Genomic DNA, 56,510 nt, shown 5'->3' with positions numbered 1-56,510 from the left:
CTTACAACGATCGAAGGGCCGTCGAGTTGATGGCCATCGCCACCGAGACGATCACGAACAGCATCAACGTGGACAGATCGATCCGCACACCACCGGCCCCGATCGGCGGCAGGATCCGCCGCAACGGCTTCAGGAACGGGTCGGTGATCGAGTAGATCAGCTCGAACAGCAGCAGCAGCGGCCCCTTCGGGTGCCACTGCGGCGCGAACATCACGATCAGGCCGAGTACGAACCGCGCCACCAGCACCAGGAAGAAGGCGAGCAGCACCCAGTACAGAACGATGAGGACGAGCGCTAGAGCATTCATGTCGACAACGAGTGTAGAAGACGCCGAAAGCAGGATCGCGAACCAGAGCCTCAGCTCTGGTTGTAGAACCCGTCCGCGGCGATCTTCTCCTTCTCCTCGGCGGCCACCGTGACGTTCGGCGGGCAGACCAGGAACACCTTGGTGGTGATCCGCTCGATCGAGCCCCGGCAGCAGAAGATCAGCCCGGCCGCGAAGTCCACGAGCCGCTTCGCGTCGGAGTGATCCATCTCGGTCAGGTTCATGATGACGGGCGTGCCGTCACGGAAGTGCTCACCGATGACGCGCGCTTCGTTGTAGCTGCGCGGGTGCACGGTGGTGATGCGGGCCAACTCGGTAACCTCCGGGGACGGCGCGACCCCGCGCCGGTCTGGGAACTTGCTGACCGTGGCACCGCTCGGCTCCGGACGCTCCTCGCGGTGCTCCCGGGTCTCGCGGCTCTCCCGGCCGGCAGCCACCGGCACGGTTTCCTGGGAGTCCCCGTCGACTGCCTCGTCGAACTCGTCGTCGTCGTACTCGTCGTACGTGTCGTCATAACGGGCGTTGTAGCGCTCCCCGTCCTCGACCAAGCCGAGGTACACACCCATCTTGCGCAGCGCGCCGCTCATGGCCCCTCAGCACCTCGATCCGGTTCGACGACAACAGTGAGTCGGAAGCGAAATCCGCTCGATGTCGACACTAACCCAGTGGAGACCGCGTACCGAGTAATGCGCGCCCGAGCCGAACGTGTGTCGCACCGTGCTTGATCGCAGCCTCCAGATCGCCGGTCATCCCGGCCGAGATCCAGTCCGCACCGGGATGTTCGGACCGTAGCCGGGACGCTACGTCGTGCAGTCCCGCGAAGGCTTTCTCCGGTTCGGCACCGAGTGGCGCGACCGCCATCACACCGCCGAGCTCGAGCCCGTCGGCCGCCGCGATCGCCGCGGCCAGTTCCGGTACGTCGGCGGGCGCTACCCCACCGCGGCTCGCACCGGTCGCGGCGTCCGCGGACCCGAAGGCCGCGAGGCTCACCTGGATCAGGCATCGCACCGACTTCTGCTCGGCGCTCGCGGCCTTCGACAGCGCGCCGACCAGTGACAAGCGGTCGACCGAGTGCACGACCGACGCGTACCGGACCACCGAGCGGGACTTCTTCGACTGCAGCTGCCCGACGAAGTGCCAGTTGAGGTCCGGGCAGTCCGGCGCCTTCTCTTTCAGCTCCTGCTCGCGGTTCTCCCCGACGTCGGTGACCCCGAGATCCGCCAGCGCCCGTACGTCGCTGACTGGGAAGGTTTTGGTGATCGCCACGAGGGTGACCTCGTCCCGCGCCCTCCCGGCCGCCTGACAGGCCTTCTCGATCCGCTCCCGCACCTGCTCGAGGTTGGCCCGCAGCTCGTCCGCGCGGGTCATGCCGAAGCCAGCTTGACGAGGCCCGCCATCCGCCCGCTCTCCGGACCTTCGCGACGGTACGAGTACAGGTTCTCCGACTCGATCGTGCAGGCCGTGGCGTCGATCACCTCGACGTCGAGGTCGGCCAGCTGGGCGCGGACGCCGGCGGCCACGTCCAGCGCGGGCGTCCCCCAGCTCGTCTCGGAGTACGACGCCGGCACCTGCTCGACGACCTCGGCGCGCATCTCGTCGGGTACTTCGTAGCACTTGCCGCACGCGTACGGACCGAGGACCGCGGTGATCCGCCCCGCCCCGAGCGCACGCATCGCGTCGACGGTCGCCGGGACGATGCCGGCGTACATGCCCTTGCGGCCGGAGTGTGCGGCGCCGATCACGCCGTCGGCGGACAGCAGCACCGGAAGACAGTCGGCGGCGCGGACCGCGAGTACGACGTCGGACCGGGTGGTGACCAGACCGTCGGCCTTCGGTGCGGGCGTCACCGGCAGTTCGTCGCCCGGACGGACGACGTGGACGTCGCGGCCGTGCACCTGGTGGAGGACGACCACCTGCTCGGCGGGTACGCCGAACTCGGCGGCGACCAGCCGGAAGTTCGTCCGGACACCGTCGACGTCCGGGCCCGCCGCAGTACCGAGATTCAGCTCGCCGTACGGCGGTTCGCTGGCACCTCCGTACCGATCGGTGAACGCAACCCGGGCGCCGGAAACCGTCTCGTCATAGCCGAACACGCCTGAAGATTACCCAGCAGCGACCCCCGCACCCACCTCGGCGCCCAGCACCGTCCGTGCCTCGTCCGTCACACCGTTCCGCTCCGGGTCCGCCGGCATCCCGAGCACGTGCTCGGCCGCCCGGCGGTACGCCTCGTCGAACGCCTGCTCCGCCGGGACCGCGAGATCGGGAGCGACCCCGGTGCCTTCCCAGTTCGTCCCGGAGACCTGGTTGACGGACCGCGCCACCGGCACCGACGCCTCGAGCTGTTCGTGCAGCTTGAAGCCGCGACGCGGATGCGCACCTCCGGCCGTCCGCTCGCCCACGACGACCCCGCGCTCGAACTGCTGCAGGTTGTAGGCCAGCTCCTCGCCACCCGAGAACGTCGCCGAACTGGTCAGCACCCAGATCGGCTTGGCGCGGTCGTACCGCGGACCCGGCACGTACGCCGGCGTCCAGAACTGCCGCGTCGTCCCGTCCGCCGGGGTGACCAGGTCCTGCAGATGGACCGGCTCGTCGGAGTCGAACAGGAACCCGCACACGAGCGCGACCTGGTCAGGTGATCCGCCGACACAACGGCGCAGGTCGAGGATCAGCGCGTCGGTCGACGCCAGCAGCGAGAGCGCGGCCGTGACCATCGCGGCGGCGTGCTCAGGCGGATACAGCAACGGCCGGATCTCGAGCAGACCGATGTTGCCGTCGAGCCGTTCGACGCGGGCCATCCCGCCGGCGTCGAGCGCGGCCCGGCGCCGCCAGTGCGCCTCCTCGGCCACCGGGTCGGCCTCGTCCGGCAGTCCGTCCCGCCGGAACACGAGCCGTAGATGCTTGTCGCGGTTGCCCTGCTGGAGGTCGGCCGTGACCTGCTCGGCCAGCGCCTCGGGGGTCCGGACGTCGTCGTACGCACCGTCGGCGACCGCGGCGGCCAGCCGGTCCGCGACCTCGGTGCCGACCTCCGGGAAGACGTAGTGCTCGCCGACCAACGCCCCCAGCCGGCCGAGGACGGACCTGATCTCTTCGGTTTCCATGGCAGGAGTAGAGCATCCGCGTTGACAAAGCGTCAAGAATTCTCGACGCTTGATTCATGGCTGAGATCGTCGATCACCTGGAGGTGTCGAGTGCCGCGCAGTTCAAGGCGCTCGGGCACCCGTTGCGGCATCGGTTGCTGTTCGCGCTCGGGCAGGAGGCGGCGACGATCAGCCAGCTGGCGGCCGCACTCGGCACGGCGAAAGGCAACGTGGCCCATCATCTGGGCGTGCTGCGCGACGCCGGGATGGTGCACGTGGCGGAGACCCGGCAGGTGCGCGGCGGGACCGAGCAGTACTACCGGCGCTCCGTCCGGCGGTTCGGCTTCACCGGTGAAGGCGCACGGGCGAACAACACCGTCGCACTCCAGGCGGTCGCTGCCGAGCTGGAGACGGCTGACGACGACCCGCTGTTCACGGTGCGGAACCTGCGGCTGACAGCGGCTCAGGCCGACGAACTGGCCGCGACACTGAGCGACCTGGTCGACGGGTTGGTCGACGCCGGCCCGGACGAGGCGCGGTACGGCGTCGTGGTTTCGGTGTACCGCCCGCGCCGGCCTGGTGGGTGAACCGCGTTACTTGAGGAAGTCGGGGATGTCGAGGTCTTCCTCGGGCTCCTGCTTCTTCGGCTTCGGGGCCTGGGAGGTGGAACCGCCGGTCGCGCTGCTCGGGCCGTTGGTGGGCCAGGAGTGCTGGGTCGACGGCGAAGCGGGCGTGTGCGGGGAGTTCCCGGACTGGACCGTGCGTACTCCGTCGCCTGCTTGCGGGCGGGCGGAGTTCGTGGTGCCGGTGCGGGGCTCCGTCGGGGCCGGGACCGGGACGGTGTCGTCGGCCTGCGGGGTGGACGACGGCGCCGCCTGAGGCTGGCCGGACTGCTGACCCGGGACTCCTTGAGGAGCAGCTGAACCCGGGTGCGCCTGGGTGCCTTGAGCCTGGTTGGCCGGCTGGCCGGCCTGACCAGCACCGCCCTGACCCACGCCAGGCTGACCCGCGCCGGGCTGGCCTGCGGCCGGCTGGCCGCCTGCCTGACCGGCACCTGCCTGGCCGAAGCCGCCCTGACCCGCCTGTCCCCCGCCCTGCTGTCCCCCACCCGGCTGGCCGAAGCCGCCCTGCGGGTTGGCGGGCGGGGGTGGGGTCTGGGTGGGGTTGGAGACCGTCATCGGCTGGGAGTAGTTCTGGTTCGCCGGGCGGGAGGACTGCGGCCGGGCCTGGTTCATGGCCTGTTCGCGGCGCTTCGGCATCCCGCCGTCGAAGCCGGCCGCGATCACGGTGACCCGCACCTCGTCGCCGAGCGCGTCGTCGATCACCGCGCCGAAGATGATGTTCGCGTCCGAGTGCGCGGACTCCGACACCAGTTGCGCGGCCTCGTTGATCTCGAACAGGCCCAGGTCGGAGCCGCCCGCGATCGACAGCAGCACACCGTGCGCACCCTCGATGCTTGCCTCCAGCAACGGAGACGAGATGGCTGCCTCGGCGGCCGCGACCGCGCGGTCCTCGCCGCGGGACGAGCCGATGCCCATCAGCGCGGAGCCGGCGTTCGACATGACCGCCTTGACGTCCGCGAAGTCCACGTTGATCAGACCCGGGGTGGTGATCAGGTCGGTGATGCCGGAAACACCCTGCAGCAGCACCTGGTCGGCCTGCTTGAACGCGTCCAGCACGGACACCGCGCGGTCCGAGATGGTCAGCAGCCGGTCGTTCGGGATGACGATCAGCGTGTCCACCTCCTCGCGGAGGGTGGCGATGCCGTCCTCGGCCTGGGTGGCGCGGCGCTTGCCCTCGAACGAGAACGGCCGGGTCACCACACCGATGGTCAGCGCGCCCAGCGACCGGGCGATCCGCGCCACCACGGGCGCGCCGCCGGTGCCGGTGCCGCCGCCCTCACCGGCGGTGACGAAGACCATGTCGGCGCCCTTGAGCGCCTCCTCGATCTCCTCGGCGTGGTCCTCCGCGGCCTTCTGCCCGATCGCCGGGTTCGCCCCGGCGCCGAGGCCGCGGGTCTCCTCCCGGCCGATGTCGAGCTTGACGTCCGCGTCGCTCATCAGCAACGCCTGGGCGTCGGTGTTGATGGCGATGAACTCAACGCCCTTCAGACCGTGCTCGATCATCCGGTTGACGGCGTTCACGCCGCCTCCGCCGATGCCGACGACCTTGATGAGTGCCAGGTAGTTCTGCGGTGCCGCCACGTCCGCGCCTCTCGCCTCGTTCGTTTCCCGTTGTCCAGCGAAAAGACTGAACCTCAAGTGGATGCTTAGACTTATGTCAACTTTAGATTACGCGGAACGCTACGGGACGCTTCCCGCCAAAGTCCACGCGCCTCGCCGCGAGATGCCCGTCACCGTTTTTCCCCTTTGGTGACAGGGAGATCGGGCGCCGAGACGTCGTACACCTTCGCGTCCCGCTTCATCAGTACGCTGAGTACCTCGGCCTTGCGCGCACTGTCATCGGAACTACCCCAAACGACCTTGACCCCGGAGCCGAGGTTCAGCGTGATCGAGTCCGGCGACGTCGCCGTGATCGATCCCACCTGTGTCCGCAGCGATTCCGGGAGGGCCGCCGAGACCGTCACCACCGAGTGCACGGTGACGTCCCGCCGGACACCGGTGACCTTCGCCTCCGGCAGACCGGCCGGCCGGTCCGGCACCGTCCGGTACGACGTCCCCGTGGCGTCCACCAGTTCGTACCGCGAACCGTCGGTGACCACCACGACCGGGACCCGTTCGGTGACCACGATCACGATCTTCCGCGGCCACGCCCGGGTCACCTGGGCGTCCGCGACCGCCGGGATGGTCCGCACCCGGTCCGCGATCGCCCGCAGGTCCACCTTCGCCAGCGGGGTACCGATCGGGGCCGCCGCGGTCTGCTCGATCGTTGCCACCGGCACCGTGTCGGCACCGCTGATCCGGACCCCGGAGACCGCGAACGCGGAGGAGAAGTAGAACAGCCAGACGATCAGGCCGGCCAGCGCGACCAGCCCGCCGCCGATGGCCCAGGGCAACCAGCTGCGCCACCGCACGAGCCGTTGCCGGCGCGCGAACCGCTGCTGTGCCCGAGCCAGATCGACGCTCTGGCTCATCCGACGTACCTCACGCTTTTACTTCACCACAGGCGCGACGGCCTCCGGCGCAGGCTCGCGGGTGGCGGCGCGTTCGGCCAGCAGACCAACGACTTCCGGGCCGATCAGCGTCACGTCGCCGGCCCCGAGCGTGACCACCAGGTCGCCCGGCTCGGCGAGGTCCGCGACCAGCTGCGGCACGGCGGACCAGGACGGCTCGAACCGGACCTGGTCCGGCTTCAGCGGCACGTGGTTCGCGATCAGGGCCCCGGTGACGCCGGGCTCGGGGTCCTCGCGGGCCGCGAAGACGTCCATCACCACGACCTCGTCGGCCAGCGCCAGCGCCTCGGAGAACTCGGTCGCGAAGATCCGCGTCCGGCTGAACAGGTGCGGCTGGAAGCACGCGATCACGCGCCCCTGCCCCGCCACCTGGCGGGCCGCGGTCAGGTCGGCGGTCAGCTCGGTCGGGTGGTGCGCGTACGAGTCGAACACCCGGACGCCGTCCTCGAGCCCCTTGAACTCGAACCGTCGTCCGGTCCCGGTGAAGGCGGCCAACCCTTCCGCGAGGTCGGCCGCGGAGAACCCGAGCCCGAGACCCGCGCTGAGCGCGGCGGACGCGTTCAGCGCGTTGTGCCTGCCTGCCTGCTGCAGGTTCACCACCGGCAGCTTCCGCCCGTGGTACACCGGCACGAACGACTGCGTCGCCCCGGTCGCCGTGAGCTCGGTCACCCGCAGGTCCGCGTCCTCGGACTCGCCGTACGTCCGGACGTCGATCCCCAGGTCCCGCGCGTACGCCGCCAACTGCCGGGCGCCGGCGTCGTCCTGGCAGATCACCATGAACCCGCCGGGCAGCACCCGGGCGCAGAACTCCTCGAACGCCTTGCGATAGCTGGCCTCGTCGCCGTAGTTGTCCAGGTGGTCGGGCTCCACCGACGTGACGATCGACACCTCGGGCGAGTACGTCAGGAACGACTTGTCCGACTCGTCGGCCTCGGCGACGAACAGGTCGCCGTTGCCGTCGTGGGCGTTCGACCCGGACTCGTTCAGGTTCCCGCCGATCGCGTACGACGGGTCGGCGCCGCAGTGCTGCAGCGCGACCGTGATCATCGACGTGGTGGTGGTCTTGCCGTGCGTGCCGGCGACCGCGATCGTCCGGCGGCCGACCATCACCGAGGCCAGTGCGGCGGCCCGCGGCAGGATCGGGATCCCGGCCGCGCGGGCGGCGACCACCTCGGGGTTGGTCTCGCGGATCGCGGTGGAGACCACCACGGTGTCCACCGCGGCCACGTGCCCGGCCTCGTGCCCGACCCAGCAGGTCGCGCCGAGTGCCCGGAGCGCGGCCAGCACCTTGCCGTCCTTGGCGTCCGAGCCGGACACCTCGATCCCGCGGGACGCCATGATCCGGGCGATCCCGGACATGCCGGCGCCGCCGATGCCTACGAAGTGCACCCTGCCCAGCTTCTCGGCCGGTAACAGCGTGTCAGGAGCGGTGACGATCACGACGCAGACCTCACCACATCGAGGATGATCCGCGCCAATCGGTCGTCGGCGTCGGTCCGGATGACACCGGTCGCAGCTGTGGACATGGCTGTCAGACGCTCGCGGTCGAGCAGAAGTTGCGGCACGTTCGCGCGCACCCAGTCGACGGTCAGGTCGGCGTTGTCGATCAGTACGCCGCCCCCGACGTCGACGACCGGCTTCGCGTTCAGCCGCTGCTCACCGTTACCGATCGGCAGCGGGACGTAGATCGCCGGCAGGCCGACGCCGGACACCTCGGTCACCGTGTTCGCGCCGGAACGGCAGACCACCAGGTCGGCGGCGGCGTACGCCAGGTCCATCCGGTCGACGTAGTTCAGCACGACATACGGGTACCCACCGGTCTGCGGCACCTCGAGGGTGTTCTTCGGGCCGATGGCGTGCAGCACCTGGATACCGGCCGCGGCCAGATCGGCGGCGGCACCCGAGACCGACTCGTTGATCCGCTGCGCACCCTGCGAGCCGCCGGTCACGAACAGCGTCGGCGCGTCCGGGTGCAGCCCGAAGAACTGCCGGGCCTCGGCGCGCAGGGCGGCCCGGTCCAGGGTCGAGATCGCCCGCCGGATCGGCAGCCCGACGTACTCCGCGTGCGGCAGCTCGGTGCCCGGGAACGAGGTCTTCACGTTCTCGGTGCAGTACTTGGCGGCGAACTTGTTCGCGATGCCCGGCACCGCGTTGCCCTCGTGCACGACGATCGGGGTCTTCCGCCGCCAGGCGGCGACGTACGCCGGTGTGGACACGTAGCCGCCGAAGCCGACCAGGACGTCCGCCTTGGCCTCGTCGAGCGCCTTCCGGGCGGCGCTCACCGAGGCGAGCATCTTGCCCGGTACGGCGAACAGCGCGGGCGTGGGTTTCCGGGGCAGCGGCACCGGCGGGATCAGCTCCAGCCGGTACCCGGCCTCGGGCACCACCCGGGTCTCCAGGCCGCGCTCGGTTCCGAGGGCCAGGATCTCGATGGTCGGGTCGATCCGGCGCAGAGCGTCCGCCGTGGCGATCAGGGGTGAGGTGTGGCCGGCGCTACCGCCGCCGGCCAGAACGATGCTGGGCACAGCTTTCAACGCTCCCGCGGTTTCATTTGTACGTTCGCCGCGAAGGCAACCAGCCGAAACGAGGACGCCGGGTCTCTTTCAGGGCGGCCTGCGCGCCGGGCTCGGCCTTCGCGAAGGACAGCAGCATGCCGATCGCGATCAGCGTCGGCAGCAGTGCGGAACCACCGTACGACAAAAGCGGGAGCGGGATACCCACGATGGGTAGCAGCCCGATCACCGCGCCGAGGTTGACCACGGTCTGCGCCATGATCCAGACCGTGATCCCGGCGGCCGCGTAACGGACGAACGGCTGGGTGTTCCGGGTCGCGATCCGGACGCCGGCGTAGGCCAGCAGCAGGAACAGCGCGAGCACGGTCAGCGAACCGACCAGGCCGAGCTCCTCACCGATCACCGAGAAGATGAAGTCGGTGTGCGCCTCGGGCAGGTTGCCCCACTTCTGCCGGCTGTTGCCGATCCCGACGCCCCACCAGCCGCCGGTCGAGAGCGCGTAGAACGAGTGGTACGCCTGCCAGCCGACGCCGGACGGGTCGCCGAACGGGTCCAGGAACGACGTCACGCGCTGCATCCGGTACTTCTCCGCGTTGACGAAGTACGTCGCCACCAGCCCGACCACGCCGATCGTCGCGACGAACAGCCGGGTGGGTGCGCCGACCACCCAGATCATGCCGATCATCACGGCCATCAGGACCAGCGCCGTACCGAGGTCGTGCTGGCCGACCACCAGTGCGATCACCAGGCCGCAGACCGGGACCATCGGGACCAGCAGGTGCTTCCACTGGGTGAGCAGCTTCTCCTTGCGGGCGTACAGGTCCGCACACCACATCACCATCGCGAGCTTCGCGAACTCGCTCGGCTGGATCTGCAGCGGCCCGCCGAGGCGCAGCCAGTTCGTGTTGCCGTTCACGCCGACGCCGAGGCCCGGGATGAACGTCAGCACCAGCAGGAACGTCGAGCCGAGCAGCGCGACGTACGCGAGCATCCGGAAGTGCCGCGGCGTCATCCGGGAGGCGACGTACGCCATCGGGAGGCCGACGACGACCCAGATCAGCTGCCGGACGAAGATCGTGTAGCTGCTCCCGTACGCACGGAACGACAGCACGCTGGACGCCGACAGCACCATCATCAGCCCGAGCACCAGCAGCAACCCGGTCGCCCCGAGCACGATGTGGTACGACGTCAGCGGCCGGTCCAGCACGTCCCGGATCGCGGCGAGCCACGGCCGTTCGGTGCCGTCCTGCTTCTTCTGATCCGGCTGATCCGCGACCGACGTCACACGATCACCCCAGTCGGCGTACGGCTTCGGCGAAGGCGTCGCCGCGGGCTCCGTAGTTGGCGAACATGTCCCACGAAGCGCAGCCGGGGGCGAGCAGCACGGTGTCACCCACCTGTGCGAGCTTCGCCGCCTCCCCCACCACGATCTCCATGGCTCCAGTGTCCGTTGACTCGACGACGATCCTCGGGACATCCGGTGCGTGTCGCTCGAGAGCTTCGGCGATCACGGCCTTGTCCTGGCCCAGCAGGACGACAGCACGCAAACGTTCGCGTGCGGCGATCACCAGGTCGTCGAACGTGGCGCCCTTGGCCTGGCCGCCGGCGATCCAGACGACATGCTCGTACGCGAGCAGCGACGCCTGCGCGGCATGCGGGTTGGTCGCCTTCGAGTCGTCGACATAGTTGACTCCGGCAACGTCCGCGACGTGCGCGATCCGGTGCTTGTCCGGGTGGAACCCGCGCAGCGCGTCGCGCACCGCGGTCGCCGGTACACCGAAGGAACGGGCGAGTGCGGCCGCGGCCAGCGCGTTCGCGACGTTGTGCGGCGCCGGCGGGTTCACGTCGTTGATCGTGGCCAGCTCGAGCGCGGACGTCGACCGCTGCTCGATGAACGCCCGGTCGACGAGCAGGTCGTCGACGATCCCGAGCATCGACAGTCCCGGCGTACCGAGGGTGAAGCCGATCGCGCGGCAGCCCTCGATCACGTCGGCCTCTTCGACGAGGTGCTCGGTGGCCGGGTCCGCGACGTTGTACACGCACGCGACCTGGCAGTTCTCGAAGATCCGGCCCTTGTCCGCGGCGTACGCCTCGAGCGAGCCGTGCCAGTCCACGTGGTCCGGGGCGATGTTCAGCACGGCGGCCGAGTGCGCCGACATCGAGTGCGTGAAGTGCAGCTGGTACGACGACAGCTCGACCGCGATCACGTCGTACGGCTCGGGGTCCATGACGGCTTCCAGCAGCGGCAGGCCGACGTTGCCCGCGGCAACTGCCCGGTGGCCGGCCGCCTGCAGCATCGCGGTCAGCATCTGCACGGTCGTGGTCTTGCCGTTGGTCCCGGTGATGCACAGCCAGGGCGCGGCGTTCGCCGGGTCCCGGAGCCGCCAGGCGAGCTCGATCTCGCTCCAGATCGGTACGTCGCGCTCGGCCGCTTGCGCGAGCAGCGGGGCGTGCGGCGGTACGCCGGGAGACGTGACGACGACGTCGACGTCCTTCGGCAACTCCTGCGTACTGCCCGGGCCGAGCGTGATCGTGGCGCCGAGCGTCTCCAGGATCTGCGCCTTCTCGCGCAGCGCCTCGGTGTCCCGGTCGTCCAGTACGACGAGGTGCTCCGCGCCGGCCTGCAGCAGCGAGTCCGCGCAGGCGTAGCCCGCGGTACCGAAGCCGAGCACGACGAACCGCGTCGTCGCCCAGCCTTCGTCAGTACGCGTCTTCATCCGGTCACCCACTCCGCGTAGAAGATCCCCAGGCCGATCACCACGCACAGGCCCTGGATGATCCAGAAGCGGATCACCACGTTGACCTGTTCCCAGCCGAGCATCTCGAAGTGGTGATGCAGTGGTGCGATCAGGAACAGCCGTTTGCCGACACCGGTCGCCTGTTTGGTGATCTTGAAGTAGCCGACCTGCAGGATCACCGACGCGGTGATGACGACGAACAGGCCGCCGAGCACCAGCACCAGCAGCTCGGTGCGGGTCATCACGGCCATGCCCGCGAGCGCGCCGCCCAGCGACAACGAACCGGTGTCGCCCATGAAGATCTTCGCCGGCGACGCGTTCCACCACAAGAAGCCGAACAGTGCCCCGGTGAGACAGGCCGCCACGACCGCGAGGTCCCGTGGATCCCGGACCTCGTAACACTTGGCGCCGACGCCGCGCTCGGTCGCGCAGCTCTGGTTGAACTGCCAGATGCAGATCAGCGTGTAGGCACCGAACACCATCATCGACGCCCCGGTCGCCAGACCGTCCAGGCCGTCAGCCAGGTTCACGCCGTTGGACATACCCGCGATCAGCAGCAGGATCCAGATGATCACCAGGATGGCCGGCAACTCCAGCCAGCCGATGTCCCGGATGAACGAGATGAACGGCGACGCCGGCCGCTGCCCGCGGTCATCGGGGAACTGCAGCGCGAGCACCGCGAAGATCACCGCGACCAGGGTCTGTCCGGCCAGTTTCGCCTTGCTGCGCAGGCCGAGGCTGCGCTGCCGGAAGATCTTGATGAAGTCGTCCAGGAAGCCGACCGCGCCCATGCCCGCGAACAGGAACAGCACCAGCAACGCGGAGGCGGTCGGCCCGCTGCCGGCGCCGGTGGTGAGCATCACGAACAGCTTCGCGCTGAAGTACCCGACGATGGTGGCCGCGATGAACACCGTGCCGCCCATGGTCGGCGTACCGCGTTTGATCATGTGCGACTTCAGGCCGTCGTCGCGGATCTCCTGGCCGTAGCCGCGCTTGGCCAGCCACTTGATCGCCCAGCGGGTACCGACCAGGGTCAGCACCATCGAGACGGCGCCGCCGAACAGGATCGAGATCACTGCTGTGCCTCCACCAGGGCGTCCGCGAGGCTGCGGAGTTTGGCCGCCTTCGAGGACTTCACCAGTACGACGTCACCCGCGCGCAGCTCTTCGCGCAACAACTCCAGTGCCTCCGGAATGGTCTCGACGAACACGGACTCGTTGCCCCACGAGCCTTCCAGCGAGGCACCGAGGTGCATCGGTTTCGCGCCCGCGCCGACCACGACCAGCCGGTTCACGTCCAGCCGGACGGCCAGCCGGCCGATCGCGTCGTGCTCGGCGCCCGAGGTGTCCCCGAGCTCGAGCATCTCGCCGAGCACCGCCCAGGTCCGCGCGCCCCGGGACCGGCCGATCGCGACCAGCGACTTGAGCGCGGCGCGGGTCGAGTCCGGGTTCGCGTTGAACGCGTCGTTGATGATCGTCACGCCGTCGGCCCGCTCGGTCAGCTCCATCCGCGCGGCGGACACCCGCTGCGCGGATCCCAGCCCGTCGGCGATCTGCTCCGGGGTCAGCCCGACCGCCAGCGCGACCCCGGCCGCGGCGAGCGCGTTCGAGACGTTGTGCTCGCCGATCAGCTGCAGCTGCACGACACCGGCGAAGTCACCGATGTGCAGCGTGAACGCCGGGCGGCCCTCGCCGTCGACCTTCACGTCGGTGGCGCGGACGTCCGCCTCGGGCGCCTCGCCGAAGGTCAGCACCTTCTGCTGCGTCCGGCTCCGCATCGCGGCCACCCGGTGGTCGTCGGCGTTCAGGACTGCCGTGCCGCCCGGCTTCACCGCCTCGATCAGCTCGCCCTTGGCGATCGCGATGTTGTCCTGGGACCCGAACTCGCCGATGTGCGACGTACCGACGTTCAGCACCAGGCCGACCGCCGGCGGCGTGATGCCGGACAGATAGGTGATGTCGCCGGTGTGCCGGGCACCCATCTCCGCGACCAGGTACTTCGTGGCCGGCGTCGCCTGCAGCGCGGTCAACGGGTGGCCGAGCTCGTTGTTGAAGGAGCCCTCCGGGCACACCGTCTCGCCGTACGGCCGGATCAGCTGGCCGATCAGGTCCTTGGTGCTGGTCTTGCCGGTCGACCCGGTCAGCCCGATCACGGTCAGGTCCGGCAGCCGGCCGATCACCAGCCGGGCCAGGTCGCCGAGCGCGCGCTCCGCGTCGTCGACGACGATGCACGGGCTGCTCTCCACCGGCCGGGTGGTGAGGGACGCCGTGACGCCGGCCGCTGTCGCCGTACCGACGAAGTCGTGACCGTCGACGCGTTCGCCGGGCAACGCGACGAAAAGCCCGCCCGGACCGGCCTCCCGCGAGTCGATGACTACCGCACCGTCGACGACGGCTGCCGGGTCGGCCCCCAGCAGCTCACCGCGGACGACGTCGGCGATCTCGCCGCAACTGACAGGGATCACCGATCTGCCTCCAACAGCTCACGCACGGTTTCGCGGTCGTCGAACGGGTGGATCACGCCGCCGACGTCCTGGCCTGTCTCATGGCCCTTCCCGAGAACGATCACGGTGTCACCCGGGCCGGCCAGCCGGATCGCGGACGCGATCGCCTGCCGGCGGTCACCGATCTCGTGCAGGTCCACGTCCGGTACGGCGTCGCGGGCGCCCGCGATCGCGGCGGCCCGGATCGCGGCCGGGTCCTCGCTGCGCGGGTTGTCGTCGGTGACGATCACCACGTCCGCCGCTTTCGCCGCCTCGGCGCCCATCGCGGGCCGCTTCCACGGGTCCCGGTCGCCGCCGCAGCCGACCACCGCGAACAGCCGGCCCTTGGTCGCGCCACGAGCAGCTCTCAGCGCCAGCGCGACCGCGTCCGGCGTGTGCGCGTAGTCCACGATCACCGACAGCCCGTCCTCACGGGTGAACGTCTCCATCCGGCCCGGCACGGTCGCGGTCCGCAGCCCGGCCGCGATCGCCTCGGCGGGAACGTCGAGCTGCCGCAGCATCGCGGTCGCGAGCAGCGCGTTCGCCACGTTGAAGTCGCCCGGCAGCCCGATCTCGACCGTCAGCGTCTCCCCCGGCCCCTGGATGTCGAGCACGGTGGTCCCGTGCTCCGAGCGGTGCCGGTGCGTGACGGTCCAGTCCGCGTCGCCGTTCACCGACACGGTGACCAGCGGTACGACGGTCTGCGCGGCCAGTCGGCGCCCGTACTCGTCGTCGATCGTCACCACCGCGACATCACAGCGCTCCGGGGTGAACAACGAGGCCTTCGCCTGGAAGTAGTCCTCGAACGTCTTGTGGAAGTCCAGGTGGTCCTGCGTCAGGTTCAGGAACCCCGCGACCGCGAACCGGGCGCCGTCCACCCGGCCCAGCGCCAGCGCGTGGCTGGACACCTCCATCGCGCACCACTCGACGGCCCGCTCGCGCATCACCGCGAACAGCGCCTGCAGGTCGGTCGCCTCCGGAGTGGTCCGGACGCTCTTCACGACCTCGTCGCCGATCCGCGTCTGGATCGTCCCGATCAGCGCTGTCGGGCCGAGCTGCCGCAGTACCGAATCGAGCAGGAAGCTCGTGGTGGTCTTGCCGTTGGTGCCGGTCACCCCGATCAGCCGGAGCTCGCTCGTCGGCTCACCGTAGATGCGGGAGGCGACCGCACCGAGCACACTGCGCGGGCGGTCGGCGACCAGCACCGGAAGCCCGGTGGCCGCGGCGCGCTCGGCGCCGGACGGGTCGGTCAGTACGGCGACGGCGCCCGCCTGCTGGGCTCTCGCGACGAACTCCGCACCGTGCGTGACCGCACCGGGCAGCGCGGCGTACAGGTCGCCGGGAAGGATGGAACGCGAGTCGAGGGATACGCCGGTCACGCTCACCGGCGGCGTTGCCGGGAGCTGAGTGTGGGCGACGTTCGCGAGGTCGGCGAGGCTCACCGGCACGACGTGCCGGGGCCTGATCGCTGCGACCGCGCCGCCTGCGGCGGTAGGGGTGGACACGGGCCCTGAGGCTACCGCCACGGACCCTGTGACTCCTACCTGACCCTGCGTCACGACCAGCCGGTTCATCACCAGGTGAGCGGGATGCTCGGCTGCGCCGCCCCGGTCGGCGGAACGACGTACTTCTGCAGCGCGTAGCTCATCACGTCTCGGAACACCGGTCCTCCTTGGAGACCACCACCCCGGGCACCCTGGGGATCGTGCAGTACGACGTACGTCACGAACCGTGGGTTGTCGGCGGGAGCAAATCCGGCGAAAGAAGTCGCCCAGGCGCCGTACTTCGCGGTGCCGGGGACGACCTGCTGCGCCGTACCGGTCTTGCCGGCCACCAGGTACCCGTCGATCGCGGCCTGCGGCGCGGTGCCCTTCTTCGCGGTCACCGACTCCATCATGGTCGTGACCTCCTTGGCGGCCTTCTCGCTCACCACCCGGCGCGACGGCGCGGTCTGGTTCGGGGTCAGCGTGCCGTCGGCCTGGACGAAGTTCCGGATCAGCTTCGGCGGCTCGTACACGCCGCCGTTCGCGACCGCGTTCACCGCGGCGGCCTCCTGGACGGCGTTCACCGACAGGCCCTGGCCGAAGGCGACGTTCGACCGGGTGATCTCCGGCCACTCGTCGCCCGGGGCCAGCCGGCCGTTGGTCTCACCGGGGAAGTTCAGCCCGGTCGGCTCGCCGAAGCCGAAGTCGTGCAGGTACTTCACGAACTGCGGGATCGGCATCCGGTGCGAGAGCATGATCGTGCCGACGTTCGACGACTTGGCGATGATCCCGGAGACGGTCAGGTTCATCGTGTCGTGCGCCCAGTGGTCCTTGATGATCCGGCGCTGGACCTCGATCGTGCCGGGCACCGGGATCTTGGTGTCCAGGTTGATCAGGCCGGCGTCGGCGAGCGCGGCCATCGTGACCACCTTCTGCACGCTGCCCGGTTCGAAGCTGCGGTCGAGCGCGGTGTTGCCCAGGTTGGTCCAGGTCTTCTTGTTGTTCGGGTCGAACGACGGGTAGTTCGCCAGCGCGAGCAGCTCGCCGGTCTTGACGTCCATCACCACGACCGTGCCGGCGCTCGCCTTGTACTGCTGGACGGCCTGCTGGATCCGCTTCTCGGCGAAGAACTGCAGGTCGGTGTCCAGGGTCAGCTGGACACCGACGCCCGGCTTCGGCTCCTGGACGGTGTGGTTCGCGTTCGGGATCTGGTTGCCGCGGGCATCCACCTCGTAGACGGCCTTGCCGTCGACACCGGAGAGCTTGTCGTTCAGGCCGTACTCCAGCCCGGACAGGCCCTTGCCGTCGCCACCGGTGACGCCGACCAGGCTGGCGGCGATGGTGCCGTTCGGGTGGCTGCGGATCGGCTCTTCCTCGGTGTACAGACCGCCCAGCAGCTTGGCCTGCTGCTCCACCGGCTTGCCCTTGTTCTGCTTGGTGATCGGCACGTTCGCGGCCTTGATCTCGGCCTGGATCGCGCTCCACGTCGTCGGGCTCACCTGGTGCGCGAGGTACGCGAACCGGCCCGGGCCGGACATCGCCGCGATCAGCTTGGCGGTCGTCGTACCGGGCAGCTTCGGCGCCAGGATCGCGGCCAGCTGCTGCGCGACCGGCTTGGTCTGCTGCGGGTCGGCGGTGATCGCGACCGCGTCCTCGGTGACCGCGAGCTCGACGCCGTTCCGGTCCTCGATGGTGCCGCGGTCGGCGTGCAGGATGTACGCCCGCGCGTTCTCCTTGGTCGCCGCCGCCGCGTAGCTGTCCGGGTCGACCCCCTGCAGCAGCACGAGCCGGCCGGCGAACAACGACAGCACGAACGCCATCACCCCGAAGGTCAGCCGGAGCCGCAGCGCGGGACGTCCCAGCCGCAACATCCGCGGCGTCTTCCGCACCTTCCGCTTCTTGGGCCGAGGCTGAGGCCGATTCTGCGGCGGCCGCTTCTTCCCGGCCGTCTTCTTCACCGGCCGCTTGGCTGCGGTCTTCTTGGCCGGCGCCTGCTTGCGAGCGGTCGGCGTACTGCTCGACGGTCGCTTGGCAGCGGCCTTCTTCACCGGACGCTTCACCGGGCGCGGCGACGCGGTCCCGTTCGCGCGCTCCTGCTCCTCGCGCGCTTTGCGGAGGAGGCGGTCGCGGGTGGATTCGGGGCGTTGGGGGCCCTGGGACGCGGAGCGGGCACTGTCTGTAGCGGATGGCCGACGGGGTTGAGCCTTACGGGGTGGATTGCCCCGCCCTGGTTCGGTGCCACGCTTGCGTGGCGGCTCGTTTCCCCGTCGGTCCGTCATCCGATCATCCCCGTGTGGTCGTGGCGGGCTTCGTCGTGGCCGGCGGCTTGGTGCCGGCCGGCGGCTTGGTGGTGGTCGTGTGCGTGTTCGCGGTCCCGGTCGTCGGCTTGACCGGGGTCACCGGTTTGACCGGTGTCACCGGCTTCACCGGTTTGACCGGCGTGACCGGCTTGGTGGTCGTCTTCGCGACCGGCTTCTGCTGGCCGAACATCGCCGTACCGGCGCCTGCCTTGCCCTCCGCCGGTACGCCGAGGACGCGCCCGTCGGACAGCCGCAGGAACACGGGGTTCGGGTTCGGCACCATGCCCATCTTCAGCGCCCGGTCGGACAGGTTCTGCGGCGACTCCAGCGCCCGGACCTGCTTCTCCAGCTGCTGCTGCTGATCGCGCAGGTCGTTCGCCTGGCTGTTCAGCTTGGTGATGTCGAACGTCCCGCTCTGCAGCTGCGTGTTCAGCAGCAGCAGGCCGACCAGCCCGGCGGCCAGCAACGACACCACGAAGATCACGAACGGCATCCGCGGCGGCCGGAACGGCGCGCCGTACACGACCCGGAGCCGCGGCTGCTCCTTCTTCGCGCCTGTGCTGCCAGGGGCCGGTGTCACCCGCGCCTTCTGCGGGCTGAAGACGGTACTCATCAGGCCACCAGTCCCTTCTCCCGGATCCGCTCGGCGGCCCGCACCCGGGCGGAGGCGGCCCGCGGGTTCACCGCGACCTCCTGCTCGGTCGGCCGTTCGGCACCCCGGGTCAGTAGCTTCAGATACGGTTCGTGCCCGGCCGGGATCACTGGCAGGTCGTCCGGTACGTCGGCCTTCGTGCCCGGCGCGAACGCCTGCTTGGTGATCCGGTCCTCGAGCGAGTGGTAACTCATCACGACGATCCGGCCGTGCAGCGCCAGCGCGTCGAGGGCGGCCGGCAGCGCGCGACGCAGTACGTCGAGCTCGCCGTTCACCTCGATCCGCAGCGCCTGGAACGTGCGCTTCGCCGGGTGTCCCCCGGTCCGCTTTCCGGCCTGCGGGATCGCGTCCCGGACCAGCTCGGACAGCCGCGCGGTGTTCGTGAACGGCTCGACCGCCCGCTCCCGGACGATCCGGTCCGCGATCCGGCGGGCGAACTTCTCCTCGCCGTACTGGAACAGGATCCGGGCCAGGTCGGCCGCGCTGTACGTGTTCACGATCTCGGCCGCGGTGGTCCCGCGGGTCGGGTCCATCCGCATGTCCAGCGGCGCGTCCTGCGCGTACGCGAACCCGCGGCCGGCCTCGTCCAGCTGCATCGACGAGACGCCCAGGTCGAACAGGATGCCGTCGATCGCCGGTACGCCGAGATCCGCGAGTGCCCGCGGCAACTCGTCGTACACCGCGTGCACGAGAGTGATGCGTTCCCGGTACGGCGCCAAGCGCTCACCGGCGAGCCGGAGCGCGTCCGGGTCCCGGTCGAAGCCGATCAGCCGGACCTCGGGGAACTGCCGCAGGAACGCCTCGGAATGCCCGCCGAGACCGAGGGTCGCGTCGACGAAGACCGCGCCGGGACGCGCGAGCGCCGGTGCCAGCAGCGCGACCACGCGCTCCAGCATCACCGGCACATGCCGCTCCGCAGCGTCCATCTCGACCCTTCCCGTCACTTCCCGCCACTGTGGGAGCGACCCTGCCCCCGCAGGTCATGTGAGCGTGGGTAGACAACACCGTCCGGTCAGATCGCGGGTACGCCTTCCGGGGAAGTACCTGTTCGGTCTTGGCGCCGGGGAAGTGACGCCAACACTCCAGGTCGGAAGTCGGACCCGTGATCTCACCGGACGGTCGATGTGTCTCGGTCCCACACTGTTGAGCTTTAGAAGATGCCTGGCAGTACTTCCTCGGACAGGTCGGCGAACGCCTGCTCCTGCTCCGCGGAGTACCGGTTCCAGTTCTCCGTGTTCCAGATCTCCACCCGGTTCATCGCCCCGATGACGACGCAGTCGCGATCAAGTGCTGAATAGTCACGCAGCATCGGTGGGATGGTGACCCGGCCCTGCTTGTCCGGCATCTCGTTGGAGGCGCCGGCGAACAACATCCGTAGGTAGTCCCGGGCACCCTTGTTGGTGATCGGAGCCTGCTTCAACTGCTCGGTCAGCTGGACGAACTCACGCTCCGGCCACACGGACAGCGATCGCTCCTGCCCTCGCGTGATCACCAGACCGTCGGCCAGCTCGTCGCGGAACTTCGCCGGCAGGAACAGCCGCCCCTTGTCGTCGAGCTTGGGGAAGTGAGTTCCGAGGAACACGCTCCACCTCCCCGTTGCGGACTCTCCGACTCAGGCGAGTGCTTCCACCACTTCAGTTCCACTGCGCTCCACCTTACTCCACTTTCCACCACCGTCAACCAACTTCCGCCCCATTACGCCCCCGTGCCGCCCGGATCCCCGCCTGATTCGGGCCTGATTCGTGCTCGGGGCCCGCGTGTCGCTGCCGCCTCAACTGCCCTCGCGGACCGGCGTGTGGAGCGTGCTGGAGGGCCGTCGTGGAGCGAAGTGGAGGAGCCGGTGGAGGAAAGTGGAGGAAGGTGCGCCGGACAGCCATGAACCATTTGCTTGGCCGGCTCGTGAACCAGGTACCGATTCGCAGCGTCGTACGCCCCACACACCGCTGGTGCCGCCCGTACGCTTGGAGGGACGACTACCGACCCTTGGGGCGTGCGCCGATGACGATCGATCAGCCAAGTGACGAAACTCTTGGCCCGACCCCTACAGAGGGTGAGAATGTGTCGGCAGTCAACGAATGGGGAGGACTCAGAGTGAGCACCACCGCCACCAGCTCGCCGCTGGCAGGAGCCGGGGATTTCGACGAGCTGTCCGAGGTGGCGGCGCGCGTCCGCCGGGCCATGGAACAGGTGATCGAGGGCAAGCCCGACGTCGTCGAGGTCGCCGTCACGGTCCTGCTCGCCGAGGGCCACCTGCTGATCGAGGATGTGCCGGGCGTCGGCAAGACGATGCTGGCCAAGGCGCTGGCCAAGTCGATCGACTGCAGCGTGCGGCGGATCCAGTTCACACCGGACCTGCTGCCGTCCGACATCACCGGTGTCTCGGTCTTCAACCAGGAGATCCGCGACTTCGAGTTCAAGCCCGGCGCGGTGTTCGCGAACATCGTGGTCGGCGACGAGATCAACCGGGCCTCGCCGAAGACCCAGGCCGCGCTGCTCGAGTCGATGGAGGAGCGCCAGGTCACCGTCGACACCACGACGTACAGCCTGGAAGCGCCGTTCATGGTGATCGCGACGCAGAACCCGATCGAGATGGAAGGCACCTACCCGCTGCCGGAAGCACAGCGCGACCGGTTCATGGCGCGGGTGTCGATGGGTTACCCGGAGCCGGCCGCCGAGCTGCGGATGCTGGACGGGCACGCGGCCGACGACCCGCTGGCGAACCTGCAGCCGGTCACGGACGGCCAGCAGATCCTCCGGCTGGTCAAGACCGTGCAGTCGGTGCACGTGTCGGAGTCGGTGAAGGAGTACGCCGTCGCACTGGTCGGTGCGACCCGGCGCTCCCAGGAGCTCCGGCTGGGCGCCAGCCCGCGCTCGACGCTGCACCTGGTCCGGGCGGCGCGTGCGGCGGCGGCGCTCGACTCCCGTGAGTTCGTGCTGCCGGACGACATCCAGGAACTGGCGGTTCCGGTGCTCGCGCACCGCGTGCTGCCGGCGGCCGAGGCGCATCTCGGTGGGCGCGGTGCGGCCGACATCATCTCCGGGCTGGTGGCCAGCGTGCCGCTCCCCCGTACCCGTCGGGACTGAGGCATGCGGCAGGCACTGCGCGGACTGACCACCCGAGGGCGGGCGTTCGTCGCCGCCGGGATCACCGCGTCGCTCTGCGCGCTGCTGCTCGGCCAGAAGGACCTGCTGCGCGTCGGCATCCTGCTGGCCGCGCTGCCGGTGGTGGCGGCCCTGGTCGTCGGCCGGACGCGGCTGCGCCTGCAGGTACGCCGGAGCCTCGCGCCGGACCAGGTCCCGGTCGGAACGCAGGCCACCGTCGAGCTGACGCTGAGCAACCAGGGGCGGATGCCCGCGGGGCTGCTGCTGCTCGAGGACCGGATTCCTTACGTACTGGGCCACCGGCCGCGGTTCGTCGTCGACCGGGTCAGCCCGAACTGGCGCCGTACGGTCACGTACCCGGTCAAGTCCGATGTCCGCGGGCTGTTCCAGGTCGGGCCGTTGATGCTGACGGTCGCGGACCCGTTCGGGCTGGTGGAGACGAGCCGGACGTTCACGCGCAGCCAGCACCTGCTGGTCACGCCGCGGGTCCACAAGCTTCCCGAAGTACGACTCGGGGCCGACCGGGCCGGATCCGGTGAGAACCGGCCGCGGGCGATCGCGGCCGCGGGCGAGGAGGACGCGACGGTCCGCGAGTACCGCGACGGCGACGACCTGCGGCGGGTGCACTGGCGGTCGACGGCGCGCCGCGGCGAGCTGATGGTCCGCCGCGAGGAGCAGCCGTGGCAGAGCCGGTGTGCGCTGTTCCTGGACGCGCGGGTGATCTCGCACCACGGGCACGGGCCGTCGTCGAGTCTGGAGTGGGCGGTCAGCGCGGTCGCGTCGATCGGCATCGACCGGTTGCGCCGCGGGTACGTCACGACGATGCTCGGCGGGCCGACCACACTGTCCGCGATCACGCACCGGACGTCCGCCGCGGTCCACCAGCCGCTCAGCCAGCAGCAGCTGCTGACCGAGTGCGCGACCGTCGAGGAGCACAAGTACGCCGAACTCGGCCCGCTGCTGACCGTCGACCGGCACGCGCAGGAGCCGAGCCTGGTGATCGCCGTCCTGGGCGCCTGCAGCACCGACGACGTCATCGCGCTGAACCGCTGGCGGACCAGCCAGGCGACCGGCGTCGCGCTGGTGCTGGACGCGGCCAGCTGGGCGGTCGGCGCCGAGGCGACCGAGAAGGCCGCCCGCCTGACCGCGGCCACGGACGCCACCGAGAACGAACTCCGCCGCAACGGCTGGCGAGTAGCCAGGGTCCGCCGCGGCGACCACCTCCCCACCGTGTGGTCCGGCCTCGGACTCAGAAGTGGACGGATCGCATGACAGCACACAAGCCACGACTCCGTCGCGGCGGGTCATCGGGCTTTTGCTCCCGGCCTTCCCTCGTCGCTTCGCTCCTCAGTCCAGGCCCGGAGGCCCGATGACCGGTCACGCGAGGATTTCGATAGCTGCTTGGGGTGCGACCGCGCTCGGGTCGTTGGTGCTGACGCCGGTGTTCTCCGGGCCGTTCCTCTTCGTCAGCGTGTTCCTCTGTGCGCTGATCACCGGCGTCGGTGTCCTGCTGCAGAACCTGCGCATCCCCCGGATCGTCGTACCGATCGTCCAGCTGCTGGTGCTGGTCGAGCTGCTCTCGCTGTTCTTCCTGCACAGCACGATGAAGTTCGGGCTGTTCCCGTGGAAGGCCACCGCGCTCGAGTTCAACGCGCAGATGGCCGACGCGATGGACTCGATCAACCGGTTCAGCGCGCCGCTGCCGCAGGACCCGCATCTGACGTTGTTCGCGGTGACCGTGATCGCGGTGACCGGGTTCCTGATCCACGTGATCGCGGTCCAGCTCCGGCAGGCGGCGTGGTCCGGGCTGTTGCTGCTGATCATGTACACGGTGCCGGCGGCGACCGTGCACGGCGGGCTGCCGTGGCTGCTGTTCATCCCGCCGGCGATCGGCTACATCGTGCTGCTGTCCGCCGAGGGCCGCAGCCGGCTGAGCCGCTGGGGCCGCCGGATCTCGGGCGTCTCGCACCTGGACGCGGCCGAGCCCGTGGAGGCGTCGGCGCTCGGTCAGGCCGGCCGCCGGATCGGGCTGACCGTGGTCGCGATCGCCGCCCTGCTGCCCGCGTTGTTGCCGTCGCTGCCCGAAGGCGTGATCGGCAACGGTCTGGCCGGGGGCAGTTCCGGCACCGGGATCGGTGCGTCGATCTCGTCGACCAACCCGATGCTGGACATGGGCCGCAACCTCAAGCGCGGCGAGAACGTGGTCGCGCTGACGTACAAGGGCGGCCCATCCGGCGGCAGTTACCTGCGGCTGACCGCGCTCGACCTGTTCGACGGCAACACCTGGCAGATCGCGCCGCGCGGCCAGGAGAACCGGGTGACCGGCGACCTGACTCCCCCGCCCGGCTTCAACGGCGACCTCTCCAAGGTCCCGCTGACCACGATGGACATCAACGTCACCCGCGACCTCCGCTCGCAGCTCGTCCCGGTCCCCTACCCGCTGCACTCGATCTCGCTGAAGAAGGACTGGAACTACGACGCCAACGCGCTGGACGTGATGTCCGGCAACGGCGGCATCGTCGCGGGCAAGAAGTACAAGCTCACGGCGTACGACATCGAGCCGACGCCGGACCAGCTGCACGACTCGATCACCACCGCCGCCCCGGACAAGTACACGATGGTCGTCCCGGAGCGGACGCCGGAGAGCATCAAGCAGCTGGCCTACCGGGTGACCGCGGACGCCAAGGACAACAAGTTCGAGGCGGCTGTGCTGCTGCAGGACTGGTTCCGCACCGGCGGCGGGTTCACCTACAGCACGCAGAACGTCAAGGGCAGCGGGATGGCAGCGCTCGAAGACTTCCTGCTGACCAGCAAGTCCGGGTACTGCGAGCAGTTCGCGACCGGGATGGCGCTGATGGCCCGGATCCTCGGCATCCCGGCCCGGGTCGGCATCGGGTTCCTGCCCGGGACAGCCGGCAAGGACGGCGTCTACACGGTGCGGATGCACGACATGCACGCCTGGCCGGAGCTGTACTTCCAGGGCACCGGCTGGGTCCGGTTCGAGCCGACCCCGTCCGCTCGCGTGTCGACCACGCCCGGCTGGACGGTCCCCGCCGACGAGACCACCACCCCGACCACTCCGACGACGACCACCGAGCCGACCACGCCGGGTGCGAAGCAGACCGCGCCGATCGACAAGCCGCGGCACGACCCGAACCTGTCGGACCAGAGCGGCGGTACAGCGACCGGCACCGGCAACTGGTTCAGCAACGGCGGCGGGCAGGCGATCGCCGGTGGGCTCGGCGTGCTCCTGCTGATCTGCATCCCGTGGCTGGTCCGGACCCTCACCCGCCGGCGGCGGTACCTGCGCCCGCCGGGACGGGCCGGGGCCGAAGGGCTGTGGGCCGAGATCCGGGACACCGCGCGGGACCTGGACCTCGACTGGTCGGAGATCTCGACGCCGCGCCAGTCCGGTCAGTGGCTGGTGTCGCAGCTGCCCGCGGAGACCCATCCGGCCGCGCGCCGGCTGGCCCGAGGCATCGAGGCGCTCCGGTACGCCGGCGACTCGAACCTCGAGCTGGACCTGCGCGACGACGCGGCCGCTGTACGGCAGGCCCTGTGGGCGCAGGCGCCGGCGCGGCGCCGGTGGCGGGCGCGGCTGCTGCCGCCGTCCTGGCGGTGGTACCTGAGCCGCGGCACGACCGAGGCGTCGGACCTGCTGGACGAGTTCGACCTGCTGCTGGCCCGGCTCCGCTCGGTGCTGCTCCCGAAGCGCTCTACAGCGGGATCACATAGAGGATGAACCCCCGGTTCTCGGCTACCTGGTCGTAGAGCCGGCGTGCGGTCGCGTTCGACTCGTGCGTGGACCAGTACACGCGACCGCACTCCCGCTCCCGGGCCCACTCGGTGACCGCGCCGATCAGCGCCCGCGCCACGCCCTGCCCGCGCGCTTCCGGAGCGGTGAACAGGTCCTGCAGGTAGCAGGCGTCCGGTGCCGTCGTACTGGCGTGGGTGAGGAAGTGCGCGATGCCGACCAGCCGGCCGTCGACGTAGGCGCCGAGGGCATGGATCTCCTCGTCGCGCTGGAACCTGACCCACGCCTGGTCGAAGAAGTCGTCCGGCATCGTCCGGCCGTAGAACTCGTTATAGCCGGCGAACAGGGTCTGCCAGGCGGCGCGGTCAGCTGCGGTCAGGCGTCCGATGGTGAGCATGGCCGAACGTTGCCATGACCGTGCAGAAACGGCCACACCCGGCCTCGGGGGCGCGGGTGTGGCCGGGATGTCAGGCTGTCAGAGGTCTTCCTCGCGGCGGCGGCGCCAGCGGTCCTCCATGCGCTCCATGAAGCTGCCCGACGAGTCGTGCCTGGTCCGGTGGCGCTTGGCCGGCGGAGGCGGCGGGATGTCGTCGGACTCTCCCGCGTTGCTGATCCGCTTCATACTCAGCGCCGCGACGTACAGGCAGGCGACCATCATCACGAAGCCGATGACTCCGATGATGGTGTTGGGCAGGATCGCACCGGTCATCAGCACCGCGATGCCCAGCACGAATCCGACGCCGGCAAGAACTGCCCGGCGCCGGTAGTACAAGCGCACATTTGTCCCACGCATGGCGGAAACGAACTTCGGGTCTTCCGCAGCAAGGGCACGTTCGAGCTGCTCGAACTGGCGCTGCTCTTCTTCCGAGAGGGGCACCGTCGATCCCTCCATGATGAGCGCGATCTCGATAGGCCGCCTCCAGTCTAGGCCGCGCCCGCGTCACACGAAACCCTGACCGCCTGTCCAGCGCGTCACGGTCGCGCAACTGCCTGCCGATGTCACCCTCTGTTGCGGGTGCCGATCAGCGGGTGGCGAGGATGTGCAACTGCGTCGCCAGCGCGCGGAACGCCGGGTGCTGGCTCGCCGCCCGCTCGAGCTCGGCCAGCGAATCGGCCGCGCCCGGCTCGGAGTCGACGAACGCGGACGGCACCAGGTCGGCGAACGTCCGGACCCCGTGCACCGTGTGCACCATGAACCCGGCGTCGGCCAGCTGCGCCGTGATCACCGCCTCGTCGAACCGGCGCGGCATCGGATCGGTGGCGCCCCAGCGCCCGTCCGGGTCCTGCAGCGCGATCCGCGCCTCGGCCAGGTGCCCGGCCAGTGCCCGGGCCAGCACCACCGCGTTGCGCTGGGCAACGAGCAGGCTCAGTACGCCGCCTTCCCGCAGCACCGACGCCATCGCCTGCAGCGCCTGCACCGGGTCGTCGACGACCTCGAGCACGCCGTGACACAGGACCGCGTCCGCGGTCGACTCCCCGGTCAGTCCCAGCAGCTCCGCCGCGTCACCCTGGACGCCGCGGACCAGTTCGCTGACGCCTTCGTCGCGGGCCCGGCGTTCGAGTGAGGCGAGCGCGTCCGGGCTCGGGTCGACGACCGTCACCCGGTGCCCCTCGACCGCCAGCGGCACCGCGAATCCACCGGTCCCGCCGCCCAGGTCGACGATGTCCAGGCCGGCGCCCGGATCGGTCCGCTCCCGCGCCGCCAACGCAACGCGCAGCGCCTCGCCGACCAACGCCGTCCGTACGCCGCGTCGCCGCCGCTCCACCATCTACCCCTCCAGCCGAGTCCACACCGCCGCGCCACACCCTACTGGCACGCGCCGATCAGGCCGGAGTACGGGCCACGAGGTACAGGCGGTTGGTGGTCTCGGCGTGACTCGCGAGCGGGCCGCGGAGGTACCACTCGATGTCGGTCAGGCCGGCGGCTTCGAGCAGCTGCACGAGCTGGGCGGGGTTGTGCAGGACGTAGTCCAGGCTGACCTCGTGGCCGAAGAACTCGCCGACGTGGAGGACCTCGTCACCGGCGTGCAGCGCGATCACCAGCAGCCCGCCGGGATCCAGCGGCCGGGTCAGCGCGGCGATCGTCTCCGGCAGCTCCGACACCGCGAGGTGGATCAGCGAGTACCAGGCGAGCACGGCCGCCCAGCCGGAACTGGCCGGTGGGCGACCGAGCCGCCGCAGGTCGCCGACCTCGAAGCTGAGCCGCGGGAACCGCCGGCGTGCCTCGGCCACCATCTCCGGCGACAGGTCGAGACCGGTCGCGTCCGCGTCCCGATCGGCGAGGTACGCCGTCACGTGCCCGGGACCCGCGCCGACCTCGACGATCGGTCGGCCGTCGGCGTCGGCAATCACCCGGTCCAGCAGCCAGCGCTCGAACGGCAGCCCGTCCAGCTCGTCGAGCAGTTCGTCCGCGTACGCCGTAGCCACCGCGTCGTACGCCGACCGCACCCGCTCGTCACGGGCGGCACCGCCGTCGGCGATCACCGCGTCGCGGTCGACGGACTCCACCGCGGCGGCCGCCTCGGCCTCGGACACCGGGCCCAGCAGGTGGATCCAGCGGCGGTCGTGCTGACCGGCGCGGCGTTCGAGCTCGCGGACGAGCGGCTCGGGACGCGCGGCCATCCGTTGCAGACAGGCCTCGACGTCGGCGCGGTCCTCGAACCGGTGCAGCCGCTCGGTCCGGGTCCGCAACTCCCCCGGCGCCTGCGCCCCGCGGAGCAGCAGCACCGTGATCAGCGCGCGCTCGTCGTCCTCGAGGCCGAGCTTCTCGTCGAGGATCTGGTGGTACTTCAGCGTCCGGCGGCCGGTGTCGACCCAGACGATCCGCAGCAGCTCGCGATCCCGCAGCCCGCGGGCGACCCGCTCGACGGTGCCTTGGTCGTAGTCCACGACCGGATCGCGATTGCTGGTCTGGTTACAGGCCGTCCGCAACGCGTTCGCCGTCAACGGGTACGACGCCGGCACGGTCAACTGCTTCTCCAGCAAGCTCCCGAGAACCCGCTGCTCGTCGACGTCCAACACGGGAAGTCCGCTCACAGCGCCGACCCTACCCAAGGCGCGACGACGGTCAGCCGGGTTGGTAGGTCTCAGGAAGCGTCAGCGGCTCGAACGCCGTGCCGTTGCAGGCCGGGCAGAGGGCGTCGGCGTACAGCCCGGAGCCCGCGCACCGGGTGCAGAGGCCGTCGTGCCAGGAGTCGCCGGCCAGGGACTGGTGCGGTCGCGGGTAGTGGGTGTCCGGCAGGTAGCACTCGGCGCCGGTGACGGCATGGACGCGAGCGCACAGGTCCTTGCCCAGGCCTCTCGTGGTTTCGCTCACGGTCGGGATCTCCTCAACTACGGGGTGGGTCAGCTCGCCTGCATCCAGGACTGGGTGAGGACGGACTGCGGATCGGTGGTCGCGGTGAGCACCGGGCTGGTGGAGAGCCGCAGGCTCGCCTCCACCTGGGTGTAGAACAGGTCGACCGCGCGGACCAGGTCGTCGGCCTCGCGGGTGCTGACGGCGCGCTCCAGCCCGGCCTCGGCGGCCGCACGCTGGGCCGCGCCGGCGGCGAAGAACGTGGCCCACTCGCCGAACTCCGGCGCGACCTCGGCGAGCAGCACCCAGGCGTTGCGCTGCACCCGGCGGCGGCTGCCCGAGCGGACCGGGCGGGCGCGGACGGCGAGGACCGCGGCCGCGACCCGGAGCGCCGCGACGTGCGCGCTGGAGTAGCGGATCAGGTGGTCGGTGGTCTCGGTCGCCTCGGCCAGCGCGGCCCGGGCACGGGACAGCTCACGGCTGGCCGCGCCGGCCGCGGCCGGCGACACCGGTGAAACGGTCATCGGTCGGTCACCCTCTCCAGTTGCCAACGGCCCGAATGCGGGTCGTGGGCGAGATCGAACATCTCCTGCCGTCCGAGCCGGCCGCTGCCGGCTTCCACCCGGAACACCGTGCGCTCCGGTCCCCATTCCGCGTCCAGCACGCCGACGGCCGCCGAGCAGACCTCCGCGACCGTGGCCGCGTCGATCCGCGCGAGGGTGTCGGTGCGGGCCAGCGGGTCGTAGGTCCGGCCGGTGCCGATCACGCCGCGCTCCCACCAGGCGGCGGTCTCGGTCCACTGCGAGCGGACGGCGCGGACCCGCCAGAGCCGGCCGCGCCACAGGAACTGGTCGGGGATCTGCACGCCGTCCACCGGCACCGAGTGCACCTCGACGGCGTCGTCGAACTCCCACATGCTCCATCGCCTCCTGTGTTCCGCGTCCTGCTGAACGGCCGGTCCGGGGCCGGCGGCCCGGCGGGTGAGCCCGGGGTGGGGGTCGAGGACCACCCCGGTGCCCGGCCCGCCGGGGCCACCGGATTCCGATGCGGCCGCAACTCCGCACCGGAGTCGTCCAGCTGCCCGGTCCACCCCGGTCCGGCCTCCCGACGAAGCCGGGTCCGAGGCAATCGAACATCTGTTCGAACACTGGAAGCGTATCGTCGTCTGCCGACAGTCGTCAACGGGAGCCGGTGCCGGCGCGCCGGGGACCGGGCCACGGGCAGCCGCGACCGCGGCGGCGGCGCTGCTGGGCAGGGTTCCGGTCTCCATGTCTTGATCGTGCCGGAGGCCACCGACAGTTTTCGGACGGTGCGCGAAAACGGGGTGACAGGACACCTAAGCTCGCAGGGTGAGCAGTCATCCCAATGTGCAGAAGGTGGCCGACGCGCTGCGGGCGGCCGGCGCCACCGGAGAGATCGTGATCCTGGACGAGGCGGTGCCGACCGCGGCGGCCGCGGCGGCGGAGCTCGGCTGCGAGGTCGGCGCGATCGCGAACAGCCTGATCTTCGACGGCGACGGCACCCCGGTGCTGATCCTGACCTCGGGCGCGCACCGGGTGGACACCGCGAAGGTGGCCGCCGGGCTCGGGATCGGGAAGCTGAAGCGGGCCACCCCGGAGTTCGTCAAGGAGCACACCGGCCAGTCGATCGGCGGCGTCGCCCCGGTCGGGCACCCGGGCCGGGTCCCGACGTACGTGGACACCGCGCTGGCGCAGTACGACGTGATCTGGGCCGCGGCCGGCATCCCGCACTCGGTGTTCCCGACGACGTACGACGAGCTGCTGAAGCTCACCGACGGCACCGAGATCACCGTCAACTGACGGGTTGCTTCAGGATCGCGGGAATCGCGGTCCTGACGAACCGCCGGGCCAGCCCCGCGCGCGTGTGCCGCCACCACGGCCCGGTGCGGACGTCCGATCCGTAGCGGCGGCGCCTGATGTCCTCGACGACGTCTGCCGGAGCCCCGAGCCGGGGCAGGACGTCGAAGGCGGCGCGTTTCGTGATCAGGTCGCCGGTCGCCAGCGTGACGTGCGCCCGGGCGATCGTGAGCAGGCTCAGGTCGACCCAGATGTCGGCGTACCAGTTCCCGCGCTTCCGGGTCGCCGGCAGCCAGAACTCGCGCAGGTCCCGGCGGACGAACTCGAACAGCTCCTCGTCGGACACCGGTGGCAGCAGCTCGGCGGGCGCCTGCCCGAAGAGCGTTCGGTTGCCGATGGCAAGCTCCCGGCGGGTCACCGGCGTGACCGGCCGGTCGAAGTACCGCTGGTGTGCGAACGTCGGGTGCCGCACGGACAGGTCCGCGAGGTCCGTCATGTACGAGCAGTGCAGCTTGTCGGCCAGCGGGTACGACCGAATCAGCTGGCGATGCATTTCGGCGACGGAGGGCGGCGGAGGCTCGGACACCACGACGATCACGTCCAGGTCGCTGCGACCCAGCTGGTAGTCCCCCAGCGCCAGCGACCCGTGCAGCCAGACCGCCCGTACCTTCGCGACCTCGCGTACGGACGTGACGAAGCCGTCCAGCAATGGCTGAACGGCTTCGTCGATCACGAGCGACAGACTAGACGGCCGGGCGGACGTCCACGTCGGCAGCCCGCACGTACGCCATCCGGTGACCGAACCAGATCTCGTAGTACTTGTCGTTGCCGAGCACCTGAACGTGGTCGGCCGGCGGCTGCCCGTCGAACGTCACGGCCCGGTAGTAGTCGGTCTCGATGCTCAGGTCCGCGACCGGGTAAGCCTGGCCCGCGCCGATCGTGTACTGCAGCGGAGTCACCGTCTGGTACGGGATCCCCGCCGGGTACGCCGACTTCTCCGGGTAGGCCCGTCCGTACACCGGCACAGACGCGAGACCTGCCTTCGGCTTCACGACCAGACCGGGCTTGGCGAACGCATCCGGTGCGGACGCCGGGCTCTTGAACCAGCCGAGCGCACCCAGGTACCAGACGGCCACCCAGTCACCCTGGCGCTGCGCAACGACGTACCGCGAGCCCGCTGCGGCCCGCGAGCCCATGTCGGACACGTCAGTGGTGCCGGCGGATCCGTCCGGGTGCAGACCGAGGTCCTTGACCAGCGGAGCGTTGTCGTCCGGCGCCTGGCGGAGGTACACGAAGTTCGTGGCCTGCGGCGCGCAGGTCGTGTTCGGCGCGTCGCAGTTGGAGACGACCTGGACGTTGCCCTGGAACCCAGGCTTGATCGTGACGATCGACCCGGCCTTGACCGGCAGCACGGACTTGCCCCAGATCGGCGCGCCGAGCAGGTCGAAGTAGTGCTCCCAGTCCCAGTACGGTCCCGGGTCCCAGTGCATGCCGCGGACCGTGGACGGAACCGTGCCCGGCACCTGGTCGTGGCCGATGATGTGTGCCCGGTCGAGCGGGATGTTGTTCTTCATGGCCAGGTAGCGCACCAGCTTGGCCGAGTTGCGGTACAGCGACTCCGTGAACCAGGTCGCACCCTGCGGCGCGAAGCCCTCGTGCTCGATGCCGATGCTGTGCATGTTCACGTACCAGTTGCCGGCGTGCCAGGCGACGTCCTTGGCCTTCACGTGCTGCCAGACGTGACCGTCGGACGAGCGCATGGTGTAGTTCCAGCTCACGTACGTCGGGTCCTGCACCAGGTTCAGCACGCCCTGCCAGGTGCCCTCGGTGTCGTGGATGACGATGTAGTCGATCTTGCCGGTCTTGGGCCGGTCGGCAAGGTCGTGGTTGCCGTAGTCGCCGGCCGTGCCGAACTCCTGGTACGGCGCCGGCAGCCACTCGCACCCGAGCGATGCCGGGCACTCCACGTTCGACGTGGACGGCTGGACGCCGGCCGGCAGCGAAAGCTTGCCCAGCTGGGACTTGTCCGGCTTCACGGCGAGCGCCGGCATCACGATCTCCTGGCCGGTGTTCGTGGTCCGGGCGGCACCCTTCGCCAGGATCGAGTAGACGTCGTCGGCGAAACCGCCCGCGCCGACCTTGTCCCCCGCCTCGGCGTACGACGCCACCGCGCCGTACCAGTCGGCGGCTGACGTGTTCGCGCCGGTCGGCAGGCCGAGCGACTTCTGGTACGACGCGAGCACCGCGGCGCCGCCGTCGATGTTGGCGGTCGTGTCGGTGCGCAGCGTGGACTGGTCGAGGCCGGTCAGCTCGGACGCCTTCTTCAGCGTCTGCAGGGACTCGGCCGTGGCCACCTTCTGCTTACCGGACAGGTCGGCGACCTCGGAGGCGCCGAGACCGGTGAGGTGCATCGGGCCGTACCCGCCGGTGGTGCTCGGCGCGCCGGCATGGTCGTCCCAGCGCGACTCGGCGTACGAGACGGCCAGCAGGACCGACTCCGGTACGCCGTACTTCGCGGCCGCCGCGCCGTACGCGGACTGACCGCTGACACCCGGGGTGCCGGGCTGGGACGCCTCGGCCGGTGGACTTCCCAACGACACGCCGACCAGCGCGGTCGGCACAGCTACCGCAGCGAGTGCGGCAAGAATCTTCGGACGACGCAGCATGATGATCTCCTGAACCCGTGGGCGGGGTGCCGGTCACACAGACCGGCAGCCTAGTCACTGTGGGTCGGGACGACGCGGATGTCAACGGTTAACGAAAACTCACGTCGCCGGGTTCGATACTGACGAAAACCTGACGGCCACCTCGGGTTACGGAGTACCTGGATGGAAGCGCTGCCGCTGGCGGTGACGACAGGCTGGGCCAGTGGTGTGAACGCCTATGTCTGCGTACTGATCCTCGGGCTGCTCGGCCGGTTCGCCGGCGCCGACGAAGTCCCGCACGCGCTCACCACGACGCCGGTGCTGATCGCGGCGGGCGTGCTGTTCGCGTTCGAGTTCGTGGCCGACAAGATCCCCTACGTCGACTCCGCCTGGGACGCGATCTCGACGGTGATCCGGCCCACCGTCGGCGCGATCCTGGCCGCGTTGCTATCGGGTCAGGCGAGCACGCTGCACCAGGCCGTGATCGCCACCACGGGCGGTCTGGTAGCGCTGCTCTCGCACACGGTGAAGTCGAGCCTGCGACTCGCGATCAACACGTCCCCCGAGCCGGTCACCAACATCGCCGCATCCTCAGGAGAGGATGTCGCGGTCGCCGGTGTGGTCTCGCTGGCCGTCTTCCATCCCGTCGCGGCGCTGATCGTCGCCGGCGTGCTGCTGGTCCTCGGGCTGATCGCGGTGTACTTCGCGTTCAGGCTGATCCGGCGGGGGTATCTCAGGTTCAAGGCGTGGCGAGAGAAACGTGGGAACAGTGGCTGAAGTGATTGTGGTCGGGGCCGGTCTGGCCGGTCTCGCGAGTGCGGTGCGGCTGGCGAAGCTCGGCCACCAGGTGACTGTCTGCGAACGCGACGAGCACCTGGGCGGCGTGCTGGGCCGCGTGGAGGCCGACGGCTTCACCTGGGACGCAGGAGCCGCCAGTACGACGCTCCCGGCCGCCCTGCGCGACCTGTTCCGCAAGAGCGGCCGTCCGATCGAGAGCCTGGTCCAACTGGAACCGGTGACCGAGCCGCGCCGCCACATGTTCGCCGACGGCTCGGTCCTCGACCTGCCGGTCAGCGACCGCGGTGCGCAGGAGGAGGCGTGGACAGACCTGGCAGGTGCGCCCGTCGCCGCGCAGTGGACGAAGCTGGTCGACGCGTACGGCGACACGTGGCAGCTGCTGCGCAAGACCTCGCTGGAGCCGCCACTCGAGCACAAGCTGCCGATCAAGACCATCCGCGCGCTCAAGCCGTGGCAGTCGTTGGAGAAGGTCGCCCAGCGCGAGCTGACCGACGACCGCGCCCGTGCGGTCCTGCGACACTTCGCAGCCCAGGGCGGTTCAGACGCGAGCCTGACACCCGGGTACGTCGGCGTGTGGTCGTACCTGGAGCGCACGTTCGGCCGCTGGACGATCGACGGGGGTTTCGGTGCACTGGCAGACGCGCTGGTGCAGCGAGCGAGCGAGCGGAAGATCACCGTCCGCACGAGTGCCGAGGTGGTCGGCGTGACCACGACCAACGGGGCTGTCTCCGGCGTACGGCTGTCGGACGGTGAGGCGATCCCCGCGGAGATCGTCGTGAGCGACATCGACCCGCGCGTCCTCTACGAATCCATGGTCGACGACCCGGCCGCCAAGAAGGTGCGTAAGCGGATCCTCTCGACACACCAGGCGCAGGCGGCGTACGTCGTACACCTGGGGTTGAAGGACCCGGTGCCGGAGCTGCCGTTCGAGACGGTGCTGCACGGGACGCCGACCGTCGTCGTACGGACAGGTGGTACGGCACCGGCCGGTCACCGAGCGTGGTCCGTGCTGGTCCACGGGTATCCGACCGACGACATACTGGACCTGTTGGTCGCCCGTGGGCTGCCTGTCCGGGAGCAGGTGGTCTCGCGGCAGACGTCGCCGTCGTGGTGGGCCGGCGTGGCCTGGGAGGGCTACCGAACCGCCCGCCGCCGCGCCTCCAACGTGTCGCCGGTGAAGGGCCTGTACTGCGTCGGCGCGGGCGCCCATCCGGGCTCCGGTGTGCCCGCCACCACACTGGGGGCGGCGATTGTCGCGGACGCCGTCGGGAAGGCCTGAGACCGCTGTCGGGTTGGACAGAAGGGCCAACTAAGATTGGTTGTTCCTGTGTTCTGAGTTCCCGGCGGGAGAGGACCTCGGTGGATCAAACCCCCACATCGGCCGATCACGAGACTGTCGAGCGGGCTGAGCTGGTGGCTGAGCAACAACACGTCGACCGGGTGTACGGCCGGGTCGAGGAAGCCGCCCGGTCCGCGTCCCGGATCGCGGTCGAAGGTCACCAGCGCGGCCAGGCGCAGAACGTCGGCCGTGTCCGCGACGAGGAGCAGACCGGTCTGTACGAGCGGGACGTGCTGGTGTTCGCCGCTGCCCGCCGGATCGCCGAGCTGGACGCGGAGCACGAGGGCCTGGTGTTCGGCCGGCTCGACTCCGACCGCGGTGACGACCAGCCGCCGGCCTCGACCGCGGCCGACCTCGAGAAGCTGTACGTCGGGCGGATCGGCGTCCGCGACGCGGAGTACGAGCCGCTGGTGATCGACTGGCGTGCGCCCGCCGCCGAGCCGTTCTACCGGGCCACGCCGACCGACCGGCAGAAAGTCGTCCGGCGGCGCGTGCTGCGGAACAAGGGCGCGAAGATCGCCGGCCTCGAGGACGATCTGCTGGCGCCGGAACGGGCGCCGGCGGACCTGCCGGTGATGGGTGAGGGCGCGCTGATGGCGTCGCTGTCCCGGGCCCGCGGGCACACCATGCGCGACATCGTCGCCACCATCCAGGCCGAGCAGGACGAGGCGATCCGGGCACCGGCGCGCGGCGTCACGCTGATCGGCGGCGGCCCCGGTACCGGCAAGACCGTGGTCGCGCTGCACCGCGCGGCGTACCTGCTCTACAGCGACCGCCGGCGCTTCGAGCGCGGCGGCGTACTGGTGGTCGGTCCGTCGGCGGCCTTCATGGCGTACATCGAGCGGGTCCTGCCGAGCCTCGGCGAGAACACGGTCTCGCTGCGCGCCGTCGGCGAGCTGGTCGACGGTGTGAAGGCGACGGCCGTCGACAGCGCCGAGGTGGCCGCGGTGAAGGGCTCGCTGCGGATGCGCGGTGTGCTGTCCCGCGCCGCCCGCGACCGGGTGCCGAACGCGCCGACGACACTGCGGGTGTTCCTGGGCGGTGCGACCGTCGAGCTGGACGCCAACCAGCTCGACAACGTCCGCCGCAACGCGCTCCGGCGTACCGTCCGGAACCGCGCGGCCGCCGAAGCCCGCAAGGGTCTGGTCGCCGCGTTGTGGCAGCGGTTCCCGGAGGATCTGCGGAACGGGCCGCTGGGCGACCGCGAGGCGTTCGGTGACCGCGTCACCGACACGCCGGCGTTCCGCACGTTCTTCGGTCAGTGGTGGCCGGTGCTGACCGCCGAGTCGGTACTGCGCTGGCTCGGCGACCCGCGCCGCCTGCAGCGCTGGGCCCGTAACGACCTGACGCCGAGGGAGGTCGACGCGCTCGCCACGGCGGTCCGGACGACGGCGGAGTTCACCGTCGCGGACGTGGCTCTGCTGGACGAGCTCAGTACGCTCCTGGGCCGCCCGCCGATCGTGGAGAACACCGACGAGGAGTTCGACTGGCTGGAAGGGCTGACCGACGGCGTCAACGAAGTACTGACGAGCTCCGAGCGTCGCGCCCGCGCCGCGGCCGCGCGCGAGGCGGAAGAGCCGGAGGAGTACGCCCACGTTCTCGTGGACGAGGCGCAGGACCTCTCCCCGATGCAGTGGCGGATGGTCACCCGGCGCGGCCCGCAGGCCAGCTGGACGATCGTCGGCGACCTGGCGCAGAGCTCCTGGCGGGATCCTGCCGAGGCACAGGCCGCGATGGACTCGATGCTGTCGCACCTGCAGCGGCACTCGTTCCGGCTGTCCACCAACTACCGGAACTCGGCCGAGATCTACGCGTTCGCCGGCGAGGTGATCCGGCAGTCGATCCCGGACGCCGACCTGCCGAACGCGGTCCGCAGTACGGGCGTGGAGCCGGAGCACCGGATCTTCGACGCGGGCAAGGTCGCCGAGGCGGCCGGTGACGCGGCCGCGGAGCTGCTGCAGCTGGTCGAGGGCACGGTCGGCGTGATCGTGCCGCCGGCGCTGCGTCCGGCGGTGGACCCGGTGCTGGCCGAGCTCGGCGACCCGCGGGTCGTTGCCGTCAGCCCCTTGGACTCGAAGGGCCTCGAGTACGACGGTGTCGTGGTGGTCGAGCCGGACCGGATCGTCAGCGACACGTTGGGCGGCGTCCGCGCGCTGTACGTCGTTCTGACCCGGGCGACCCAACGTTTGATTACCATCAACAGCACTACCCATTGGTTGCCCGCCCGCGACTCCTGACGCACCAGGAAGTGGCGCCTTGACCAAGGTTCTCGGCGTGGCCGTTGCTGTCGTAGCAATGGCCACGCAGCTCACTGTGCCCGCTGTCGCCGCGCCGAAGCTGACGTGGGGTGAGTGCCCGCCCGACTCCGGCGCCTTCCGGCAGGTGTCGTGCGCGACGATCAAGGTCCCACTGGACTACGCGAAGCCGAACGGGAAGCAGATCACGCTGACCATCTCCGGGGTCGGCAGTCTGTCCGCACCACACGCCCTGCTGGTCAACCCGGGCGGCCCCGGTGCTCCGGGGATCGGCCTGGAGCAGATGGTGAGCGCGGCGCTGCCGGAGAAGGTCGCCGAGCAGTACGCCGTGTTCAGCTTCGACCCGCGCGGTGTCGGGGACAGTACGCCGGTGAGCTGTGGGGACACCAGCAAACTGGTCAAGCATCCGGCACTCCCCTACAAGCCCGCGAACGCCCACCAGGAACAGTTACGCGTGCAGCAGGCGCGGCAGATCGCGTTGCAGTGCGGCCGATACGCCAAAGACCTGCTGCCTTACGTCACCACCGAGAACGCGGCGCGGGACATGGACCGGATCCGGATCGCGCTCGGCCGCGACAAGCTCGACTACCTGGGCTACTCGTACGGCACCAAGCTCGGGGCGACGTACGCGACGCTGTTCCCGCAGCACACCGGGCGGATGATCCTGAACAGCGTGGTCGACCCACTCGTGTCGACGTACAGAACGACGTACGAGCAGGACCCGGCCTTCCAGGCGCGGGCCGGTCAGCTGTTCGGGTGGATCGCGTTACAGGACAAGACGTACCACCTGGGGACGACCGCGAAAGCTGTCGCGGCGGTGTGGCAGAAGGCGCGTGGCGATCTGGCGAAGAAACCCGCCGGCGGACGGGCCGGTGTGGCCGAACTGGACGACATGCTCGCGTCGGCGCTGTACACGGACGACCTCTGGTCATCGCTGGCCGATGCGCTGGTTCAGTACCGGCACGGCGACCCGTCCGGGTTGCTGTCGATCACGGATCAGTTCGCGTTGCAGTCGGTGGATCCGGGGCTGCTCGCGTACAACTGCACGGACCCCGGCTGGCCGCGGAACTGGCACACCTGGCACTGGGACACGGCGATCGCCGATCGGCGCGCACCGCAGTTCGCTTGGATGAACACCTGGTACAGCGCGCCATGTGCGTTCTGGCCGGTCGCTCCGGCGCGGCCGGCGCCGATCAGGTCCGCCGTTCCGGTCCTGCTGCTGCAGAGCCGCGACGACCCGGCGACACCGCTGCTCGGCGCGCGCCGGATGCACGCCGTGCTCACGGGCTCGAAGCTGATCACCGACAACGGCGGCAACCACGCGTCGTACCTGTTCTCGAACAATCCCTGCGTCGACAGCAAGGCGGAGAAGTACCTGCTGACCGGGCAGCTGCCGGTCGACGGCAACTGCCCGGCTCCGAGCTAGGCGCGGGGTACGACGTACTCCACCAGGTCGGCCTCGTTCGCGGCGAGGTCGGCCCAGCGGGTGGTGAGATGCAGGATCGCGAGACCGGTGGTCGGGAACTTCTGGGTGAGCTCGATCCGCTCCGGGCTGGTGCCGTCCAGCGCGAGCTCGTCGGCCAGCCACGGGATGCCGGGCGCGTGCCCGACCACGACCACCGTGCGGGCCTCGGCGGGTACTTCGTGGACGACGTCCAGCAGTGCCTCGATGTCCGCGTTGTACACACGCTTGTCGTACCAGACGTCCTTGGCGGTGACGCCGGCCTCGGCGACGAGCTTCCACGTCTCCCGGGTGCGCTTCGAGGGCGAGCACAGCACCAGGTCCGGCTCGATGCCCTGGGCAACGAGATGCCGGCCGGCCGCACTCGCGTCCGCGCGGCCGCGGTCGGCGAGCGGACGTTCGAGATCCGGCAGATCCGGCCTGGTCTCCGGCGGCACCGCCTTCGCGTGCCGGAGCAGGACGAGAGTTCGGTCGATCAACAGGTCCGACGGGTCAGCCATTGCGTCAGGATACGACGGCGGGCCGGAGGTTGCGGAAGACCTGTCGTGTTGCGGTGGATCTGTTCAGGGTAATGAAATGGATGCCGGGCGCGCCGCCGGCGAGCAGGCGTTCGGACAGCTCGGTGGCGATCTCGATACCGGTCTCGCGGACCCCGGCCGGATCGTCCTCGACCGCGTGCAACCGGTCGGTGACGGACGCCGGCAACGCCATCCCGGTGAGCTCCGCCATCCGCTGGATCTGCTTGATGTTCGTCACCGGCATGATGCCCGGCAGCACCGGGATGTCGCAGCCGAGCGCGGCCGCCCGGTCGACCAGCCGGAAGTAGTCGTCGGCGCCGAAGAACATCTGGGTGATCGCGTAGTCCGCACCGGCCCGCGCCTTCGCAGCCAGCACCCGCGCGTCCGCCTCCAGCGAGACCGCCTCCGGGTGCTTGTCCGGGAACGCGGCGACGCCGACACAGAAGTCGCCGAGCGAACGGATCAGCTCGACCAGCTCGATCGCGTGGTTCAGCCCGTCGGGGTGCGCGACCCACGGCTGGTTCGGCCCGCCGGGCGGGTCACCGCGGAGCGCCAGCATGTTCCGGACACCGGATCCGGCGTACGCGCCGATCACCGACCGCAGCTCGTCCCGGGAGTGCGCGACGCAGGTCAGGTGCCCGAGCGGGGTCAGCGAGGTGTCCTGCGCGACCCGCTCGGTGACGCGGATGGTCCCGTCCCGGGTGCTGCCGCCGGCGCCGTACGTGATCGAGACGAACGTCGGCCGGAGCTGCTCGATCTCGCGGATCGAGCGCCACAGCACCTCCTCGGCCTCCGGCGTCTTCGGCGGGAAGAACTCGAACGAGAAGGACCGCTGTCCGGACGCGAGCAGCTCACGGATGGTCGGCGCACCGCCGGGAAGCGTCGAGGGAAGTCCGTTCGCCATGCGCCTCAGGTTACCCGCGGTGAACCCCGCCGTCCGCCCACCGACTACGCTCCGAGACGTGGACGATGTGGACATCCCGGCCGGGATCCAGCGGGCGCTGAGCGAGTTCCTGGACCGGCAGGAGGAGCGGCTGGCGGCGATCGGCCCCGAGCTCACCGAGCAGGTACAGGCGGCGCGCGACGCGACCAGTGGCGGCAAGCGGCTCCGGCCGTCGTTCTGCTACTGGGGCTACCGGGCCGCGGGCGGCGATCCCGCCGGTGAGCTGACCGGGCCGATCCTGCCCGCGGCGGCGAGCCTGGAGATGCTGCACGTCAGCGCCCTGGTGCACGACGACGTGATGGATTCCTCCGACGTACGCCGGGGCGCCCCGGCCGCGCACCGCCGTTTCGAGGCGCTGCAGCGCGAGCGCGCCGAGAAGACCGGCAGCGGCGCCGACCCGGCCGGCTTCGGCATCGGCGCCGCGATCCTGCTCGGCGACCTGTGCCTGATCTGGGCCGACGAACTGCTGCACACCTCGGGCTTCGACGCCGCGGCACTGGCCCGGGCCGAGCAGTACTTCGACGCCGTCCGCGTCGAGGTGACCGCCGGGCAGTACCTCGACCTGGTCGCGCAGGCGAGCGGCCGGTCCGACATGGACCTGGCGTTGCGGGTGCTGCGGTACAAGTCGGCGACGTACACGATCGAGCGGCCGCTGCACATCGGCGCCGCGCTGGCCGGCGGCGACGAGCGGCTGATCGCGGCACTGTCCGGGTACGGGCTGCCGCTCGGCGAGGCGTTCCAGTTGCGCGACGACCTGCTCGGCGTGTTCGGCGACCCGGCGCTCACCGGGAAGCCGGCCGGCGACGACCTCCGTGAGGGCAAGCGGACCGTGCTGATCGCGTACGCCGTCGACCACGCGTCGGAGATCCAGCTGACCGAGTTCAACCGGCTGTTCGGGCGGCCGGACCTGGACGACGACGAGATCCAGTTGCTCCGCGAAATCCTCCAGGACTCGCGCGCGGTCCAGGCCTGCGAGGAGCTCATCACCGATCGCACCGAGGACGCGCTGGACGCCCTCGACCGCGCGCCGCTGGCCGACGACACCGCCCGCAAGGCGCTCACCGACCTGGCGATCGCCGCCACCGCGCGGAACCTGTAGCGGCTAGGACATGCCCTAGCGCTCCGCGAGCAGGTTGATCAGCCGGAGCAGGTCCGCGGTGGCCGGCAGGTTGCCGAGCACGATCACCTTGAGCACGGCGCGTTCCTCGTCGTAGATCGTCTCGGCCTTCAGGCCGTCCGCCTCCGGCTGGTTCAGCGCGCCGTCGATGTGGGTGCCGATCCGGTCGGCGGTGGCACGGTCGACCGCGTCGATGTGCACGATGCTCGACGCTTCGACGTGCCGGGCGGAGCTGTCCACCTCGGCGACCGCGGTCGGCGTACCGGTGAACGCCTCGAGGTCCTCGCGGGTGATCCGGTACTGCTTCCCGATCCGCACGGCCTTCAGGCGGCCGTCGCGGACGTAGTTGCGGATCGTACGGACGTGCAGGCCCAGACGGTTCGCCACCTGCTCCACCGAGTACAGCTCCTGGGCCATGCTTTCAGCCTAAGACACTTTCCTTAGAATTCCCTATACATGGCCGATTCTGGGCTCATAGGGTAATTTGCGGCAATGCGCTCAGCAGGTCCGGTGCACTCGCCTCGGCGATCAGGACCCGGAGCTGGCCGGAGTTCGTGGTGTCCTCGGCGAAGATCTGCAGCGCGACGTCGACCGTGTCGTGGTCGTGCTCGAGCAGGTTCCGGACGCCGGTCCACAGCACCACCTCGGGGGCGCCGGTCGAGCGGTCGCTCAGTGAGTCGGCGAGCGCGTCCCAGTTCCGGCCGAACCAGCGCGGCAGGTCGAACGCGGTCGCGCACAGGTCCAGGAACCCGGCCTTGTCGTGGATCTCCCCGGTGTCCAGCAGCACGAACCCCAGCCCGGCGGCGGCGGCCTTCCGCCGTACCTCGTCGGCCCCCGGAGCGTCCGGCCAGCGGTACACCCCCGGCCGCAGCGCGCTCAGCTTGCTCATCGACGTCCTCGCTTCGCTCCGGGCGCCGATGAGGCACGGAGTCGGCAGTGCTTGATGATGACCTCGCTTCGCTCGGTCATGACGTTCCCCCGTCCTCCGCGATCCGGCGGAACGACTTGTAATGGTCATCGGTGTAGTAGCGCTCGCCGGCGTTCCCGGCCACGATCCGGCGGGCGCCGCGGTCCTTCTCCCCCGGCGTTTTCACCGTGTACTCGTGGTAGTAGCCGCGGTCGTGCTTGGGCAGGATCTTCTCCAGGTTGCCGAACACGACGCCGTCACGGCTGTACGGGAACGGGCCGCCCTGGTCGATCAGCTTCAGCGTGTCCTGCGCCTCCTTCGGCAGGTCCGCGACGGCGACGTACTTCAGGCCGCTGGTCGGGTCCGTCCCGCCCGCCTTGCCCGTCGAAGTCTTCGCGGAACACCCGAACAGCGAGGCTGCCAAGGTGAGCACCAGCATCGCGATCACCACGACCGCGACGACCCGTGCGGTCTTCTGGTTGCCGATCACCCGCGCAGCCTCCGGGTGAACTCGGCCGCCGCCGCACCCGGGTCGTCTGCCTCGGTGATCGCCCGGACGACGACCACCCGGGTCGCGCCGGCCTCGATCACCTCGTCCAGCCGCTCCAGGTCGATCCCGCCGATCGCGAACCACGGCTTCGACTGCCGGCGGCCCGCGGCGTACGACACGAGCTCGAGACCGGCCGCCTGGCGGCCCGGCTTGGTCGGTGTCGCCCAGGTCGGCCCGACGCAGAAGTAGTCCGAACCGACCTCGTCGACCGCGGCGTTCACCTGGCTGAACGAGTGCGTCGAACGCCCGATGATCGGCCCCGGCCCGGTGATCGCCCGGGCCGCGTGCACCGGGAGGTCCCGCTGTCCGAGGTGCAGTACGTCGGCACCCGCCGCGAACGCGATGTCCGCGCGGTCGTTCACCGCCAGCAGCTTGCCGTGCCGCTTGCAGGCGTCCGCGAACACCTCCAGCGCGGCCAGCTCGTCCGCGGCCTCCATCTCCTTCTGCCGGAGCTGCACGATGTCCACGCCACCGGCCAGCGCGGCGTCCAGGAACTGAGCGAGATCGCCCTGCTTCTCCCGTGCGTCCGTGCACAGATACAGCCGGGCATCCGCGAGACGGTCGGTGTGGTCAGTCACACGCAAAGCCTGCCATGACCGCCCAGACGTAGGGTTTACGGCATGCCAGATGTGGTGGTTGTAGGCGGGGGTCTGATCGGGTTGGCTACGGCGTGGCGGCTGGCTGTGGACGGTCTTCAGGTGACCGTGTGCGATCCGACGCCCGGTGGGCAGACGTCGAACGTGGCCGCCGGGATGCTGGCTCCGGTCACCGAGGTCGAGTTCGGCGAGGACGAGTTGCTCGCGCTCAACCTGGCGTCGGTCAACGCCTGGCCCGCGTTCGCCGCCGAGCTGGAGGAGCTGACCGGGCAGCCGGCCGGGCTGCACCAGACGGGCACGCTGTCGGTGGCGTACGACGCCGACGACATGGCAGTACTCCGCCGGGTCGCGGACTACCAGCGCCGGCTCGGCCTGGAGGTGGAGGACCTGTCCGGCCGGGACGCCCGCCGCCGCGAGCCCTTGCTCGCCACCGGCGTCTCCGGCGGCGTCTGGGTCCCGGGCGACCACTCCGTCGACAACAGGCAGGCCCTCGCAACGCTCTTGAAGGCACTCGAGCTGTCCGGCGTCCACCTCGTCCGGCAGCGCGTGACTCGCGTGATCACCTCCGGTACGACGGCAACCGGCGTACAGCTCGACAACGGCGACACGGTGGACGCGGAGCAGATCGTGGTGGCAGCGGGGCCGTGGTCGTCGCAGCTGGACGGCGTACCGGAAGAGCTGCGGCCACCGGTCCGTCCGGTGAAGGGCGAGGTACTGCGCCTGCGGGTTCCCGAGGCGTACCGCCCGGCGCTGCAGCACACCGTGCGCGCGACCGCCCGCGGCTTCTCGGTGTACCTCGTCCCACGACCCGGCGGCGAGCTGGTGGTCGGTGCCACGAGCACCGAACTCGGCTATGACACCAGGGTGCTGGCCGGCGGCGTGTTCAACCTGCTCCGCGACGCGCGGACGGTGCTGCCGATCACCGACGAGCTCGAGCTGGTCGAGACGATCGCCGGGCTGCGTCCCGCGACGCCGGACAACGCCCCGGTGCTCGGCCCGTCCGGACTGGATCGGTTGCTCTGGGCAACCGGCCACTACCGGAACGGCGTCCTGCTGACGCCGGTCACGGCGCAGGTGCTGGCCGACACCGTTCGCACCGGGGCGCTCCCCGACGTCGCGAAGCCCTTCCTGGTCAGCAGGTTCTCGCGCTGACCCACGGTTGCCGACAGCAACCGGAATGATTGTGAACCACAACGATGTAGTTCAGCGTTGAATTGTAACCTTTACGTTACAGGCGTCACACCGACCCCATCAGTACCTGTTGTCACATCAGCCTCAGCACTTAGGGTCAGGTGACGTACACAACGGGGAGTTGGTTGCGATGCGCAACGTTGTTCGGATTCTGACCGGGCTCGCGGTACCGGTGCTGACCGCGGCAGTGATCACCGCGGGCTCGCCCGGGCTCGGCGCCTACAAGGTCAAGCAGGGTGACACCCTCAGTCACATCGCCGGCCGCTACGGCACCACGGTCAGCAACCTGGTCGCGCTGAACAAGCTCCCGGGCAACGGCAACGCGATCTACGCCGGCGAGGTGCTGAAAGTGCCGATGCCGGCGACGAGCACCCCGGCCAGGCGTTCCCAGCTCGGAAGAGTCACGTATATCGTCAAATCCGGCGACACGATCTCCGGGATCGCGAAGCGCTACCACTGCTCGCGGGCGAATCTGCTGGCGGCCAACAAACTGAAGGCCGGCGACCCGATCTACGCCGGCAAGCCGCTCCAGGTCCCGGTGAAGATCCGGCCCAAGGCGCGGACAGACAACACGTTCGCCGGCCGCACGTACGCCGACCACATCGTCGCCCAGGCGAACCGCAACCGGGCGATCCTCAAGAAGCGCAAGCAACCGACCCGGTCGCAGGTGCGCTCACTGATCGTGAGTGCGTCGAAGCGGTACGGTGTCGATCCCCAGCTCGCGCTCGCCGTCGCCTGGCAGGAGTCCGGCTGGAAGCAGCGGGTGGTCTCCCCCGCGAACGCGATCGGCGCCATGCAGGTGATCCCGTCCACCGGGCGGTTCGCGTCCCGGATCGTCGGCCGCGAGCTCGACCTGCTGAACGCGCGCGACAACGTCACCGCCGGCGTCGTACTGCTCAGCCGCCTGACCGGGGCGGCCCGGCTGGACATCGCGGTGGCCGGGTACTACCAGGGCCTCGGCGGGGTGAAGAAGAACGGCATGTACGCCGACACGAAGGCGTACGTGACGAACGTCCTCCGGATCAAGGCCCAGCTGGACCGCGGCTGGAACCCCCTGCGGTGAGCCTGGCTCAGTAACGCTGCGGTGTTATCTACACTCTCTGCAGAACGGTTTGGGGAGAGGCGGCTCACCGCAAGTGACGGACGACGTGGACACGCAGGTCAGCGACCGCCTCGTCGGGCGCGTGCTCGACGGTCGGTACCGCGTGGGCGCGCGCGTCGCGAAGGGCGGGATGGCGACCGTCTACCAGGCGCTCGACATGCGGCTGGACCGGACCGTCGCGCTCAAGGTGATGCACGACGGGCTCGGCGACGATGCCCAGTTCACCCGGCGGTTCGTGGCCGAGGCCCGGGCCGCCGCCCGGCTGTCCAACCCGAACGTGGTGGCCGTCTTCGACCAGGGCGACGACAACGGCACGCTGTTCCTGGCGATGGAGTACGTCCCCGGCCGCACGCTGCGCGACGTCATCCGCGAGGAGGCACCGCTCTCCCCCGCCCGCGCTCTGGATCTGCTGGCCCCGATCCTGTCCGCGCTCTCGGCCGCCCACGACGCGGGCATCGTGCACCGCGACATCAAGCCCGAGAACGTGCTGATCTCCGACAAGGGCGCCGTGAAGGTCGCCGACTTCGGTCTGGCCCGCGCGGTGAGTGCCAGCGGCAACACCGCCACCCAGGGCCTGCTGATGGGCACGGTGTCGTACCTCGCGCCCGAGCTGGTCACGGACGGCAGCGCGGACGCCCGGTCGGACGTGTACTCGGCCGGCATCCTGCTGTACGAGCTGCTCACCGGCAACAAGCCGCACTCCGGCGACACCCCCATCCAGGTCGCCTACGCGCACGTCCACAACGACGTACCGCCGCCGTCGCTCGAGCAGCCCGCGATCCCGCCGTACGTCGATGCCCTCGTGCAGCGGGCCACGGCACGGGACCGGGACCTCCGGCCGACCGACGCGCGGGTGTTCAGCCGTCAGGTGCTCCGGGTCCGCAGCGCGCTCGACGAGGGGCTGCCGGACGACCCGGAGCTGACCGGCGACCTGACCGTGCCGATCCAGCAGATCCGGCAGGACAGCGGGTACGACGACGGGTACACCCGTGGCGAGCCCGTCCCCGGCAGCCGGCCGATCCGGCACGACACGATCGTCGTACCGGTGGACCACGGGCGGCCCACCGGCGCTCCGGCGAAGACGCCACCGACACCGTCGCCGGCGCCGGCACAGCGCAGGTCGCGCGGGCCGATCGCGTTGATCGTGATCCTGGCGCTGGCGATCGGCATCGGGACCGCCGCCTGGTACTACGGCATCCATCGCTACACCACCACGCCGTCGCTCGTCGGGATGGCGCCCGCGGCGGCCGCGACCGAGGCCGAGAAGTCCGGCCTGAAGACCAGCGTGGACAACCAGGACTTCTCCGAGGACGTCCGCAAGGGCCTGGTGATCCGCACCGACCCGGGGCCGGGCGACCGGATCCGGAAGAACGGCGACATCGGCCTCACGGTCTCGAAGGGACCCGAGCGGTACCGGGTGCCGCAGCTCGTCGGCCTGCCGCTGGACGCCGCGCAGCAGGCGCTGTCGCCGATCAAGCTGATCACCGGACAGATCACCGAGCAGTACGACGAGACCGTCCCGCAGGGGCGGGTGATCGCGATCAGCCCGAAGTTCAACACGGTCGTGAAGCCCGGGACCGCCGTGAACTTCGCGGTCAGCAAGGGCAAGCGGCCGATCGGCGTACCGGATCTCACCGGGAAGTCGTACCGCGACGCGAACAAGGCGCTGAAGAAGCTCGGCTTCGTGGTCACGCGCACCACGAAGTACGACGACAAGGTCCCCGAGGGCGACGTGATCAGCCAGAGCCCGAACAGCGGCACCCTGTTCGCCAAGGACAAGGTCGCGCTGGTGGTCTCGCTCGGACCGCCGCTGGTCGAGGTGCCGAACGTGAAGAAGAAGACCACCGGCGACGCGCAGCAGATCCTCACCGGCGCCGGCTTCAAGGTGACCGTGCAGAAGGCGCCGTTCAACCTGGGTCTGAACATCGTCGCCGCGCAGAGCCCCGGCGCCGGGCAGAAGGTGAAACCGGGCACCACGATCGTGATCACCGTGCTCTGATTTTGCCTTCCGAGTCAGCGCTCTGATCTGATGTCCGGCGTGAATCACCCTCGTGTTGCTGTACTGGCGCTCCTGGCTGTCGCAGCCGCGTGGGGGTCGACGTTCTTCCTGACCAAGGACCTGCTCACCAGGATGGACGTCGCCGACTACCTGGCGTTGCGGTTCCTGATCGCCTCGGTCGCGCTGATCCTGGTCCACCCGCCCGCGATCGCCCGGCTCAGCCGGCTGGACCGCGGCCGGGCCGTTGCCCTCGGCATCACGTACGGCATCGCGCAGCTGGTCCAGACCGAGGGCCTGCGGCACACCTCGGCGAGCGTGTCCGGCTTCGTCACCGGGATGTACGTCGTGTTCACGCCGTTGCTCGGCGCGGTGATCCTGCGGCACCGGATCGGGCGCTGGGCGTGGGTCGCCGTGATCCTCGCCACGGTCGGGCTCGGCGTCCTGTCACTGCGTGGGTTCAGCCTCGGCACCGGCGAGCTGCTCACGCTCGCGTCCGCCGGTCTGTACGCGCTGCACATCATCGGCCTCGGAGCGTGGTCCACCTCCAGGAACGCCTTCGGCCTGTCGTCGTTGCAGACGGTGGTGATCACAGCGGTCTGTGCGATCGGGGCCATCCCCGGCGGCTTCTCGGCGCCGTCGACCGGCCGCGACTGGATCAGCGTCGTGTACATGGCGCTGATCGCCGGCGCGCTCGCGTTGATCGTCCAGACCTGGGCACAGGCCCACCTGACTCCGACCCGCGCGGCCATTGCGATGACAATGGAGCCGGTGTTCGCGTCGGCCTTCGCGGTGTTGTTCGGTTCGGACAGCCTCACGTGGCGGATGCTGGTCGGCGGCGCACTCGTGGTGTCGGCGATGTATCTGGTCGAGCTGGCACCGCGACGTAAGTTCGAGGCGGAAGTACAGCACTTGGCGCAATAGGAGGTGCGATGCGGGAGAACCGGCCACGCGACCGGTGGTTCCCGTACGCCGTGATCGCGCTGCTGCTGGCGGTGCTCGCGGGCGGCACGATCAGCAACCTGGTCCGGTTCCCGCAGCCGCAGCTCGTCTCCGAAGGCATCCCGCACGCGTCGGTCCGCTCGGCTCTCGGGAACGATCCGTACGACGACATGATCCGGCATGCGCTCTCCGACCTCGACGCGCTCACGCTCCCGAACGGCGCGACCCTGGCCGGCGAGAACGGCCCGTGGCGGTACGTCTGGCCGCGGGACGCGTCGTTCGTCGCCGTTGCCCGGTGCGCGATCGGCGAGTACGACAAAGCTCTCGCCGAACTGGCCTTCCTGAATCGCGTGCGTCCCGCCAAGGGACGGTGGGAGGCGCGGTATACGGAGACCGGCGCGCGGGTCGGCGACGGCCGTACGCCGCAGCTCGACGGGTCCGGATGGGTGCTGTGGGCGACGTGGTTCTGCCGCGCGGGCGACAAGTACTGGGACATGGTCCGGCAGTCGGCCGACGAGATCGTCGCCGAGCTCGGCCCGGACGGCCTGCCGAGTCCTTCACCGGACTACTGGGAGCGGCCCGAGCGCGAACTCACGCTCGGCACCGTCGCCCCGCTGCTGACCGGCCTCCGCGCCGCGGCCGGGATCGCCACCTCACTGCACCATTCGCCGGAGGCCGCGCGCTGGTGGACCGCCGCGGAGAAGTTGTCCGCGGCAACCGACCGGGTGTTCGGCCCGGACTATCCGCGGACCCCGGCGCAGGCCACCAGCTTCGTCGAACCCGGCCTCGCGCCGGTGTCGTTGCAGGGCGGCCGGGACGCGATCGTGACGGTCCTCGGCCCGCCGTTCGCGCCGGCCCGTCCGGTGGTCAGTACGGCGATCGACACGACGTACGGCGTACTGACGCAACCGAACGGCGGTGTGACACCGGGAGAGGACTGGCGGGCGGACGGAGTGTCGTGGACACCCCAGACCGCGCTGTTCGCGCTGAGTGCGGCCGCCCGCGGCGACCAGGACACCGCGAACGCCTTGCTCACCTGGCTCGACCACCACCGCACCAGGACCGGGGCCCTCCCCGAGAAGGTCAACCGCGACCTGCACCCCGCCGGCGAGGCCCCCCTCGCCTGGACCGCGGCCCTGGTCGTCCTGACGGTCGCCGCACTCCACGGCGACCTACCGATCCCCTCCTAGCTTCTTCTCTCGCTCGAGCCGCTCCGACCGCCGGCGTCTGACCTCACGGAGGCGCTTGCTTGTGCTCCTCGACCCGAACGGCAGGCGGGGCCGGCGATCGTTCCTGCTGAGCCAGGCCCAGCCGAGCGCACCGAGCCCGAACACCACCGCGGCGATCGGGATCGACACGTACTGCGAGAACGGTGACCTGTTGAACACCTGGTCCCGCGAGCTGACCCACACTGTCACCTGCTCGCCGACTTCCGGCCGGTCGCAGGTACTCATCACGCCGTGATGCTGTTCCCCGTCCGCGCCGACCCAGGTCAGGTCGACCTCATACGACGTTCCGTGGGTGTGGGTCAGCCCTCTACCGTCCTTGCTCTCGCCACACGGGCCGTCGGCAACGGCGCTTCCGGCGACGGCCCCCACCTTCTCGGTCCGGAAGGTGGCCTGCTCGAAGAAGTCGGCGGGCTCGTCCGATCCGAACAACAATGCGGTGCCGAGGATGATCGCCCAGACGGCTGCACCCACGACCGCCCAGCCGACGACGAACAGTATGCGACGCATCCCCGGGAGTATATGGCCCTCAGCAGATCTCCATGTCGTCGTGGCTCGGGGTGGCTGGGCGGTTGGTGCTGGTCTTGGCGGAGTAGAAGAACGCGGTCGAGGCGATGTCGTCCTGCAGCGGGAGGTACCGCCCACCGGAGCGCCAGCCGAGCGCCTGTACGTCGACGCGCAGCCGCTCCTTGAACCGGACCGGGTCCGGCAGGTGGAACCGGTACATGCCGAACCGCTGCTGGCTCTGGTACTGCCCGTCCGGGCGGATCACCTGCGGCATGCCGAGGTACGGCGTACTGAACTCGGTGTAGCCGCCCAGGTGGGGTACGTCGAAGTTCCACGCGCCGCCGAAGTAGTCCTCGGTCCCCGTGCCGCAGATGGTCGGGAACTCGTCGTCGCCGTCCACGTAGAACTTCACCTCGCCCTCGCCCCACCAGCCGGTGCTGTTGACGCCCCACGCGACGTACGTCCCGACGTAATGGCCTGGGCCTTCCACGCCGTCCAGCAGCGTGTGGACGGTCTTGGCCTGCAGCGGGTTGCTCCGCCGCCATTGGGCGTGCAGGTACGCGGCCTTGTCCGGTACGGCGCCCAGCCAGTAGTCCACCTGGAAGTACACGACGACAGGCTCGTCGTGGGTGTTCTCGATGGTCAGCTTGGCCTGCTGGTTGAACGGCATCTCCCAGTAGCAGTTGAACCCGCCGTTCGGGTTCACCGCGACGGGCAGCGAGTTGACCTGGGCGAACTTGCCCCAGCCCGAGCAGAAGAAGTCGCCGACCGGAGTCTCGACCGCGGGCGCGTCGTCGCCGTCCCAGAACGCCCGCAGGACCAGCCGGCGCCAGTGGTCGACGTGCGTGGTCAGCCAGATGTGCGTGATGCACCCCGACCCGGCGATGTCCGCGAGTGTCGCAGTCTCCCCCGGCCCGATCTCGATCGACGGCGAGACCTTCCAGCCCTGGCCGAGATCCCGGGCCGCGTGCGCTCCGGTCCCCTCGGTCCGCCGCCCGCCCTGACCGGGCTCGCCGGTCGGGTTCTCCGCACTGATGGAGCGCGTCTCGACGTCGGCGAGCGCGCTGATGCCGGTGAGGTTCCCAAGTGTCATACCGCGACCTTAGGCTGCACCGGGTTCGTCGAGAAATCGATTGCCCATGAAGTGGACGTCAGCAGGGGCGGACCTTCGCGTCGAGCCCTGCGAAGGACAGGCAGGCCCACGGGCGGCCCTGGTCGCGCTTGGCGCGGACGATGAGCGGGTAGGCGTCCGCACCGCGCACCTGCGGGCTCTTCTCGGTCGCCGGCGACCCGATCTCTCCCCCGCGCGCCTCGGCCGCCGCCTTCACGTCGGCGACGCTTACGCTGCTCCTGGACGCCTTCTCCGCCGCGGCCTTCGCGTCGGTCGCGACCTGCAGCGCGAACTTGATCTCCGGCGGCTTCGACCACGTCGTCTGCGTCACCGGGATCACCACTCCGAACATCGCCAGCCCGACCGCGGTGATGATCTGCCGGAGCCGCCGGGTCTGGTCCGTGAGCAGCAAAGTGGTGCAACAGATCGCCAGGAACGCCGTCACCCCGCGCAGCACCCAGTGCCGATCCAGCCGGCTGTCCACCGCCAGCCCGGCAGCCACCGCGATCAGCAGGCAAACCCCGGCGGCGCCCAACGCCCGTACCCGCGGAGACAGAGATTGCATGCCGCAGACAATAGACGTCCGGCCGTACGGCGGCCGCACAGACCACGTCGGAGGGAACCCGCATGACACTTCTTCGGATGGACAACGTCGGCATCGTCGTCGACGACCTCGACGCCGCGATCGCGTTCTTCGAAGAGCTCGGTCTCGAACTGGACGGCCGCGGCGAGGTCGAGGGCGACTGGGTGGACCGGACCGTCGGGCTGACCGATGTCCGCTGCGCCTTCGCGATGCTGCGCATGCCGGACGGACGCGGGCGGCTGGAGCTGGCGCAGTACCACTCGCCGGCCGCGGTCGACTCGGTGCCGCCGAACCCTCCGCACAACACCCTCGGCATGCACCGGGTCATGTTCGCCGTCGACGACCTCGACGACACGCTCGACCGGCTGCGGCGGCACGGCGCCGAGCTCCTCGACGGGGTCGGAGAGTTCGACGGCGGCTTCCGGCTCTGCTACCTCCGCGGACCGGCCGGCATCATCCTCGCGCTGGCCGAGCAGATCGGCTGACCTTCGTCGGTGTCGTGCCCTAACCGTTGCGGTGGGCGATGAGCCGGGTGAGGCCTAGCGTCCGGCCGCCGTCGGCGTGCAGCATGCGGGCCTCTTCGCGTCCCGGGCGGCCGCCGTCCAGGTCGCACGCCTCGTTCCACTGCAGCCAGTCCTGCCACCCGTACGGCAACTGATCGGCGACCTCGACCGTGACCAGCCCGGTCTTCTCCCAGTGGCGTCGCCACCACGCCGCGCTGTGCCACGCGCAGAAGTCCCACTTCCAGTACTCCGCCAGATGCGCAGGCGGCAGCGTCTCGTACTCCTCCACCAGCCCCGGCTGCACGATCCCGATCCGCCCACCGGGCTTCACGAACCGCGAGAAGTACCCCAGATAGAGGTCGTCCGTCCCGAAGTAGTGGTACGCCCCGAGGCTGACGGCCGCGTCGAAGAACCCCTCGGCGTACGGCAACGACCGGGCCTCCGCGTGGACCGGATGAACTCGGTCCTCCACTCCGGCCTCGACGACCCGTCGCAGAACCTCCTCAGGCTTCACCCACAGCTCGGTGGCCCACACCTCGACCCCGAACTCTTTGGCCAGGAACACCGAACTACAGGCGTTCCCACACCCCAGATCGAGCACCCGCATCCCCGGCTCCAGCGGCATCAACCCAACCAACGCCTCGGCCTGCCACACCGGGTTCGGCCCCATCGACGCGTCGACCATCCACCGGGCCGGGTACTTCGCGGTCCGCGGATACCGTTCGTTCCTCAGCAGCTTCTCGAGCTCGTCGTCATCCATGCGCCCGCAGTCTGTGCGAGCACCCCCGGCACAGCAACTGATTTAGGCGGTGACGGTGAGCTCCAAGGACGCCTCCCCTTCCGCACCCGTCTCCGTCCGTACGCCGATCACGAGCCGCCACTGGCCGGGCGGTACGGCGTACCCGAGTTCGGGAACGAGCGACGCCGTACCGATCAGAACAGGCACCGGCCGCTCCTCCCCGGCCCCGACGGCGAACCCGACCCGCGGCAACGCATGCGGCCCGGCGAACCGCCCGACCACGCGCCCCGAACCGTCGGCCACCACCGACGACAACTCGCCCATGGTGATCAGCACCTGTTCACGGTCGCCCCGATTCCTCACCAGCACGTCCTGCCACAGATCCCACCCCGACCGAACCGTCAACGGAGCAAGGGCTTCCACGTCGATCCCGATGTCCGCCGCCGGCCGCCCGCGCAGCTCCGGCACCCGCACATACCTGATCAACTCGCCCGCCGGATAGCGCATCGCCCCGACCTCCAACTCGACAAGCTCCGGGTACGTCGCCTGCAACCCGGCCGCGATCTCCGTAGCCCAAGCCGCCAACATGATCCGAACCGGCGTCCGCGCAGGCACACTGTCCGGATCAGGAAGCGCCCGCAACGCCTCCGGCGCCTCCACCAGCAGCCGCCGCAACTCTTCCCGCAGCCCCTCCCACCCAGCCATGAAGCCGACGATACGGCCCCTGCTCCTACCCGGCAGCTGTTCCACCGGTCGATGGCAAGGCGTCGAGGATCGTGGCGAGGCCCTGCGGGTCGCGGCGGGCGATGTTGTGGCCTACCGGGATCTCGAGCACCTCCCAGGCCGGGTCCTTGCGCAGCCGTTCCGTCAGCTCCAAGAACGGGCTGCCCGTCCAGTCACCACCGCTGATATACGTACGGCGGAGCGCGGGCCACGCGTTGCCGTGCAGCGTGACGCCTTGGACGAAGCTGGCCAGCGGATGTGCCCGTGCCCGCGGATCCATGCCCTCGGGTACGCCGACCCACCTGCCGTCAGCCCTCGCCCCCGCGACGAACATCTCCCGGAACATGTCAGTGGTCAGCGACCAGCAGGAGTCGCCGTCCTCCGGTACGTACGCGTCGATGAAGACCAGGTGATCGAGCCGATCCCCCAGCCGGTCCGCAACCCCCGCGATCACGAGGCCGGCGTAGCTGTGCCCGCACAACGCGACCGTCGTACCGTCGAGCCCTTCGACGACCGCAGCCACCTGGTCGACATGCGCCTCGAGATTCGCCGGCCGCTCCACGTCCGCCGGACCCTCCAACTCCAGCCCCGCCAGCGTCACCGCCTCAACCCGATGCCCCCGCCGCCGCAACTCCCCCGCCACCGAGTCGAAAACCCACCCGCCCTGCCAACCACCCGGCACCATCACAAACTCCACCGCGCCATCCTAGGCAGCAGCCACCTCGGCGGCGCTCGGCCGGCACCCCGAACACCCGCTCGGGACTCGCCGCACATAGTGTCCGGACCATGGCCAACCACCACTTCGGCAAGTTCGCGGACATCTGGAAGCACCTGGTCCTGAACGAGGTGCTCGCCGCTGCGAAGCCGAAGCGGTACGCCGAGACGCACGCGGGCTCGGCGGCCTACCCGATCGTGGACGACGCCGAACGGCGGTACGGCGTGCTCGGCTTCCTGGAGTGGTCCGGATCGCAACCGTTGGCGTCGGCGCCGTACACCCATGTCGTGTCGGAGTTCGCGAGCAAGCAGCCGCCGGAGTACCCGGGCTCGGCGCTGCAAGCGATGCGCATGCTCGGCGACGATGCGGCCTACCTGTTGTGCGACCTCGATCCGGCCAGTGCGTCGGACCTGCGCACGTGGGCGGCACGCCTAGGCCTCGGGAACTGCGAGGTCGCCGAGCGCGACGGCATGGCGGCGGTGCGGGAATGGATGACTGGAACGACGTCCACCGTCGTGCACATCGACCCGTTCGACCCGTTCGCCCGCGCGAACGGCGCGCCGTCCGCTGTCGGGTTGGCGGCCGAGGTCGCCGAGGCCGGACACGTCCTCGTCTACTGGTACGGCTACAGCGTTCCGGCCGAGCGTGCTTGGGCCGTCGAGAAGATCCGGGCGGGGACGACGGCGCCGGTGTGGTGGGGAGATTTCCTCGCGACCACCGACGGCGCGACCCGCGACGACGGCGATCTCGGCAGTGCGACAAGTGCCGGAACCGGCTCGGGCGTTGTGCTGGCCAACGTGTCCGCGGACGTGGTCGGCCGCTGCACGGAGCTGGCCGGCGCCCTCGTGGCGACGTACCGCGACAAGCGACTGCCGTCCGGCGAACCGGGCCGGTTGGACCTGGCGATCGGTGCGGCTTAGAACGGGAGTTTGGGTTGGGGCGGGCCGTGGGTCGGGTCTACGCCGTCGAAGAGGCTGCTGACCGATTCGCCGTCGTGGATCCGTTTGATGGCTTCGGCGAAGAGGCCGGAGACCGAGGTGGTTTCGAGCTCGGGGAAGCCGTCGGGGCGGGGGACGGTGTCGGTGCTGATGACCTCGGTGATGGAGGGGTGCGACCGGAGGCGTTCGACGGCGGGGCCGGCGAACAGGCCGTGGGTGCAGGCGACGGCGGCCGACGTACAGCCGTGGTCCTTGAGGCGGTCGAGGAGTTCGATGATGGAGCCGCCAGTGGCGATCTCGTCGTCGAGGACGATGGCGCGTTTGCCGGCGACCTCGCCGACGATGGCGTCGATGACCACGCGGTCGTCGGCCAGGCGCTGCTTGCTGCCGGCGGCCACGGGTACGCCGAGCAGGCGGGCGAACTGCGTCGCG

The 56,510-nt window shown here is 70.1% G+C and carries 56 protein-coding genes and 1 pseudogene (1 of these 57 only partly in view); 17 read left to right on the top strand and 40 right to left on the bottom strand.

The genetic code is table 11. The annotated features are described in order from the left end of the window. Position 1 precedes the first annotated feature (1 nt). From AB0M51_RS04590 to AB0M51_RS04570, 5 genes are all read right to left on the bottom strand, one after another. Positions 2 to 307 (bottom strand): YggT family protein, encoded by a 306-nt coding sequence (locus AB0M51_RS04590; RefSeq protein WP_325036415.1) that lies wholly within the window; start codon positions 305 to 307, stop codon positions 2 to 4. Between the two features lie 50 nt (positions 308 to 357). Next, positions 358 to 912, bottom strand: coding sequence for a cell division protein SepF (gene sepF / locus AB0M51_RS04585; RefSeq protein ID WP_344201031.1), 555 nt, complete (start codon positions 910 to 912; stop codon positions 358 to 360). A gap of 70 nt (positions 913 to 982) precedes the next feature. After that, positions 983 to 1,693, bottom strand: a complete 711-nt coding sequence (locus AB0M51_RS04580) for a YggS family pyridoxal phosphate-dependent enzyme (RefSeq protein WP_344201034.1) — start codon at positions 1,691 to 1,693, stop codon at positions 983 to 985. After that, on the bottom strand, positions 1,690 to 2,418 hold the full coding sequence (gene pgeF / locus AB0M51_RS04575; RefSeq protein WP_344201036.1) for a peptidoglycan editing factor PgeF: 729 nt from the start codon (positions 2,416 to 2,418) through the stop codon (positions 1,690 to 1,692). The genes AB0M51_RS04580 and pgeF overlap by 4 nt, the downstream gene beginning before the upstream one ends. A gap of 9 nt (positions 2,419 to 2,427) precedes the next feature. Continuing rightward, on the bottom strand, positions 2,428 to 3,423 hold the full coding sequence (locus AB0M51_RS04570) for a S41 family peptidase (RefSeq protein ID WP_344201039.1): 996 nt from the start codon (positions 3,421 to 3,423) through the stop codon (positions 2,428 to 2,430). Between the two features lie 56 nt (positions 3,424 to 3,479). On the opposite strand from AB0M51_RS04570, the gene AB0M51_RS04565 reads away from it, so the two are divergent. Beyond that, on the top strand, positions 3,480 to 3,989 hold the full coding sequence (locus AB0M51_RS04565; protein WP_344201042.1) for a helix-turn-helix domain-containing protein: 510 nt from the start codon (positions 3,480 to 3,482) through the stop codon (positions 3,987 to 3,989). Positions 3,990 to 4,625: 636 nt separating this feature from the next. Here the strand turns inward: AB0M51_RS04565 and ftsZ are convergent. The 13 genes and pseudogenes from ftsZ to mraZ all read right to left on the bottom strand — a co-directional run. After that, a pseudogene (gene ftsZ / locus AB0M51_RS04560) lies at positions 4,626 to 5,663 on the bottom strand (cell division protein FtsZ); the annotation flags it as partial. A 92-nt stretch (positions 5,664 to 5,755) separates the two neighbouring features. Next, on the bottom strand, positions 5,756 to 6,496 hold the full coding sequence (locus tag AB0M51_RS04555; protein ID WP_344201045.1) for an FtsQ-type POTRA domain-containing protein: 741 nt from the start codon (positions 6,494 to 6,496) through the stop codon (positions 5,756 to 5,758). An 18-nt stretch (positions 6,497 to 6,514) separates the two neighbouring features. After that, the gene (gene murC / locus AB0M51_RS04550; RefSeq protein ID WP_344201048.1) at positions 6,515 to 7,975 is read right to left on the bottom strand and encodes a UDP-N-acetylmuramate--L-alanine ligase; all 1,461 of its coding nucleotides are present in this window, start codon (positions 7,973 to 7,975) and stop codon (positions 6,515 to 6,517) included. Continuing rightward, the gene (murG, locus tag AB0M51_RS04545) at positions 7,972 to 9,060 is read right to left on the bottom strand and encodes an undecaprenyldiphospho-muramoylpentapeptide beta-N-acetylglucosaminyltransferase (RefSeq protein WP_344201050.1); all 1,089 of its coding nucleotides are present in this window, start codon (positions 9,058 to 9,060) and stop codon (positions 7,972 to 7,974) included. The genes murC and murG overlap by 4 nt, the downstream gene beginning before the upstream one ends. Before the next feature lie 22 nt (positions 9,061 to 9,082). Then, complete coding sequence (gene ftsW / locus AB0M51_RS04540; RefSeq protein ID WP_344201053.1) at positions 9,083 to 10,333, bottom strand: putative lipid II flippase FtsW; 1,251 nt, start codon at positions 10,331 to 10,333, stop codon at positions 9,083 to 9,085. A gap of 4 nt (positions 10,334 to 10,337) precedes the next feature. Next, positions 10,338 to 11,765 (bottom strand): UDP-N-acetylmuramoyl-L-alanine--D-glutamate ligase, encoded by a 1,428-nt coding sequence (gene murD, locus AB0M51_RS04535; protein WP_344201056.1) that lies wholly within the window; start codon positions 11,763 to 11,765, stop codon positions 10,338 to 10,340. Then, on the bottom strand, positions 11,762 to 12,862 hold the full coding sequence (gene mraY / locus AB0M51_RS04530) for a phospho-N-acetylmuramoyl-pentapeptide-transferase (protein WP_344201059.1): 1,101 nt from the start codon (positions 12,860 to 12,862) through the stop codon (positions 11,762 to 11,764). Before mraY ends, murD begins: the two co-directional genes overlap by 4 nt. Continuing rightward, complete coding sequence (murF, locus tag AB0M51_RS04525; protein ID WP_344201062.1) at positions 12,859 to 14,250, bottom strand: UDP-N-acetylmuramoyl-tripeptide--D-alanyl-D-alanine ligase; 1,392 nt, start codon at positions 14,248 to 14,250, stop codon at positions 12,859 to 12,861. The genes mraY and murF overlap by 4 nt, the downstream gene beginning before the upstream one ends. Further along, positions 14,247 to 15,773: a UDP-N-acetylmuramoyl-L-alanyl-D-glutamate--2,6-diaminopimelate ligase gene (locus tag AB0M51_RS04520; RefSeq protein WP_344201065.1), complete on the bottom strand. Its 1,527-nt coding sequence runs from the start codon at positions 15,771 to 15,773 to the stop codon at positions 14,247 to 14,249. Before AB0M51_RS04520 ends, murF begins: the two co-directional genes overlap by 4 nt. Positions 15,774 to 15,841: 68 nt before the next feature. Next, entirely contained in the window at positions 15,842 to 17,800 is a 1,959-nt protein-coding gene (locus AB0M51_RS04515; RefSeq protein ID WP_344201068.1) for a penicillin-binding transpeptidase domain-containing protein, read from the bottom strand. Positions 17,801 to 18,035: 235 nt separating this feature from the next. Beyond that, complete coding sequence (locus AB0M51_RS04510; protein ID WP_344201071.1) at positions 18,036 to 18,665, bottom strand: hypothetical protein; 630 nt, start codon at positions 18,663 to 18,665, stop codon at positions 18,036 to 18,038. Further along, complete coding sequence (rsmH, locus tag AB0M51_RS04505) at positions 18,665 to 19,630, bottom strand: 16S rRNA (cytosine(1402)-N(4))-methyltransferase RsmH (protein WP_344201074.1); 966 nt, start codon at positions 19,628 to 19,630, stop codon at positions 18,665 to 18,667. The genes AB0M51_RS04510 and rsmH overlap by 1 nt, the downstream gene beginning before the upstream one ends. 224 nt (positions 19,631 to 19,854) lie before the next feature. Next, entirely contained in the window at positions 19,855 to 20,286 is a 432-nt protein-coding gene (gene mraZ, locus AB0M51_RS04500) for a division/cell wall cluster transcriptional repressor MraZ (protein ID WP_344201077.1), read from the bottom strand. A gap of 596 nt (positions 20,287 to 20,882) precedes the next feature. Here mraZ and AB0M51_RS04495 point away from each other — a divergent pair. The 3 genes from AB0M51_RS04495 to AB0M51_RS04485 all read left to right on the top strand — a co-directional run bounded on the left by AB0M51_RS04495 (position 20,883) and on the right by AB0M51_RS04485 (position 25,548). Beyond that, the gene (locus tag AB0M51_RS04495; protein WP_363748498.1) at positions 20,883 to 21,788 is read left to right on the top strand and encodes an AAA family ATPase; all 906 of its coding nucleotides are present in this window, start codon (positions 20,883 to 20,885) and stop codon (positions 21,786 to 21,788) included. Positions 21,789 to 21,791: 3 nt separating this feature from the next. Continuing rightward, complete coding sequence (locus tag AB0M51_RS04490) at positions 21,792 to 23,078, top strand: DUF58 domain-containing protein (RefSeq protein WP_344201082.1); 1,287 nt, start codon at positions 21,792 to 21,794, stop codon at positions 23,076 to 23,078. 97 nt (positions 23,079 to 23,175) lie between these two features. Beyond that, positions 23,176 to 25,548: a DUF3488 and transglutaminase-like domain-containing protein gene (locus AB0M51_RS04485; protein WP_344201085.1), complete on the top strand. Its 2,373-nt coding sequence runs from the start codon at positions 23,176 to 23,178 to the stop codon at positions 25,546 to 25,548. Here the strand turns inward: AB0M51_RS04485 and AB0M51_RS04480 are convergent. The 7 genes from AB0M51_RS04480 to AB0M51_RS04450 form a co-directional block, all read right to left on the bottom strand. Continuing rightward, the gene (locus tag AB0M51_RS04480) at positions 25,523 to 25,957 is read right to left on the bottom strand and encodes a GNAT family N-acetyltransferase (protein WP_344201088.1); all 435 of its coding nucleotides are present in this window, start codon (positions 25,955 to 25,957) and stop codon (positions 25,523 to 25,525) included. The two genes, AB0M51_RS04485 and AB0M51_RS04480, sit on opposite strands and share 26 nt — an antisense overlap. A gap of 78 nt (positions 25,958 to 26,035) precedes the next feature. Continuing rightward, on the bottom strand, positions 26,036 to 26,437 hold the full coding sequence (locus AB0M51_RS04475) for a DUF3040 domain-containing protein (protein WP_344201091.1): 402 nt from the start codon (positions 26,435 to 26,437) through the stop codon (positions 26,036 to 26,038). 145 nt (positions 26,438 to 26,582) lie between these two features. Next, on the bottom strand, positions 26,583 to 27,329 hold the full coding sequence (locus AB0M51_RS04470; protein ID WP_344201094.1) for a methyltransferase domain-containing protein: 747 nt from the start codon (positions 27,327 to 27,329) through the stop codon (positions 26,583 to 26,585). A 55-nt stretch (positions 27,330 to 27,384) separates the two neighbouring features. Continuing rightward, complete coding sequence (locus tag AB0M51_RS04465; protein ID WP_344201096.1) at positions 27,385 to 28,596, bottom strand: DUF480 domain-containing protein; 1,212 nt, start codon at positions 28,594 to 28,596, stop codon at positions 27,385 to 27,387. A 31-nt stretch (positions 28,597 to 28,627) separates the two neighbouring features. Further along, positions 28,628 to 28,876: a hypothetical protein gene (locus AB0M51_RS04460; RefSeq protein WP_344201099.1), complete on the bottom strand. Its 249-nt coding sequence runs from the start codon at positions 28,874 to 28,876 to the stop codon at positions 28,628 to 28,630. A gap of 29 nt (positions 28,877 to 28,905) precedes the next feature. Then, positions 28,906 to 29,379 carry an SAV_6107 family HEPN domain-containing protein gene (locus AB0M51_RS04455; protein ID WP_344201102.1) on the bottom strand — a complete coding sequence of 158 codons (474 nt, stop codon included), beginning with the start codon at positions 29,377 to 29,379 and terminating at the stop codon, positions 28,906 to 28,908. Continuing rightward, the gene (locus AB0M51_RS04450) at positions 29,376 to 29,771 is read right to left on the bottom strand and encodes a DUF6504 family protein (RefSeq protein WP_344201104.1); all 396 of its coding nucleotides are present in this window, start codon (positions 29,769 to 29,771) and stop codon (positions 29,376 to 29,378) included. The genes AB0M51_RS04455 and AB0M51_RS04450 overlap by 4 nt, the downstream gene beginning before the upstream one ends. Positions 29,772 to 30,204: 433 nt before the next feature. Between AB0M51_RS04450 and AB0M51_RS04445 the strand changes: the two genes are divergently transcribed. Then, complete coding sequence (locus AB0M51_RS04445; protein ID WP_344201107.1) at positions 30,205 to 30,675, top strand: YbaK/EbsC family protein; 471 nt, start codon at positions 30,205 to 30,207, stop codon at positions 30,673 to 30,675. On the opposite strand, the gene AB0M51_RS04440 is transcribed toward AB0M51_RS04445, so the two are convergent. Beyond that, positions 30,668 to 31,405, bottom strand: a complete 738-nt coding sequence (locus AB0M51_RS04440; protein ID WP_344201110.1) for a nucleotidyltransferase domain-containing protein — start codon at positions 31,403 to 31,405, stop codon at positions 30,668 to 30,670. The two genes, AB0M51_RS04445 and AB0M51_RS04440, sit on opposite strands and share 8 nt — an antisense overlap. A gap of 10 nt (positions 31,406 to 31,415) precedes the next feature. Continuing rightward, on the bottom strand, positions 31,416 to 33,338 hold the full coding sequence (locus tag AB0M51_RS04435) for an N-acetylmuramoyl-L-alanine amidase (protein ID WP_344201113.1): 1,923 nt from the start codon (positions 33,336 to 33,338) through the stop codon (positions 31,416 to 31,418). Positions 33,339 to 33,500: 162 nt separating this feature from the next. Here AB0M51_RS04435 and AB0M51_RS04430 point away from each other — a divergent pair, with 162 nt between their 5' ends. From AB0M51_RS04430 to AB0M51_RS04415, 4 genes are all read left to right on the top strand, one after another. After that, complete coding sequence (locus AB0M51_RS04430) at positions 33,501 to 34,094, top strand: DUF4126 domain-containing protein (protein WP_363748039.1); 594 nt, start codon at positions 33,501 to 33,503, stop codon at positions 34,092 to 34,094. After that, positions 34,087 to 35,394 (top strand): FAD-dependent oxidoreductase, encoded by a 1,308-nt coding sequence (locus tag AB0M51_RS04425; RefSeq protein ID WP_344201118.1) that lies wholly within the window; start codon positions 34,087 to 34,089, stop codon positions 35,392 to 35,394. Before AB0M51_RS04430 ends, AB0M51_RS04425 begins: the two co-directional genes overlap by 8 nt. Positions 35,395 to 35,474: 80 nt before the next feature. Next, complete coding sequence (locus AB0M51_RS04420; protein WP_344201121.1) at positions 35,475 to 37,691, top strand: UvrD-helicase domain-containing protein; 2,217 nt, start codon at positions 35,475 to 35,477, stop codon at positions 37,689 to 37,691. A gap of 19 nt (positions 37,692 to 37,710) precedes the next feature. Further along, positions 37,711 to 39,135, top strand: coding sequence for an alpha/beta hydrolase (locus AB0M51_RS04415; protein WP_344201124.1), 1,425 nt, complete (start codon positions 37,711 to 37,713; stop codon positions 39,133 to 39,135). On the opposite strand, the gene AB0M51_RS04410 is transcribed toward AB0M51_RS04415, so the two are convergent. Together AB0M51_RS04410 and metF are read right to left on the bottom strand one after the other, a co-directional pair. Continuing rightward, positions 39,132 to 39,671 (bottom strand): histidine phosphatase family protein, encoded by a 540-nt coding sequence (locus AB0M51_RS04410; RefSeq protein ID WP_344201126.1) that lies wholly within the window; start codon positions 39,669 to 39,671, stop codon positions 39,132 to 39,134. The two genes, AB0M51_RS04415 and AB0M51_RS04410, sit on opposite strands and share 4 nt — an antisense overlap. Before the next feature lie 4 nt (positions 39,672 to 39,675). Then, positions 39,676 to 40,593, bottom strand: coding sequence for a methylenetetrahydrofolate reductase [NAD(P)H] (gene metF, locus AB0M51_RS04405; protein WP_344201128.1), 918 nt, complete (start codon positions 40,591 to 40,593; stop codon positions 39,676 to 39,678). Positions 40,594 to 40,651: 58 nt separating this feature from the next. Between metF and AB0M51_RS04400 the strand changes: the two genes are divergently transcribed. Beyond that, positions 40,652 to 41,731, top strand: a complete 1,080-nt coding sequence (locus tag AB0M51_RS04400) for a polyprenyl synthetase family protein (RefSeq protein ID WP_344201130.1) — start codon at positions 40,652 to 40,654, stop codon at positions 41,729 to 41,731. A 15-nt stretch (positions 41,732 to 41,746) separates the two neighbouring features. On the opposite strand, the gene AB0M51_RS04395 is transcribed toward AB0M51_RS04400, so the two are convergent. The 4 genes from AB0M51_RS04395 to thiE all read right to left on the bottom strand — a co-directional run bounded on the left by AB0M51_RS04395 (position 41,747) and on the right by thiE (position 43,784). Further along, entirely contained in the window at positions 41,747 to 42,166 is a 420-nt protein-coding gene (locus tag AB0M51_RS04395; RefSeq protein WP_344201132.1) for a helix-turn-helix domain-containing protein, read from the bottom strand. Between the two features lie 55 nt (positions 42,167 to 42,221). After that, positions 42,222 to 42,638 carry a barstar family protein gene (locus AB0M51_RS04390; protein WP_344201134.1) on the bottom strand — a complete coding sequence of 139 codons (417 nt, stop codon included), beginning with the start codon at positions 42,636 to 42,638 and terminating at the stop codon, positions 42,222 to 42,224. Positions 42,639 to 42,714: 76 nt separating this feature from the next. After that, a complete protein-coding gene (locus AB0M51_RS04385; RefSeq protein ID WP_344201135.1) occupies positions 42,715 to 43,146 on the bottom strand; it encodes a ribonuclease in 432 nt (143 codons plus the stop codon). Then, positions 43,143 to 43,784, bottom strand: a complete 642-nt coding sequence (thiE, locus tag AB0M51_RS04380) for a thiamine phosphate synthase (RefSeq protein WP_344201137.1) — start codon at positions 43,782 to 43,784, stop codon at positions 43,143 to 43,145. Before thiE ends, AB0M51_RS04385 begins: the two co-directional genes overlap by 4 nt. A gap of 42 nt (positions 43,785 to 43,826) precedes the next feature. On the opposite strand from thiE, the gene thiO reads away from it, so the two are divergent. From thiO to AB0M51_RS04355, 5 genes are all read left to right on the top strand, one after another. Beyond that, complete coding sequence (thiO, locus tag AB0M51_RS04375) at positions 43,827 to 44,954, top strand: glycine oxidase ThiO (protein ID WP_344201139.1); 1,128 nt, start codon at positions 43,827 to 43,829, stop codon at positions 44,952 to 44,954. Positions 44,955 to 45,123: 169 nt separating this feature from the next. Beyond that, complete coding sequence (locus AB0M51_RS04370; protein WP_344201141.1) at positions 45,124 to 46,056, top strand: LysM peptidoglycan-binding domain-containing protein; 933 nt, start codon at positions 45,124 to 45,126, stop codon at positions 46,054 to 46,056. A gap of 73 nt (positions 46,057 to 46,129) precedes the next feature. Further along, positions 46,130 to 48,094, top strand: a complete 1,965-nt coding sequence (gene pknB / locus AB0M51_RS04365) for a Stk1 family PASTA domain-containing Ser/Thr kinase (RefSeq protein ID WP_344201143.1) — start codon at positions 46,130 to 46,132, stop codon at positions 48,092 to 48,094. Positions 48,095 to 48,133: 39 nt separating this feature from the next. Then, the gene (locus AB0M51_RS04360) at positions 48,134 to 49,015 is read left to right on the top strand and encodes a DMT family transporter (protein ID WP_363748033.1); all 882 of its coding nucleotides are present in this window, start codon (positions 48,134 to 48,136) and stop codon (positions 49,013 to 49,015) included. Between the two features lie 8 nt (positions 49,016 to 49,023). Next, a complete protein-coding gene (locus AB0M51_RS04355; RefSeq protein WP_344201147.1) occupies positions 49,024 to 50,223 on the top strand; it encodes a glucoamylase in 1,200 nt (399 codons plus the stop codon). Here AB0M51_RS04355 and AB0M51_RS04350 read toward each other — a convergent pair. From AB0M51_RS04350 to AB0M51_RS04340, 3 genes are read right to left on the bottom strand one after another with little or no spacing between them, the layout of a single operon-like run. Beyond that, positions 50,206 to 50,769, bottom strand: coding sequence for a hypothetical protein (locus tag AB0M51_RS04350; protein ID WP_344201149.1), 564 nt, complete (start codon positions 50,767 to 50,769; stop codon positions 50,206 to 50,208). The genes AB0M51_RS04355 and AB0M51_RS04350 overlap by 18 nt on opposite strands. A gap of 19 nt (positions 50,770 to 50,788) precedes the next feature. Continuing rightward, positions 50,789 to 51,859 carry a glycoside hydrolase family 172 protein gene (locus AB0M51_RS04345; RefSeq protein ID WP_344201151.1) on the bottom strand — a complete coding sequence of 357 codons (1,071 nt, stop codon included), beginning with the start codon at positions 51,857 to 51,859 and terminating at the stop codon, positions 50,789 to 50,791. 58 nt (positions 51,860 to 51,917) lie between these two features. Further along, positions 51,918 to 52,442, bottom strand: coding sequence for a hypothetical protein (locus AB0M51_RS04340; protein ID WP_344201154.1), 525 nt, complete (start codon positions 52,440 to 52,442; stop codon positions 51,918 to 51,920). A gap of 62 nt (positions 52,443 to 52,504) precedes the next feature. Here AB0M51_RS04340 and AB0M51_RS04335 point away from each other — a divergent pair, with 62 nt between their 5' ends. Continuing rightward, the gene (locus AB0M51_RS04335; RefSeq protein ID WP_344201157.1) at positions 52,505 to 52,945 is read left to right on the top strand and encodes a VOC family protein; all 441 of its coding nucleotides are present in this window, start codon (positions 52,505 to 52,507) and stop codon (positions 52,943 to 52,945) included. Between the two features lie 19 nt (positions 52,946 to 52,964). Here the strand turns inward: AB0M51_RS04335 and AB0M51_RS04330 are convergent, their stop codons facing one another. The 3 genes from AB0M51_RS04330 to AB0M51_RS04320 are packed head-to-tail and all read right to left on the bottom strand — an operon-like array spanning position 52,965 to position 55,122. After that, positions 52,965 to 53,723, bottom strand: a complete 759-nt coding sequence (locus AB0M51_RS04330; protein ID WP_344201161.1) for a methyltransferase domain-containing protein — start codon at positions 53,721 to 53,723, stop codon at positions 52,965 to 52,967. A gap of 42 nt (positions 53,724 to 53,765) precedes the next feature. Next, positions 53,766 to 54,407, bottom strand: coding sequence for a hypothetical protein (locus AB0M51_RS04325; RefSeq protein ID WP_344201164.1), 642 nt, complete (start codon positions 54,405 to 54,407; stop codon positions 53,766 to 53,768). 25 nt (positions 54,408 to 54,432) lie between these two features. Continuing rightward, a complete protein-coding gene (locus AB0M51_RS04320; RefSeq protein WP_344201167.1) occupies positions 54,433 to 55,122 on the bottom strand; it encodes an alpha/beta hydrolase in 690 nt (229 codons plus the stop codon). 89 nt (positions 55,123 to 55,211) lie between these two features. Between AB0M51_RS04320 and AB0M51_RS04315 the strand changes: the two genes are divergently transcribed. Next, positions 55,212 to 56,060, top strand: a complete 849-nt coding sequence (locus tag AB0M51_RS04315; RefSeq protein WP_344201170.1) for a hypothetical protein — start codon at positions 55,212 to 55,214, stop codon at positions 56,058 to 56,060. Here AB0M51_RS04315 and AB0M51_RS04310 read toward each other — a convergent pair. After that, positions 56,057 to 56,510, bottom strand: the final stretch of a protein-coding gene (locus AB0M51_RS04310) for a ribose-phosphate diphosphokinase (RefSeq protein WP_344201173.1). It continues 524 nt past the right edge of the window; the window shows 454 of its 978 coding nt (coding positions 525-978); the start codon falls outside the window, past its right edge — the gene reads right to left on this strand; the stop codon is at positions 56,057 to 56,059. The two genes, AB0M51_RS04315 and AB0M51_RS04310, sit on opposite strands and share 4 nt — an antisense overlap.

Source organism: Kribbella sp. NPDC051137 (genome assembly GCF_040682535.1).
GTDB classification, from domain to species: domain Bacteria; phylum Actinomycetota; class Actinomycetes; order Propionibacteriales; family Kribbellaceae; genus Kribbella; species Kribbella karoonensis.
Note: the sequence above shows the minus strand (reverse complement) of the source record. Positions and strands in the feature narration are given on the sequence as shown.

Coding starts and splice junctions, on each gene's coding strand:
- AB0M51_RS04335 (WP_344201157.1), top strand. CDS start 52,505: ATGACACTTCTTCGGATGGACAACGTCGGCATCGTCGTCGACGACCTC.
- AB0M51_RS04450 (WP_344201104.1), bottom strand. CDS start 29,771: ATGTGGGAGTTCGACGACGCCGTCGAGGTGCACTCGGTGCCGGTGGAC.
- AB0M51_RS04410 (WP_344201126.1), bottom strand. CDS start 39,671: ATGGCTGACCCGTCGGACCTGTTGATCGACCGAACTCTCGTCCTGCTC.
- AB0M51_RS04370 (WP_344201141.1), top strand. CDS start 45,124: ATGCGCAACGTTGTTCGGATTCTGACCGGGCTCGCGGTACCGGTGCTG.
- AB0M51_RS04430 (WP_363748039.1), top strand. CDS start 33,501: ATGGAAGCGCTGCCGCTGGCGGTGACGACAGGCTGGGCCAGTGGTGTG.
- thiO (WP_344201139.1), top strand. CDS start 43,827: ATGCCAGATGTGGTGGTTGTAGGCGGGGGTCTGATCGGGTTGGCTACG.
- AB0M51_RS04395 (WP_344201132.1), bottom strand. CDS start 42,166: ATGGCCCAGGAGCTGTACTCGGTGGAGCAGGTGGCGAACCGTCTGGGC.
- AB0M51_RS04555 (WP_344201045.1), bottom strand. CDS start 6,496: ATGAGCCAGAGCGTCGATCTGGCTCGGGCACAGCAGCGGTTCGCGCGC.
- AB0M51_RS04390 (WP_344201134.1), bottom strand. CDS start 42,638: ATGAGCAAGCTGAGCGCGCTGCGGCCGGGGGTGTACCGCTGGCCGGAC.
- AB0M51_RS04435 (WP_344201113.1), bottom strand. CDS start 33,338: ATGCTGCGTCGTCCGAAGATTCTTGCCGCACTCGCTGCGGTAGCTGTG.
- AB0M51_RS04330 (WP_344201161.1), bottom strand. CDS start 53,723: ATGGATGACGACGAGCTCGAGAAGCTGCTGAGGAACGAACGGTATCCG.
- AB0M51_RS04495 (WP_363748498.1), top strand. CDS start 20,883: ATGGAACAGGTGATCGAGGGCAAGCCCGACGTCGTCGAGGTCGCCGTC.
- murD (WP_344201056.1), bottom strand. CDS start 11,765: ATGAAGACGCGTACTGACGAAGGCTGGGCGACGACGCGGTTCGTCGTG.
- AB0M51_RS04315 (WP_344201170.1), top strand. CDS start 55,212: ATGGCCAACCACCACTTCGGCAAGTTCGCGGACATCTGGAAGCACCTG.
- AB0M51_RS04490 (WP_344201082.1), top strand. CDS start 21,792: ATGCGGCAGGCACTGCGCGGACTGACCACCCGAGGGCGGGCGTTCGTC.
- rsmH (WP_344201074.1), bottom strand. CDS start 19,630: ATGGACGCTGCGGAGCGGCATGTGCCGGTGATGCTGGAGCGCGTGGTC.
- AB0M51_RS04580 (WP_344201034.1), bottom strand. CDS start 1,693: ATGACCCGCGCGGACGAGCTGCGGGCCAACCTCGAGCAGGTGCGGGAG.
- AB0M51_RS04355 (WP_344201147.1), top strand. CDS start 49,024: ATGCGGGAGAACCGGCCACGCGACCGGTGGTTCCCGTACGCCGTGATC.
- AB0M51_RS04485 (WP_344201085.1), top strand. CDS start 23,176: ATGACCGGTCACGCGAGGATTTCGATAGCTGCTTGGGGTGCGACCGCG.
- AB0M51_RS04345 (WP_344201151.1), bottom strand. CDS start 51,859: ATGACACTTGGGAACCTCACCGGCATCAGCGCGCTCGCCGACGTCGAG.
- sepF (WP_344201031.1), bottom strand. CDS start 912: ATGAGCGGCGCGCTGCGCAAGATGGGTGTGTACCTCGGCTTGGTCGAG.
- AB0M51_RS04480 (WP_344201088.1), bottom strand. CDS start 25,957: ATGCTCACCATCGGACGCCTGACCGCAGCTGACCGCGCCGCCTGGCAG.
- AB0M51_RS04590 (WP_325036415.1), bottom strand. CDS start 307: ATGAATGCTCTAGCGCTCGTCCTCATCGTTCTGTACTGGGTGCTGCTC.
- AB0M51_RS04350 (WP_344201149.1), bottom strand. CDS start 50,769: ATGCGTCGCATACTGTTCGTCGTCGGCTGGGCGGTCGTGGGTGCAGCC.
- AB0M51_RS04325 (WP_344201164.1), bottom strand. CDS start 54,407: ATGGCTGGGTGGGAGGGGCTGCGGGAAGAGTTGCGGCGGCTGCTGGTG.
- AB0M51_RS04340 (WP_344201154.1), bottom strand. CDS start 52,442: ATGCAATCTCTGTCTCCGCGGGTACGGGCGTTGGGCGCCGCCGGGGTT.
- AB0M51_RS04470 (WP_344201094.1), bottom strand. CDS start 27,329: ATGGTGGAGCGGCGGCGACGCGGCGTACGGACGGCGTTGGTCGGCGAG.
- metF (WP_344201128.1), bottom strand. CDS start 40,593: ATGGCGAACGGACTTCCCTCGACGCTTCCCGGCGGTGCGCCGACCATC.
- AB0M51_RS04570 (WP_344201039.1), bottom strand. CDS start 3,423: ATGGAAACCGAAGAGATCAGGTCCGTCCTCGGCCGGCTGGGGGCGTTG.
- AB0M51_RS04565 (WP_344201042.1), top strand. CDS start 3,480: ATGGCTGAGATCGTCGATCACCTGGAGGTGTCGAGTGCCGCGCAGTTC.
- AB0M51_RS04510 (WP_344201071.1), bottom strand. CDS start 18,665: ATGAGTACCGTCTTCAGCCCGCAGAAGGCGCGGGTGACACCGGCCCCT.
- AB0M51_RS04455 (WP_344201102.1), bottom strand. CDS start 29,379: ATGACCGTTTCACCGGTGTCGCCGGCCGCGGCCGGCGCGGCCAGCCGT.